Raw genomic sequence first — 56801 nt, 5'->3', positions numbered from 1 at the left:
CCGCGAGCGCCGCGCCGCCCTCGACGACGACCTGACCGTCTCGATCCGCGAGACCGTCGCCGAGGCCCTCGACGCGCTCACCCGGACCGTCGGCGACGACGGCCTACCCGACCCCTGCCAGAACGTCTGGGAGGACGCGACCGGGCGGTTCACCCACACCGCGGCGACGTACGTCCAGGCGTTCGCGGCGGTCGCGCGGGCGCCGGTCGGGCGCCAGCTCGCCGACCGAGCGCTGACCGCCGCCGAGGCGGTCCTCGACGGCCTCGACGAAGTCTACGACGCCGAACGGGGCGCCTACCCGATGCGGCTGGTCGACGGCGAACCCGACGGCCGGCTCGACGCGGCGACGCTGTCGCTCGCCGAGGCGGTCGCGGCCTACGACGCGGTCCCGGAGACGACGCTCGACGACGAGCGGCTCGACCGCGTGGCCGACCACGTGGCGACGACGCTGGACGGCCTCTTCCGGAACCCACCCGAGAGCGAGCTCGCGGGGCTGGTCCGCTACGAGGGCGACGACTGGCGGACCGCCGACCAGGACCGCGAGAAGGTGTGGTCGGCGACGACGGGGATGGGCGCCGTCGCCGCCGCCGAAGTCGGAGTCCTCCTGAACGAGCGCGGTCGGCAGGGCGACGCGTATCTCGACCGCGCGGGGGACCTCTACGAGCTGCTGGGCGAGGACGGACCGCTGACGACCGACGCGGGCTACCTCGCCGAGCAGGCGTTCGACGACGGCGGCCTGGACTGCGCGGCGCCGCTGGGCTGGTCGCACGCGCTCCGGCTGCGCACGACCGCGCTGCTGGACGCCGAGGAGGCGCTGCCGGCTCGCACCTCCGATATCGAGGGACCGACCGACCGGATGCGCTGGACGACCGGCGAGAAGTACGGGCTCGGCACCGCGGCCGACCACGACGCCGCCGACCCGTCGCGGGTGTGGTTCACGCTCACCGAGGGCGCGATGACGGAGGTCCGGTTCCCGCAGGTCGACCTGATGAACCTCCGGACGCTCGATTTCCTCGTCAACGACCGGTCGGACGACGAGTACACGATCCGGACGCACAACGAGTCCCGCGTCAGCGACGACACGGTCGAGCGACGGGTCGAACCGACTGCCGACGACGCGCTGCTGTTCCGCCACGTCTTCACCGAAGCCGGTGACGGCCGCGGCCACAGGTGGGAGCTAACTGTCGAGTACGCGACCGACCCGCGTCACGACGCCATCGTCGCGGACGTTCAGTTCTCGGCCGACGACGACAGCGACTACGAGGTGTTCGTCGTCGCCGACACGGCGCTGGTCAACAGCGCCGCGGCCGACCGCGGCCTCCGGCTGGGGGAATCGGGCGCCCACCACCTCGTCGCCCGCGACCCGACCGCCTACACCGGCGAGACCGAGGAGCCGTTCCTCGTCGACGAGGACGGCGAGGGCTACTCCGTCGCGATGGCGATGGCCGCCCGCGACCGCTTCGAGTGGGCGACCGTCGGCGCCGCCGGCAGCGAGGACCTCCGGGCGCTGTTCGCCGATGGCGTCCTCCCCGAGCCGCTCGACGCCGTCGACAATCAGAGCGTCGTCCTCGTCGGCCGCCTCGGCACCGGCGACGCCGTCGAGTCCGAACTCGCGCTCGGGTTCGCCCGCGCCGCCGACACCGCCGCCGCGCTCGGCGAGGCCGACGGCGCCCTCGACCGCGGCTTCGAGACCGTCCGCGCCGAGTACGCCGACACCTGGAGCGACTTCCTCGTCGACCGCTCGCTGCCCGACGCGGTCGCCGACGACCGCGACCTCGCCGCCCAGTACCGCACCGCCCTGATGAGCCTCTACGCCGTCGAGGACAAGACCTACGCCGGCGCCTCCATCGCCTCCCCCTCCGTCCCGTGGGGCGAGGCGGTCTCGGCCGACGAGCCGAAGGGTTACGGCTACAACTTCGTCTGGTCCCGGGACCTCTATCAGGTGTTCACCGTCTTCGAGACCGTCGGCGAACTCGACGTGGCCGCCGAGCAACTGGCGTACATCTACGAGTACCAGCAGGACGACGACGGCTTCATCCCGCAGAACACCTACGTCAACGGCATCACTCGCTGGGGCGGCGAGCAGATGGACAACATCTCCTACCCGGCGGTGATGGCCTACCACCTCGCCGAACACGGGCTCGGATTCGACGAGGTCGACTACGACTACGAACACGTCCGCCGCTCGGCCGACTACGTCGCCCGCAACGGTCCCGAGAGCGCCCAGGAGCGCTGGGAGGAGGAGTCCGGCTACTCCCCGTCCTCCATCGCCGCCGAGATCGCCGGGCTCGCCTGCGCGGGCAAGCTCGCGGTCGACACCGGACGCGAGGCCGACGCGCTGGTCTGGACGGCGCTGGCCGACCAGTGGGTCAACAACGTCGAAGACTGGACCGCCACCGAGACCGGGACCGAGCGCCACGAGAACACTCCCTACTACGTCCGCGTGACCCGCGACGGCGACCCCGAGGCCGGCCACCTCCGGACTCTCGCCAACGCCGGTCCGACCCTGGACGAACGCGACATCATCGACGGCGGGTTCCTCGACCTGGTCCGCCTCGGCATCGTCCCCGGCGACGACGAGGTTGTCCGCAACTCCGTCGCCGAGGTCGACGACACCATCAGGGTCGACGCCGGCTCGGCGGCCGGCTTCTACCGCTACAACGGCGACGGTTACGGCGAGCGCGAGCGCGGCGACGTGGGCGGGCCGTGGTCGGTCGAACACAAGGGCAAGGGGCGGCTGTGGCCCCTGCTGACCGGCGAGCGCGGCGAGTACGAGCTACACCTCGACGACCCCGACCTGGCGCCCGAAGACTGCCTGCGCGCGATGCAGGAGTTCGCCAACTCCGGGCGGATGATCGCAGAACAGGTGTGGGACCGCGAGCACGCCACCGACTACGACTGGGAGTTCGGCGAGGGCACCGGTTCGGCGACGCCGCTGGCGTGGTCGATGGCCCAGTACGTCCGACTCGCCCACGGCGTCAGCGCCGGCGAACCCGTCGAGACGCCCGCGTTCGTCCGCGAGCGCTACCGCGACGAGCGGCTCCACGAACCCGACCGCAGCCCCGCGCTCCGGGTCGACACCGAGTTCCGCGGCGACCGGCTGGTCGTCTCCGGCGAGACCACCGGCGAGCGCGTCGCCGTCAAGACGCCCGTCGACAGCGCCGTCGTCGAACCCGAGGGCACGGAGTTCGAGACGACCGTCGGCATCGAGCGCGGCGAGAACCAGGTGATCGTCGCCGCCGGTGCCGCCGACGTGGAGGCCTCGGGCACGACCGTCCGCCGGCTGCAGCTGTAACGCCCGGGAGCGCCGCCGGTCGCGACCGCTCGCCCGCGCCCGCGGCCCGTCGAACTTTTCCGCTGGCCCCGATATCCACGAGACATGAGCGACGAACGGGACCCCGAGGCGACTCTCGACGAGTGGAAGGAGACGATGCAGGCCGAACACGCCCAGGCCATCGCGAACCCCGACCCCGACGAGAACCACCGCATCGAGGGCGTCGCCCAGGTCTCCCATCGGGTCACCTTCGAGTACGACCCCGACTCCGACTCGCTGGAGCGCGAGGCGGTCGAGCAGGTCGACGAGCTGACCGACCCCGAACTGCTGTCGTGTGCCTGTGACGTCCGCGGGATGACCCCCGAGGAGGCGCGCGAGCATATTCGAGCGGCCCGCGAGGGGTCCGGCGACTGACCGACGCCGCCGTCGTGGGTCGTCCGTGCCTTCGATGGCGGTTGCGCCTCGGTGGACAGACTGATGGCGGTCCATTCCTTGCTTCGGCGTGATGGAGTTCGACATCGACGGGCGGATCCTCACGCTCGCGCTGGCTCGGATGGTCAACGCGCTGGCGAACTCCTTCCTGGTGGTCGTGCTCCCGCTGTACATCGGGAGCGAACTCGTCGCGCTCCCGTCGTTCGTCGGGGCGACGACGACCGTCGGCGGCGTCACGTTCACGGTCACGACCGAGCTGCTGATCGGCATCGTCCTCTCGCTGTTCGGCTTCCTCAACAGCTTCGGCCAGCCGTTCACCGGGTCGCTGTCCGACCGGACCGGTCGGCGCAAGGTCTTCCTGCTGGTGGGTTTGACCCTCGTCGCCGTCGGCAGCGCCGGCTACGTCTTCTTCACCGACTACCGGGCGATCATGGCGATGCGGGCGCTCCAGGGCATCGGCGCCGCCTGTAACATCCCGGTCACCGTCGCGCTGGTCAACGAACTCTCCGACGAGGACGAGCGCGGCGGCAACTTCGGCCTGTTCAACACCTTCCGGCTGCTCGGGTTCGGGATCGGACCGCTGGTCGCCGGCGGCGTCGTCGCCGCCGGGCCCTACGTCGTCGGCGGCGTGACGGTCTCGGGGTTCGACGCCGCCTTCCTCGTCGCCGTCGCTGGCGCGACGGTCAGCTTCCTGCTCGTCGCCCTGCTGATCCACGACCCCGAGCGCACCAGCGGCGAGGCCGCCGAGGACATCTCGATCCGCGTCCGCTCGTCCGACGGCGGGCTCGACCCGGTCTTCGCGCTCGGGATCGCGACGGTCGTGATGGCGCTCTCGATCGCCATCTACGCGCCGCTGGCGAACGTCATCAGCACCCGCCTCGACCAGGGAACCTTCCTCTTCTCGGTGCAGTTCGGCGCGACAGTCCTCGCCAACGTCGTCTTCCAGGTCCCGCTGGGACGGCTGAGCGACCGCTACGGCCGGCGCCCGTTCCTCGTGGCCGGGTTCGTCCTCCTGTTGCCGACGACGCTCGCCCAGGGGTTCGTCGAGTCGTCGACGGCGATGGTCGTCGTCCGCTTCCTGCAGGGCGTCGCAGTCGCCGCGGTGTTCGCGCCCTCGCTGGCGCTCGCGGGCGACCTCGCCGGGGAGGGGTCCTCGGGTTCGACGCTCTCGGTCCTGACGATGGGGTTCGGCCTGGGCGTCGCCTTCGGGACGCTGTTGTCGGGGATCCTCGTCGGCTTCGGCTTCGCCGTTCCGTTCGTCCTCGCGACGGCCGGCGGGGCGGTCGGCCTCGCGCTCGTCGTCACGCAGGTCGCCGAGACCGTCGAGACCGCGCGACCGCTCCCGAACCCGTTCTCGCCGAGCGGCGACTGACCCGAAACCGGCCCGACCGCTTTTGAGCCAACGGTCCGAACCGACGGTCGTGCAACGAGTCGACATCGACGACGTGGAACCGACGACGATGGGCAGCGACATCGACCGGCGGGGCCTCTCGGACCCGCTCGGGACGACCGACTTCGCGGTCAACCGCTATCGGCTGGAGCCGGGCGAGCGGTTCTCCGACGGCCTGCACGCCCACATGGACCAGGAGGAGGTGTTCGTCGTCGTCGACGGCGAGGCCACCTTCGAGACGACGGGCGAGCCGGTCACCGTCGAGTCGGGCGAGGCCGTCCGCTTCGCTCCCGGGGAGTTCCAGTCCGGCAAAAACAGCGGGGACGGCGAGTTGCTGGCGTTCGCGATGGGCGCACCGCGCGACAGCGAAGACGTCCGCATCCCCCAGCCGTGTCCGGACTGCGACCAGGAGAACGTCCGGGCGATCCCCGCCGACGACGGGTTCGACCTCGTCTGCCCCGAGTGCGGGACCGAAGTGACCGCCGGCTGACCCGCGTTCCCAGAACGGACGCACGGACCGCGACGCGGCGTCGGCGCTCGCTCAGTCGCCGTCGTCGTCGAACCGACCCTCGAAGGTGATCTCCTCGACCGGCTTGCGGCCCTTTGGAACCTCGCGCTCGCGGAGGTCCTCGGGCAGCGTCTCCGGGTCCCCGCGGTGGCCGACCGCGACCATCGCCTCCACCTCGAACTCGTCGGGCAGGTCCACCAGCTCCGCGGCACCCTCGTGGTCGAAGCCCCCGATGGGGTGGGTCGCCAGCCCCCGACGGGTGGCCTCCAGCGCGAGGTTCTGCCAGGCCGCACCGGTGTCGAACGAGTGGGTGCCGGCCGGCTCGCCGTTGTAGTCGAAGGTCGTCTTCGAGACGACGACCAGCAGCGCGCCCGCATCGACCGCCCACGTCCGGTTGCCCTCCGCCAGCAGGTCCAGATAGGACTCCCACGCCTCGTCGTCGCGCTCGGCGTAAACGAACCGCCAGTGCTGGTTGTTGCGCGACGAGGGCGCCCACCGGGCGGCCTCGAACAGCGCCAGGAGGTCCGCCTCGGCGACCGACTCGCCCGTCATCGCCCGCGGCGACCAGCGGTTGACGAACACCGGCGCCACGTCGTGGTCCGGGTCGCGATGCTCGGCGACTTCCGGCGTCAACTCGGTCAGCGGTGACCGCTCGGCGGCCACCGCCTCGCCGCCATCCGCTGCTGTTCGCTCCTCGTCACCGTCGTCGGAACCGCTCGAAGCGTCGGTCATCTCGTCTGAACGGTCGTGCTGTGCCCGGATAAGTATCAGCTATCGGACGTGGAACCCCGTTGGACGGACCGAACCGGGTTACAGCTCACAGCCAGGTAACACTATGTAACCGATCCGGCGGACAGCCTTCCCGCACCGTCGGTCGGTCGGTCGTCAGTCGGACTCGGACTCCTGGTAGACGACGTGGCCGCAGGCCTTGCAGTGGGAAGCGTCGGGGTCGTGGCCGGTGAGTCCGCAGTCGGGACAGGTCGTCGGCACTGTGTCGTCGCTGGTCCAGGCGCGGACGATCTCGCTCGCCTGCCAGGGAATGAGGATGATCGCCGCGAGGATGCTGGCGACGGTCACCCACCGTCCCGTCCCCGTCGCTGCTCATACCCGTTCGAGCGGCCGCCCGGTAAAGAAACACGTCGCTCCGCGGCGAGTGGACCGCCGGACCGAACGCGGTCGCTCGCCGGGAAGTCGTCGATAGAATCGAGATGCGTCCGTCGCCGTCAGGCGACGAGTCGAACCTCAGTTAGGCGCGGACGACGTTCGTCGCGCGCGGGCCCTTGGGGGCGTCTTCGATCTCGAAATCGATCTCGGTACCTTCCGTCAGATCCTCGCCGCCAACGTCCTCCATGTGGAAGAAAACGTCGTCGTCAGAGTCCTCGGTGTCGATGAAACCGTAACCGCCAGTGTCGTTAAAGAAGTCGACCTTACCGTTTGCCATTGCGAATAGACGAACGTCGAGTCTGCGGATAAGTATTCCGTATTCGTTTTTAATCTCGGATTTGAGAAAACAATGTATTTTCTCTCTCGTGAAAAGTGGACGAAATTCGGCATCGGTGATTCTGTGCCGGATCGTGACTGATACGACACAACGAAGTCGTCGTTCGGTGGGATACACAGTTCTATTCGTGTGGCACGTCCACACGGATCGCTCCGGCGGCGGCGCTGGCAGTCGTCTCGGCGGGAACGAGCGGCCCGACGAGTTGATACGTCTCCCGCTCGGAGTGGCGATGTGGATTCTCACGACGTTCGGCGCGAGTGGGCGGAGCGGTCCGGCGAGTACTCGCCGGCGTACTACGCCCACTACGGCCCCGACGAGACGAGCGAGTCGGTCCGCGCCATCTTGGACAGCCGCGTCGGGCGCGACGCGTCGGTACTGGAACTGGGCTGTAGCTCCGGGCGCCACCTGGCTCACCTCTTCGAGGGCGGCTTCGCCGACCTCCACGGGGTCGAACTCAACCCCGACGCCTTCGACGTGATGGCCGACCAGTACCCCGACCTGTGGGAGTCGGGAACCTTCTACGCCGACGCCATCGAGGACGTAGTCGGCGACTTCGACGACGACGCCTTCGACGCGGTCTACTCCGTCGAGACGCTCCAGCACGTCCACCCCGACGCCGAGTGGGTGTTCGACGAGATCGCCCGGATCACGGGCGACGCGCTCGTCACCGCCGAGATCGAGGACGCCGCCGCCGACGCCGAACGCGTGGAACGCGACGACGACCCCGACGTGAACTTCGTCCGCGACGAGTTCCCGCTGTACTACCGCGACTGGGGCGAGATATTCGGCGATCTGGGCTTCGAACAGGTCGAACATCGGACGGTCAAGCGCGATACCGTTCGGGCGTTCCGAGCCCGCTGATCGTTCAGAGCCCCGGGAGTCCGACCCCACAGGCGTCGCGAAAGGCGCCCTGGACGACCTCCGAGATGGCGGGGTGGACGTGTATCGTCTCGGCGATCGTCTCGGCGTCGGCCCCCGCGGTGACGGCCGTGCTCACCTCGTGGATCATCGTCGACGCCTCCGGCCCGACGACGTGACAGCCCAGCACTTCGCCGTCGGCGCCCACGATCGCCTTGGCGAACCCGCCCTCGTCGCGCAGCGCCGAGCCCAGCGCCGTGTCGTCGTAGGCGCAGGTGCCGACCTCGTACGCCCGCGCGTCGCTCACCTCACGCTCCGTCTTCCCGAGACTCGCTACTTGCGGCGATCCGAAGACGGCGTGGGCCATCCCGGGGTACTCGACGGCCCGCTCGTTCCCGTGAACGGCGTTCTCGACCACGTACTCGGCCTCCTTGTCCCCCGAGTGTTTGAACGCGTAGTTGCCGGCGATGTCGCCCATCGCGTAGACGCCGTCGACCGACGCCCGGAGGTACTCGTCGGTCTCGACGAACCCCTGCTCGTCCGTGTCGATACCCGCGGCATCGACGTGCCACTGGTCGCTGTTGGGACGACGGCCCGTGGCGAGCAGCAGGCGGTCCCCTCGAACCTCGACCGTCTCGCCGCCCTCTGACTCCGCCGTCACGACGCGTTCACCGCCCTCGTCGCCGATCTCCGTCGCGCGATAGCCCAGACGTAGGTCGTGGCTCTCGCGGTAGGCCTCGGTGAGTCGCTCGGCCACGTCGCGGTCCTCGCGGTCGAGGAGCGTGTCGCCGCTGCCGACGATCGTCACCTCGCTGCCCATCTCCGAGAAGAAGTGGCCTAGCTCGACAGCGATGTACCCGCCGCCGACGACCACCAGCCGGTCCGGGAGCGCGTCGAGCCACAGCGCCTCGTCGCTGGTGAGATACGGCGTCTCGTCGGTCCCGTCGATGGAATCTGGAACGGTCGGCCGGGACCCGCCCGCGAGGACGACCGTCTCGGCGGTGAGCCGCTCGGTGTCGCCGTCGTCATCGTCGCCGTCACCGTCGCTACCGTCACCGCGCTCGACTTCGACCGTCCGTTCGTCGACGAACCGGCCCTCCGCCCGGTAGAGCGTGAGACCGGCGCGCTCGCGGGCTTCGCGGGCCATCCGCTCGGCCTTCGCGGTGATCGCCTCGGCGACGTCGTCGACGATGTCCGAGAAGGCGATGTCGTCGATACCCGCGTCGATCCCCAGTCCGCCCGCCGTGCGGACCGACTCGGCCACGTCCGCCCGGTGGATCAGCTTCTTCGAGGGGTTACAGCCGCGGTTCAGGCAGGTGCCGCCGAGACGGCCTCGCTCGACGAGTCCGGTGTCCAGCCCCGCGTCGGCGGCCGCCGCGGCGACGGCGTTTCCGGTCCCACCGCCGAGGACGAGGAAATCGTGGTCGAGCACGGTTCGTCGTTGGAGGGCGAGACGGATTGGACTTGTGTCGAGACGGGGCCCGCACCGGACCTGTCCAACAGTTATCCCGCTCCGGCCCTTGCCACCGGTAATGGGTTCGACTCGCTCGCTGGAGTCGCTTCGGCTGAGCAAGCCGGAGACGGCGGTGTTCGTCTCCGGCGTCGCGAGCATGGGGCTGGAGATCCTCGCCGGTCGGATGATCGCCCCGCAGTTCGGCAGCAGCATCTACACCTGGGGGACTATCATCGGCGTCTTTCTCGCGGCGCTCAGTTACGGTTACCACCGCGGCGGCAAGCAGGCCGCCGAGCGGGCGACGAACGGGCGGATGGCGAGCGTGTTCCTCCTCACCGCCGCGTACGTCGCCGTGCTGGTCTTCGCCGGTGACCTGCTGTTGCGCTCGGCCGCGGGGTTCCCGCTGCCGAGCCGCGTCGCCTCGCTCCCGGCGGTGACGATCCTGTTCGGGCCGCCGACGTACCTCCTGGGCTACATCAGTCCCTACGCCGCCGAGCTATCGACCAAGGAGGGGGTCGGCGAGGCTTCCGGTCACGTCTACATGCTCGGTACCGTCGGTAGCATCGTCGGCGCGTTCGCCACCACGTACGTCCTCATCCCGTCGCTTGGCATCGACGCGATCGCCCTCGTGTTCGGCGGCCTCTCGATACTGGCGGCGCTGGCCGTCAGCCGTCCGGTCGGTCGCCGCCGCGCCACCGTCACCGGGTTCGTCGCGCTGGTGCTTGTCGCGTCGGCCGCCACCGGCGCCGCCGGCTACAGCGTCCAGGGCGAGGTCGTTCACGAGACCCAGACGCCGTATCAGGAGCTGCAGGTGGTCGATCTGGGCGGCACCCGGACGCTGTATCTCGGCGGCCAGCCCCACAGCGCGATGGACCTTGACGACCCGAACCGCCACGTCTTCGAGTACACCCGCTACTTCCATCTCCCCTTCCTGTTCGCCGACGACCCCGACGAGATCGACCGGGTGCTGTTTATCGGCGGCGGCGGCTTCACCGGCCCGAAGCGCTTCGCGAACGACTACGACGTGACCGTCGACGTCGCCGAGATCGACCCCGACGTGATCGCGGCCGCCGAGGAGTACTTCGGCGTCTCCGAGTCGGAGCGGCTGAACATCTACAACCAGGGCGGCCGCCAGTTCCTGCGGGAGACCAACCGCACGTACGACCTCGTCGTCCTCGACGCCTACCAGAAGGACAAGGTGCCCTTCGAGCTGACGACGCGGGAGTTCATGACGCTGGCGAGCGACCGCCTCGACGACGACGGGATCCTGTTCGCGAACGTTATCTCGGCGTCGAGCGGCCCGGCGTCGGAGTTCTACCGGGCGCAGTACGCGACCGTCGACCGGGTGTTCCCGCAGACGTACAGCTTCCCGACCGGCGGCGCGGGCATCGTCCAGAACATCGAGATGGTCGCGACGAAGTCCGACGCGCGGGTCACCGAGGCGCAGTTGCGCACGCGCAACGAGCGCCGCGACATCGGCATCGACCTCTCGGGGCCGGTCGCCGACTACGCCGACCCGCCCCGGACCGACGACGTACCCGTGTTGCGCGACGACCGCGCGCCCGTCGACAGCCTGCTCGACTCGATGGTCGGCTACCGCTACGTCGTCCAGGAGTCGAACGCGAGCGACGGTGCCGGGACCGCACGCCCAGCGGTTCGCCCCGGCGGACCGGTCCCGGAGCCACGGTCCGTGCCGGGGTGATAGTGAGTGCGGGTTCGGTACGCCCGCCAGTCTGTCCAGTCGGAGACTGCGGAGCTCTGAAGACTCGATCGACAGCAATCGCCGAGACTCGTTCGGCCGAGTGACTCCGCGGGCGACCCGCGCTTTCGACACTCAGATCGGGGAGTTCAGCGTGCCGAAGTACACCTGCCACGCGAGGGCGGACTTCGCGACCAGGCTCAGCAGGATGTACGCTTTCTCGCCGAAGAGGTACTCGCGCCACCGCGAGACTTCCAGGTACTGCAGGGCCATGTTCACCGCGAAGAGGTTGAAGAACACGAAGATCGAGACGTAGATGTAGATAACGAACTCGGGGAACTGGCCGCTGCTGGCGGTCACCGACCCGACGAACGTGATCGCGATGACGATCCAGGGAACGATGCCCGCGAGCGTGCCCACCCAGTAGGGCGTCCAGTCGGTGTCGGCGGTCGACTCGTTGCGCTGTTCCATCAGGAGCCCGGAGAGATTCATCACCGCGACGAGGCCGAACAGGGCGACGAGCGTCCCGAGGTCCCAGACGCCCGAGAGCATGCCGATCACGACGATCATCAGCGACGCGCTCACGGAGTACTCGTACCAGCGGTAGGGGTTCATGCCCCGGTCCAGATACCGCACGTACCTGTCGTACAGGACCGTCGCGATGCTGGCGTGTGCGAGCGCGGAGATAAACAGGAACGCGGCCACGATCAGCGGGAGGTTGGCGTCGACGAACGACACGGTCTCCGGAAAGATCGTCTCGGGTCCGGGGTCGAACCCGTACCTCGTGCGAGTGATCGGCCACAGGACGCCCTCGGACAGGATGACCATCGCCACCCCCTGCAGGAAGTGCAGAACCGCCATGACGCCGTTCCACAGTCGAAGCCGGGTGTCTCGGGCCGACGTGTGGTGCTCGGAGCCGGTCGCCGTGGCATGTGAAGACGCCATACCATTCCGTTAGGAATTGATCAGTCATACGTCTATGGGAAGAGGTAGCGCAGCTCGGCAGATCCGACGCTCTGTTTACTCGGCCCGACGCCCGGACAGAAAGCGTGGCCTCGGAACTCATAGGGGTCGTCACGGCCGGGTCGTCAGGCCGGCTCGGAGCCGCGGGTCGTCATCGGCCGGCCGGGCCTACGCGGTCACGGGGCAAGTCGGTTTCCACCGCGCGCCGACCCGTCGCCGGCCCGCCGTCGGCGGGTAATCTGTCGTTTCGATGCGTAAGCTCGGCTTGTGTCGGCTACTCGGTGGCTAACTAAGCCCGTGCCGGCGCAAGCGTGCCTGCATGGCAACTCAAGACCAACAGCAAGAAGCGATGCAGGCGGCCGGAGACACAGGGACGGACCCCGCGGTGATCCTCGCGGCGGGGTCGGTCGTGCTGTCGTGGTTCTTCTTCTACGCCCGGGGCGACAAGCAGCAGGGCCTGTTCGTCGGGCTCTGGCCGCCGACGATCCTCGCGTTCGCCAGCTACTTCGAGCAGACGAAGATGAGCGACATGGTCGAGCGCGCGACGGGCAGCGACACGCTCGTCGGCCGCGTCGAGCGGATGGTCCAGAGCCGCACGGAGTAACGACCCGCGAAGTCTCGACCCCGAACCGACGCCCCACCGGCCGCTCCGGTACTGTCAGACGTCCAGACGGCCGGTGCGGTTCGCCGGGCAGGGAGCCCTCGAGCGGTGCGACCGCGCGGCTCCGTCGCCCTGCCCGGGCGAGTCGGAGACCGCTGCCATCGGGAGAGCTATGCCTGCGGCGGGGCTACGACCGCGCATGCTGGAAGTGGACGGGAGCGACGGGGGCGGACAACTGCTCCGGAGCGCGCTCACGCTGTCAGTGCTCGACGGCGAGCCCGTCGAGATCGACCACGTGCGGGGGGATCGCTCGGAGCCCGGACTCGGCGCCCAGCATCTCGCCGCCGTCGAGACGGCGGCCGCGGTCGCCGACGCCGAGGTCGAGGGCGCCGAGCGAGGGTCGGAGACGGTCTCCTTCGAGCCCGGTTCGGTCGCCGGCGGTCGCTACGAGGTCGACATCGGCACCGCCGGGAGCCTCACATTGCTGTTCGACACCTTGCTACCGCTGGCGACGGCGATCGACGGGCCGGTCTCGGTCACGGCGACCGGGGGCACCGACGTGTCGTGGTCGCCGCCGCTGGCCTACTATCGGGCGGTCAAGCTCCCCCTGCTCCGCCAGTTCGGGCTCGCGGCCGCGGTCGAACTCGACCGAACCGGCTTCTACCCGGCCGGCGGCGGCCGCGCGACCCTGCATCTGTGGCCCTCGACGCTCTCGCCGATCGACCTCGACGAGCCGCTGGAGCCGACGGCGGCACGGGTCTACTCGAAGGCGGCGACGGAGCTGGCCGACAGCGAGGTGGCCGAGCGGCAGGCCGACGCCGCGACCGACGCGCTCCGAGGGCTCGGGATCGAGACCGTCGAACACCGGACGGCCTACGCTACCAGCACCAGCCCCGGCTCCGCCCTGGTCGTCCGCCTCGACGGGGCGCCCACGGCGACCGACGGCGTCCCGACGGGGACCGACGACGCGAGCACCGACGGCGCCGGAACGGGCCCGCGGCGACCGCTGGCCGGGTTCGACGCCTACGGCGCGCCGGGCAAGCCGGCCGAGGAGGTCGGGTCCGAAGTCACCGACCGGATACGGCGCTTTCGCAGGGGCGGCGCCGCGGTCGACGCGCACATGGCGGACCAGCTGCTCGTCTTCCTCGCTGTCGTCGGCGGCCGCGTCGCGGTCCCGGGGATCTCCGACCACGTCGCCACCAGTCGCGCAGTGCTGGAGACGTTCGACCGACCGGTCGACGTGGACCGCTCCGGACCCGTCCCGGCCATCACTGCTGATCGCTAACTGGTAGGTCCCGAGGGGGGACTCCGGGGCCGAAACAGTCCGCCACGGGTCCCGGAACCGCTCTCCGGTATCTGACCTATCGATCTTCCGTAATGCAAACCCTTTTGCGCGTCTGTCGACTGGGGCGACACGACCGAATGTCCGAGGGCACCACAGTCGCGGTCGCGGACCGGGTCGACGAGGTAGAAGCGCCGCTCCGGCGGGTATTCCGGGAGTACGGCCTGCCCCGAGTCCACTGGTTCGCGGTCGCGGTGGCGATGAACCTCGTCGCTCGCCTGTCGAGTCTCGTCCCGCCGCTGGTGCTCGGGACGGCCATCGACGCTATCTTCAGCGGTTCGAACGCCTACACGCTGCCGCTCGTCCCTCAGGGGTGGCTCCCGACCGAGCCGAAGGCGCAGTTCTACTTCTCCGTCTCCCTGATTGTCGGCGCGTTCGTCGTCACGGCGGTCACGACGTGGGCCCAGGCGATCACGAGCGACATCTTCGCCCACCGCTCGCTGCACGCCGTCCGCGTCGACACCTTCCGGAAGATGCAGGAACTGGACATGGCCTTCTTCGACGAGCAACAGACCGGCGAGGCCATGTCCATCCTCAACCAGGACGCCACGAACCTCGAACGCTACCTCGACCAGGCGCTGAAGAACGGCTTCCGCCTCGTCATCATGGTCGTCGCCATCGGCGCCCTGCTGCTCTCGATGAACTGGCAGCTCGCCCTCGTCACCCTCGTCGGCGTGCCGCTCATGGGCCTCTTCACGGTCTGGTTCAGTCGCCGGGTCGCGCCCAGATACGACGCCGTCCGCTCCAGCGTCGGCGACCTGAACACCCGTCTGGAGAACTCCATCGGCGGCATGCAGCTCGTCAAGACCTCAAACACCGAGGAGTTCGAGACCGACCGCGTCGAGGAGGCCTCTTGGAACTTCTACACGACGAACATGGACGTGCTAAAACTCGCCTTCCTCTACCGCCCGGGGATGCGCCTGCTCGCCGGACTCTCCTTCGTCGCCACGTTCGTCGTCGGCGGCCTCTGGCTCTTTTCGGGTCCGCCCCTCTTTTTCTCGGGCGAACTCACGGTCGGCGACTTCGTCGTCTTCATCTTCCTCACCCAGCGGTTCATCGACCCGCTGGCCCAGATCTCGAACATCATCGACTGGTTCGAGAACGCCCGCGCCTCCGGCAAGCGCATCTTCGGGCTGATGGACACGCCCGTCCGCATCGAGGACTCGCCCGACGCCGTCGAACTCGAAGCCGTCGACGGCGCGGTCGCCTACGACGACGTGACGTTCAGCTACGACGGTGAGGAGACGATTCTGGAGGACGTGAGCTTCGACGCCGACGCCGGCGACACCGTCGCGTTCGTCGGTCCGACCGGCGCCGGGAAATCCACGGCCGTCAAGCTCCTGATGCGCCTCTACGACGTGGACGAGGGAGCGATCAGCGTCGACGGCCACGACATCCGCGACGTGACCGTCGGCAGCCTCCGGGAGTCGATCGGCTACGTCAGCCAGGAGACGTACCTCTTCGATGGCACGGTCGCCGAGAACATCCGGTACGGGGAGTTCGGCGCCACTCGCGACGAGATCATCGAGGCCGCCAAAGCGGCGGAGGCCCACGAGTTCATCACCGAACTCTCGGAGGGCTACGACACGCAGGTCGGCGAGCGCGGCGCGCGCCTCTCTGGCGGTCAGCGCCAGCGCATCTCCATCGCCCGCACCGTCCTGCAAGACCCCGACATCCTCATCCTCGACGAGGCGACCTCCGCCGTCGACACCGAGACCGAGGTTCTCATCCAGCGCTCGCTGGACCGGCTGGCCGCCGACCGCACCACCTTCGTCATCGCCCACCGCCTCTCGACGGTGACNCCCACCAGGAACTGCTGGAGGAAGACAGCCTCTACGCCAACCTCTGGGCCGTCCAGGCCGGCGAGATCGACGACCTGCCCGACGAGTTCATCGACCGCGCCCGCGGCGACGCCTGACCCCCCGAGCGGTGCTTCTGACAGGTCCGCGTCACCGGTCGCGGCGCCGGAACCGGCGACTAAGACTCCCTAATACAGCCCTTCTGAGTCGGATTCCGACCGCAATTCGGGGGAAATTGGGTCCCAGATCGGAAAACGCCCTTGTAAGACTCGCGACCTGTTATCCAGTGGACGACAGTCCGGGGTCCACACTCATGCCAGCCTGCGCCCACTGCGGCACGCACGTCTCGGAACAGTTCGCACGCGTCTTCGCCGACGAAGGCGGCGAGGTCCACGCCTGTCCGACCTGCTCGGCCAACAGCGGGATCGCCGAGGTCTCCAGGGAACGAGCGGGGGAAGCCTGACGTTCCGACGCTGGGCCGTCGTCCGCGACCGGGGTCGCCCGGTCCGGTCCACCGACTGACCGCCACGGTCCTCCAGTCGACCGACCCGCCGCTCGGTCCCCTTCACCTCGCACAGTTACTGCACTCGACACCTCGCGGTCGCGGAGAGAAACCGCCGAACTGCGGGTCGGTCGGGCCGCGGTAGTCGGACCGCTCAGTAGACCGCGTTCCGGATCGCCTCGTCCAGGTCCTCGAACTCGGCGAGGTACTCCCGGCGTTCGGCTCGCAGGTCGGCGATGCGCTCGTCGGCGTCGTCGAGCGCGTCGCCCACGTCGAACCTGCTCGTGTCCAGTCCCGGGACGGAGCCGGGGACGGTCAGGCCGGTGGTCGGGTCGTCGGCCCACTCGACGCGGCCGCGGCTGACGGCCCGGAGCAGCGTGACGGTGTCGTCGACGCCGATGTCGCGGTCGCCGACGGTCCCGGTGTTGAGGAGGTACGCGTCGGCGTCGAGGTCGGCGACGAGGTCGCGAAATCGGTTGCCCTCCGCGCCCTCGCTGCCGACGATGAAGGGGTTGGTGCCGACGACGCGGATGGCCTCACCGGCGCTGTCGGGGTCGCCCGCGCTCGTCTGGACGGACTCGCCGAGCATGAACGCCGCCGCGGCCTCCTCGGGCGAGAGCTTCGCGAGCGGCGGCATCGCCGGGTTGCGCGTGATGAAAAAGACCTGGTCGACCGACGGGAGGTCGATCTCCTCGTCGGCCGACGGGAGGTGCTCGCGCTTGACGACCGCGCGACCGTTGGCGGTGTAGGCGTCGCTGTCGAAGTCGACCGTCCCGTCCTCGGCGACATCGACGTTGTCCAGCACCGCGGACTCGCGGGTCGCGGCCTCGTAGAGGTCGGGCTGCTCGTCGGCGTCGAGCCCGATGGTCTTGATGAACAGGCCCTCGCCCTCGCTGCCGGCGACGGTGCCGTCCTCGCGCAGGGCGCACACGTCGTCCTGGAGCATCGTCGCGTCCTCCGGGGCTTCCAGCCCCAGGTCGTGCGCGGTGAGCGTCGACTTGCCGGTCCCCGAGAGGCCGAGGAAGACCTGGCCGACCGTCTCCAGGTCGGCGTCGTCGCCGGACTCGCCGTCGTCGGACTGGAGCCGGACGCGCTTGGTCCCGGCGTGGAGGCCGAGGCCGCCCTGGCGCTTGGCGTCGAACATGAACAGCCGCAGGAACGACTTCTTGGCCTCGCCGGTGTAGTCGGTCCCGAGGACGGTGGTGAACCCTTCCTCGGGGAGTACGCGGATGGCGACCTCGTCGGCGTCGGGGATCTGGACCGTCACGAAGTCCGGCTCGGCGTCGGCGGGCGCGGGCTCGAAGAGCTTGGCCCACGCCAGCGCGATCCGGCTGTACTCCGTCGGGACGTAGTAGCGACAGACGTAGGTGTTGTCTGGGTGGCGGCCCAGTTGCCGGTCCAGACAGACCATTTCGCGGTCCCCGGCGGCGTCGACGGCCGTCTGGACGTGTCCGTAGTCGGCCGCGTCGAAGTCGTGGTCGAGCGCGTTGGCCGTCCGGTCGGCGTTGCGCGACCGGTGGTCGCTGACGTACGACGGGGAACCGTACTCCGTCGTCGTCTCCAGGTCGGCCGAGTGCTCGCGCAACGACGCGAACGACGGGTCGTACTCGACGTTGTCCGCCACTCGGGGGTCCGCGAGCGCCGCGATCGGCGACTCGATCGCCGTCCCGTGTTGTGACATCGTATCCGATCGATCACATTCGGTCGTGATAAAGGTGATATATTCTCCGTTCGTTTGCCAATCGGGCGCATAGAATTAGTTATTAAATCCCGAGTAAATCCTTCGGGCAGGGGGAACGGAAGTACGACCGGCCGACGGGGCGAGTAGCGGTCGTGTACGGGTCGAGCGCGGGCCGGTTAGCGGTCGCCTTCGCCGTCGGCGATCCGCTCGCGTGCGGCGGCGACGACGAGCGGGAGCGTGATCGTCGCGTCGGCGTAGACGGAGGCGTTGCGGGCGGCCTTCTCCAGTTTCCCCCACGAGCGGGCCTCGTCGAGCGTCGCGCCCGAGAGCCCGCCCGTCTCGGGGGAGTCCATCGTCAGCTGGACGGCGTAGTCGTAGGCGTCGGGCGCCACCAGCATCGTCTGGAGCGTGTAGTTCTTCGGGACGCCGCCGCCGACGACCATCGCCCCCGCCTTCTCGGCGTCGAACGCCTGGTCGGTGATGGTCGTCATATCTGAGAGGGCGTCCAGCGTGAACTCGCTCGTCTGGGAGTACATCCACGCCTGGAGGCCGAGTACGGAGTCCTGGACGGCGGGGCAGTAGATCGGCACGTCGTGCTCGTAGGCGGCCGCGGCGACGCCCGCGCCCTCCTCGATGTCCTCGGCGTCGTTCACCTCGGCGTTCGCCCGACCGAGTTCCTCGGTGAGCCGCTGGATGCTGACGGCGCCCTCCGCTTCGCATTCGGCTTCGAGCGCCGGGAACACCTCGTCGCGGAGGTGGCCCTCGAACAGCGCGAAGTGCTCCTGGGGGAGGTAGACATTATAAATGCGGTCGACGCCCTCGTCGCGCAGGCGCTCGTCGTGCTCGCGCTCGGTCTTGCCCTCGGCGTGGACCTCACCGTGGTGGTGTTTGCCGCCGATGGCTTCGATGGCGTCGTGAGTGAGGTTCGCGCCGGTCGTCACGAGTGCGTCGATGTGCCCGTCGCGGATCAGGTCGGCGACGATGCGGCGCATCCCGGTCGGGACCATCGCGCCCGCGAGGCCGAAGAAGTTGGTCACGTCGTCGTCGCCGAGCATCTCGGCGTACACGTCGACGGCCTCGTGTATGGCGCTCGCACCGATGCCGGCGTTCCCGTACTCGTCGGCGAGTTCGCCGACGGTCATGCCGGCTCGCGCCTCCGCGTGGCCGATCGGGTCGTGTTCGAACGTCTCGCGCGGCGTCTCGTCAGTCATTGCTCCACCGTCGGCCGGCCGCGCGCTTCAAGGCCGCGGTTCGGACCTCGGATCACCGAGCGGCCCATCGACGGTGGCGGACGGCCCGCGAGCGCCGTCGCCAGCGGGAAACACCGAAAAGGCTGGGCTCCTTGCTTCCGCCATGAGTTCGAAGCCCGCGTCGGTCCTGCCCGAACGCCGCCGGGAGCGGCTCCTGACGGGCGTCACGACGGTCGGCGACCGCGACTCGCTCGACGTTCGCTCGCCGATCACCGGCGAGTCCGTCGGTACCGTCCCGTCGTGTACGGCCGAAGACGTGGCCGCGGCGGTCGAAGGCGCGAAGGCGGCCCAGGCCGAGTGGGCCGCGACACCTGTCGCCGAGCGCGCCGACGTTCTCAGGCGGTTCGCCGACGCGGTGACCGCGGACCGCTCGGACCTGCTCGACGTCGTTCAGGTCGAGACCGGCAAGGCGCGCTTCGACGCGCTGGAGGAGGTGTTGGACCTCGTCGCCACGGCCGACTACTACGCCCGCGAGGGCCCCGGCCACATCGAAGCGACCCGGCGGACGGGGGCGGTCCCGGGGCTCACCCGCGCCGTGGAACACGCCGACCCCGTCGGCGTCGTCGGCTGTATCTCGCCGTGGAACTACCCGCTGACCCTCGCCGTCTCGGATCTCCTGCCCGCGCTGCTCGCGGGCAACGGTGCCGTCCTCAAGCCCGCCGAGGCGACCCCCTTTTCGGCGCTCCACGCGGTCGAACTGCTCGAATCGGCGGGGCTCCCCGAGGACCTGCTACAGGTTGTCACCGGCGACGGCGAGCGCCTGGGCGAACCGCTGATCTCGCGGGTCGACCACCTCCGGTTCACCGGGTCCACCGCGGTCGGCCGCGAGGTCGCTGCCCTGGCCGGACGACACCTCGTCGACGTCTCGCTCGAACTCGGCGGGAAGAACCCCGCCGTCGTCCTCGACGACGCCGACCTCTCGAAGACGGTCCGCGGGCTCGTCAACGGCTGCTACGCCAACGCCGGGCAACTGTGCATCGCGACCGAGCGCGTCTACGTCGGCCGCTCCCGGTTCGACGAGTTCCGCGAGCGGTTCGTCGCCGCCACCGAGTGCCAGTCCCTCGGCGTCGGCCTCGACTGGGGTCCGGACGTGGGGTCGCTGATCGGCGAGGACCAACTCGACACCGTCGACTCGCACGTCGCCGACGCCCGGGAACGCGGCGCGACCGTCGAGACCGGCGGCAAGCGCCGGGAAGACGTGGGACCGTGGGTCTACGAACCGACGGTGCTGACCGACCTGCCGGACCGAGCGACCGCGGCGAGTCAGGAGACCTTCGGCCCCGTCGTCTCGCTCGTCCCCGTCGACGGTGTCGACGAGGCAGTCGAGCGGGCCAACGACACCGACTACGGCCTCCACGCGAGCGTCTGGACCGGCGACGCCGAACGGGGCGAGCGGGTCGCCCGCCGGATCGACGCCGGGACGGTGTCGGTCAACGACGGCTATCGGGCGATGTGGGCCTCGACGGACGCGCCGATGGGCGGCGTCGGCGACTCGGGGATCGGTCGCCGCCACGGCCCCGAGGGGATCCGCGACTACACCGACTCCCGGACGGTCGTCACCCAGCGCGGCCACCCGCTGGCGTTCCCTGACGCCGTCCCGAACCGGGTCGCCGCCGCGGCCGCGACGGCGACGCTCGGTCCGCTGCGCTGGCTTCGCGACCGCTCGCCCCCCGGTCCGTGGGGAGAGTGACCGTGCGACTGCTGACCGGCTTCCCCGGCTTCCTCGGCTCCGCGCTACTCGAGCGACTGCTCGAACGGGGCGACGAGCCGGTGGTCTGTCTGGTCCAGGCGCAGTACCGCGAGTCGGCCGCACGGCGAGCCGCCGCGCTGACCGACGCCGTCGGCGTCCCGCGCGACCGGGTCCGACTGGTCGAGGGCGACGTTACCGACCCCGAACTCGCGGTCGACGACTACGAACGCCTCCGCCGAGAGACGCGGGTCGTCTACCACCTCGCCGCCGTCTACGATCTGGGCGTCGCGCGTCCGCTCGCCGAGCGCGTGAACGTCGACGGGACGCGTCACCTCCTGGACTTCGCGACTCGCGCCGATGTCGACCGGTTCCACCACGTCAGCACCTGCTACGTCAGCGGCCGCTACGACGGACGGTTCACCCACCGGGATCTGGCGGTGGGCCAGTCATTCCACAACCACTACGAGGCGACCAAGTTCGAAGCCGAGCGACTCGTGCAGGCGGCGATGCGGGACGGATTCCCGGCGACCGTCTACCGCCCGGCCATCGCCGTCGGCGACAGCCGGACGGGCGAGACACAGAAGTTCGACGGGCCGTACTACCTCCTCAAGCTGATCCTCCGCCAGTGGCCCGTCGCCGCTGTGCCCGTCCCGCTCCGACCGTCCGCCTACCGGCTGAACGTCGTCCCCCGGGAGTTCGTCGTCGACGCGCTGGCCGCCATCTCGGCCCGCGAGGAATCCGTCGGAGCAGTCTATCAGCTCTGTAACCCCCATCCACCGACGATACTGGAACTCGTCCGAACGCTCGGCCGGGCGGCCGGCCGACGGGTCGTCCCCGTCCGCGGAACGACGAAGCTCGCCCGCGTCGCGACCGAGCGAGTGCCGGGAGTCGCCGACGGGCTCGGGATCGAACCCGCGGCGCTCCCCTATCTCTCCCAGCCGACGACCTACACCGACGAGAACACGCGGCGGGCGCTCGCCGACACCGACGTACGGTGCCCGCTCTTCTCGTCGTACGCCGACCGGCTGGTCGCCTACGCCCGGGAACATCTCGACGAGGGGCGCGGCGCGATGACCTGAGCGCCGGTTCGGTCGCGCCTCGTCGCGACTCCCTCCGCCGCTCGCCCACCCGGCGCTCAGACCGACTCGAACGTCCAGCGCTGGTTCGCGCCGCCGGTGTCGGACCACTGGACGACGTTCCCGCCGTTGTCGGTCGACCAGCCGTACACGTCCGCGACCTTGCCGCTGTGGACCGCTTCCAGCGCGTAGCTGCCGCCGTCGTCGACGATCCGCCAGCGCTGGTTGTCCGCCTCGTTATCGGACCACTGGATGAGGTTCGCCCCGTCGTCGGTCGCGCCGCCCTCGACGTCCAGCACCTTCCCGCTGTGTTCGTTCTCGATCCGGTAGACCCCGCCGCCGGTGTCTTCGACGGACCACTCCTGGCACGGATGGCCGGTGTCGCCGTACTGCTGGACGGTCGCCCCGTCGTCGGTCGCGGCGTTCGCGACTTCGAGGAACTTCCCGCTGTTGTCGTTCGTGATCCGATAGGTCCCGGTCGATATCGGGCCGCTGGCGCCGTCGCTGCCGTCGCCGCCACTACCGCCGTCGCCACCCCCATCGTCACCGCCGTTTCCGCCCCCGCCGTCGCGACAGCCGGTGACGTTCTCGACGGTGGTACTCGCGGCGTACGCCTGGACGGCGCCGTTGCCGTTCCCGCACGCTTCGATGTTCCGGATGGCGTTGCGCTCCGTATCGGGGCCGGTCTCGTAGACGCCGTAGCCGCCGTTGCCCTCGACTCGGAGGTTCTCGACGGTGACGTTCCGGCTGTGGGGGGGTTCGTCGCTGGACCGGGAGTCGATCCGGACCCCGTTGCCGTCGTTGTTCAGGATCTGGCCGCCCCCGAGGCGCGTGTTCCGCGTGTCCTGTATCAGCGCGCCGGCGCCGTTGGCTTCGAGGTGGACCGCCCGCACGGTGATCCCGCGGCTCCCGGAGACGGTGAACAGCCCGCGGCCGCAGCCGACGGCGTCGACGCGGTCGACGGTCACGTTCGGCCCGCAGTCGTTCGCACAGCGGAAGCCGGCGTAGCCGCCGTCCGGGTCGGCCCGCGTCGCGTCGACGTGCGAGACTGTCGCCCCCGACGTGTCGTTCAGCAGGAGTCCGCAGCCGCCCGTGTCGACCGTCTCGACCGTGCCGATATCGACGTCGTCGACGCCGTAGGTCTCGACGCCGTGGGACTGGGCCCCCTCGACGTACGCCCGGTCTATCGAGACGCCTGTGGTCCGCCCGCCGTCGCTGTCGTCGATCCGGACGCCGATACCGACCGACTCCGTCGCCCCGAGCGACAGGGACACGTCGCCGATCGTCACGTCCGAACAGCTCTTGATCCAGATCCCGTAGCGCGGGTTCCCCCGGATGTCCGCGGTCGCGATCTCGACGGATTCGACGCTCTCGGCCCGGTAGGGCACGATCAGGTCCTCACCGCTGTCGTCGACGGTCATCGTCCCCCGTTGGTCGACGACCGTGTTGCTCGGCAGGTCGACGGCCTTCACGTCGCCGTCCCACGAGTGTGTCCCCGTCGAGCCGCTGGCGTCGACCCTGACCGTCTCCGTGGTCGTCCGCCCCGCAGAGAGGCTGTCGACCGCCGCCTGGATCGCGGCCAGGTAGTCCCCGCCGGTGTACACCGTCTGCCCGCGCGCGACGTTCTCCGCGCGGAACTGCCCGCCGCCGCCGGTGACGACGGCCTCGTGGTCGCTCGCCGAGGCGACCCCGGAAAGCCCCGTCACTGCCGCCGCGAGACTTCCCCCCGCGAGCGCGAGCGCGCGCCGCCGACTGCATCTCGCCCGCCCCCCGGCGGCCGAGTCGGTTGCTGCACTGGCATCGACTGTCGATTCCGCGTCAGTGTCTTCCCCCGACATGCTGCGATCGGTTACCACTCGCCAACACCTTATTAATTATTTACATTCGATACCGACATATCGGGCGATGCGTGGGAGTGGTGTCTCCGGGTCAGAGGGCCGTCGGCCGTTCGGCGCCGTTGCTCACTCGACGACGAGCGCCGCATCGCAGCACGAAGAGCGATAGGAGTCGGCCCGGCGGACGAGTTTGCAGTCGCGGTAGCGGCGGGCGACGAGGGCGTCGCAGTCCTCGCATCGCAGGACGTGCTTCGCCTCCGAGAACGTCTCGCAGTGGACCTCGGTGTCGAGCTCGCGGGCTCGCTCTTTGAACGCTCGCCCGTGACCGGTCGTGCCGCAGCGCTGGTACTGTTCGAGGTGAATCAGTTCGTGGCGCAGCGTCGACTCCCACTCCGCACGGTCGAACGCCTCGAAAGCGCCCCACGTCAGCGAGACAGTCGCCGGGAACGGCCGGCCGTCGGCGACCCGGCCCCCGGCGGCTTCGGCGCGCTCCCAGTCGATCGGCGTCCCGACCTCGGAATCGGGAACCTTCGGCCGCTTGAGCGCGGCGGCGCGCCGCTTGGCCCGCGTCGAGACCTCCCACTCGACGAGGTCGAAGCGCACGTCGACCAGCCACTCGCGGCGGACCTCTCGGGCGTACTCGCGCGACCACGCCACCAGGTCGTCGTGGGTTTCGATGTCGTCGTACGACGGCGTCGTCACGATGATGGGCAGGAGAACGCGCGGTCTCTTGAATCGCTCGCTCAGTTCGTCGTCGTGATCTCGACCACGTCGCGGTGGTCGAGTTCGGTGTCGGCGGCGACCTGGCGACCGGAGCGGACGTCCGTCGCGTGGAGGAACCCCTCGCCGATGTCGGTGTGCAGGAAGTACGCGAAGTCCTCGGCGGTCGAGCCGTCCGGGAGGACGAAACAGTCCTGCAGGAAGGTGCCGTCCTCCTGGGGTTGCTCCGCGCCGGGGAAGACGGCGATGGCGTCGAGCACGTCGAAGAGTGCGGTTTCGAGCGCGCGCTGGACGCCCGTCCTCTCGTACTCGGTGACGAACTCGCGGATCTGTTCGAGTCCGGCCTCCTGCTCGTCGCTCGGGTCGCCGACGATCTCGAAGTCAGGATCGCCCGGTCGGTAGTCGACGACGCCCTGCTCGTCGGCCGACTTGAGCGCCTTCTCGGCGTGGGCCGAGACCGGGACGAAGGTGAGGTGGTCGTAGGCCTCCTCCTCGGTGATCGCCTCGAAGTTCTCCTGTGCGGCGGGCTTGTCCATCTTGTTGGCGGCGACGACCATCGGCTTCGTCCGCAGTCGGATCTCGCGGGCCAGCGCCTCACGGTCGGTTTCGTCCCACTCGTCGGGGTCCAGGTCGAGCCCGCGCGCGAGGATGACCTGTTTCATCTCGTCCTCGTTGATGCCGAAGGCGTCCATCTGGTCGGCGAGGTCGACCTCGATGTCGCGGTCCTCGCCCTGGTAGCCCGAGCGGTAGCGCTCGATGCCTTTCTCCAGGATGTCGAGGTACCACATGTCCAGCTCTTCTTCGAGGAAGTCGATGTCCTCGCGCGGGTCGTGGTCCTCGGTCGCCTCGCCCTCGATGTCCGTCTCGCCGGAGAAGTCGACGACGTGGACCAGCACGTCCGTCTCGTTCAGGTCCGAGAGGAACTGGTTGCCCAGCCCGCGGCCCTCGTGGGCGCCCGGCACCAGCCCGGCCACGTCGACCAGTTTCGTCGGGACGAACCGGACGCCCTCCTCGCAGTAGCCGGTGTTGGGCGTGCAGGAGTGGTCGAACTCCGGGGCGGCGCAGTCGACGCGGACGTACGCCTCGCCGACGCTCGGGTCGATCGTCGTGAACGGGTACGCGCCCTCCGGCACGTCGTTCATCGTCGCGGCGTTGAACAGCGTCGACTTGCCCACCGAGGGCTTGCCGACGAGTCCGATGCGGTAACTCATTGCCACCAGTATCCGAGCGTCGGGCTAAAACGTTTCCAATCGGATACGTCGGATCGCGGGATTTCGGCCGTCTTGGGCCCCATGAGACAGATTCACAACCCATACATCGGCTGTGAGACAGTGTCACAGCGAGCGTCCGGACGGGGCAGTATCGCTCGCCGTTCCGTCGCCGCAATTTTGCCGGTCGGGCTGGAACGGCGCGTGTGCGCCGACGATCGGTCCTCGCCTCGCTGAGTGCCTGCGCCGGACTGGCCGGCTGTCGGAGCGTGGGGACCCCGGATCCGACGGACAACTCGACCGAGACGCCGCCGACGTGCGAATCGCCGAGCACGCGCCGCGTCGAACTCGCGGGGACCGGAGCGCTCCCGGCGGCCGCCGGCGTCTCGGCGACGGTCACGACGGAGCGAACGCGCTCGACCGCGGAGGCACCGGCCCGGTTCACCGTCGCCCTCACCAACGACGGCTCCGACTGCGCGGTCGACGCGACCGACGACGGCCGCTGTCATCTCCTGAACCGAGGGGCCGGGCGAAGCGAGCCGCGCGGACTGTGGCTCTACCGGGCGGGCGACGCGCCGACCGACCGCGCCGGCGAGTGCTGGACCCGCGACCTCCCGCCGCGGGACAGCGTCGGCTTCGACGGCTACGGCTGCGGACGATACCCCTTCGACTCGGGCGAAACCGTTGGGACGACCTACGAGGTTTGGGACGACTACACCGCCGACGGCTATCTACGACCGGGTACCTACCGGTTCGACGTATCGATCGCGCTGTGGGCCGAAACCCCGGACGAGGAGGACGGGACGGACCCGGACCCGGCCGTCGTCGACTGGTGGTTCGAACTGTCCGTCTCGGCCGACGGCGGGTGATGCCCTCCCGGAGCGGCGGACGGGCGCGGAGCAACCCTTACTTCTCTCAGGACGACTGGCGGAACATGGCCGAGCGTCCGTTCGACGTGAGGATACAGGTGGCGGATGTCGAGCGGGCTCGGATCGGGGGCGAACGAGGACGGCGAGTCCATCCAGATGAACTTCACCAGCGGCGTCTCGACAAGGGGATGGAACCGCGTCGAGGCGACCGTCGTGCGCGAGCGGATCGTCCCGCTGATAGAACGAAACCGCGTCGACTGACAGACCGCTTCGCTCCGGTGTCCGACCCGGCGGTCACTCCGTGGCCTTGAGGTTGTGGACGACCGCCAGCCGGTCCTCGACCTCGGCGGTCGGGGCCAGCGCCGCGGCGATGCGCTCGGCGGACTTGTAGGCCATCGGGGCCTCGTCGAGCGTCGCCTCACCGACCGATTCGGAGTAGATCCCGTCCATGGCGTCGTCGAACGCGTCGACCGACAGCTCCTCGTGGGCTTGCCGCCGGCCCATCACGCGGCCCGCGCCGTGGGGTGCAGTCCGGTGGTACTCGTCGTTGCCCTTCCCGCGGGCCAGCACCGACCCCTCGGCCATGTTGAACGGCACGACCAGTCGCTGGCCCTCGCGAGCGGGCGTCGCGCCCTTCCGGATGGTCAGATCCTCGAAGTCGATGTAGTTGTGGACCGACTGGAACCGCTCGACGGGCTCGACGGCCAGCGCCTCACAGATGGCGTCGGTCATCAACTCCCGGTTCCAGCGGGCGTACTGCTGGGCGAACAGCATGTCGACGTAGTAGCCGTGGGCCTCCCGACCGTCGAGGTAGTCGAGGTCGCTGTCGCGGCCCGCCTCGGGCCGCAGGTCGCCGAGCGTGTCGAAGACCTCCTCGATGCGGCTTCCCTCGAAGTCCGCGCGGATGCGGTCCTTCCGGAGGTGCGATTCGCCCTTGCCCCCGGTGACCCACCCGAAGAGGTCGCCGTCGGCGACGGTCTCGGGGTCGAACTTCAGGTACTCGACCAGTTCGTCGGGAATGGCCTCGCGGATCGCGTCGGTGTTGCGGTAGCTGTTGGCCCTGTTCTGCCAGTACTCGGCGACGGCCTTGCCGAGGTAGCGCGACCCGCTGTGGATGACCAGCCAGTAGTCGCCCGACGCCTGCGCGCGGGCGAACTCGACGAAGTGGTTGCCGCCGCCGAGGGTGCCGGCGCCCTGGATGACGTAGCCCATCCCCTGGGCCTGGTCGGCGAGGACGCGCTCGCACAGCGACTCGAAGTAGTCCCCGTCGTAGCCGTCGAAGTCGAACTCGATGGGGTCGACGGCGCGGCCGAACCGCTCGCGGTAGGCCGCCTCGAAGCGCTCGAACGCGTCGTCGGCCCGCTCGAAGGGGAACTGCTCGACCAGGTGGGGAGCGTCGTCGTAGTCGTGGACCGACCGCCCGGTCGGGACGGCCTCGCGGACCCGGCGCTCGCGCTCGTCGTGGTCCAGCGGCAGTTCGGGGCCGAGATTCGTCGCGGCCATCCCGCAGCCCACGTCGACGCCGACGACGTTCGGGACGACCCGGCCGGCCAGCGGCATGGCGAAGCCGATGGGCGCGCCCGCGCCCCAGTGGGTGTCGGGCATGATCCGGACCGGCTCGGTGAACGCCTCGTGGTCGACGAGCTCCCGGATCTGGGACAGACAGTTCTCCTCTACCAGCGACTCGTCGTCGACCATCACGCGCGCCGTCGTCGACGCGCCGTCGACCTCGATAGGCATACAGCCCGGTCCGAGGCGGAGGGGTTTGAGAATACCGGTGGCCTGCGATCCCCTCGCAACCGCCGGCGAGTTCCCGGGGTCGAACCCGGGTCGGCGTTACTGCCGTCGGGACCGGATCACCCCGCCCGGACGACCGCCACCGCTCGACCCGGTCAGATCCCGGTCGGGTGGTCGACGTACGTCGTCTCCAGGCCCCACTCCTCGGCGAGGTCCTGCAGGGCGCGAACGCCGAAGGTCTCGGTGCCGTAGTGGCCGCCGAGGAAGACGTTCACGCCCGCGTCGCGGGCCTGATGGTACACCTTCTGTTTCCCTTCCCCAGTGACGAACGCGTCGACGCCGGCGTCGATGGCCTCTTCAAGCCAGTCGGCGCCGCCGCCGGTGACGACCGCCACGTCCTCGATCGCCGCGGGTCCGAAGTCGAAGTGCTGGATCCCCTCGCCGCCGGTGTCGAGGTTCGACGCCAGACGCTCGGCTAACTCGTCGGGCGAGAACGACTCCGAGGCCCGGCCGCGCTGGCCGATGGTGACCGGACCGATCTCGCCGAACGGTTCGCGGGATTCCAGCCCGAGGAGGTCCGCGACGCCCGCGGCGTTCCCGAGTTCGTCGTGCCCGTCGAGCGGGAGGTGCATCGCGTACAGCGCCAGGTCCTCGTCGATCAGCGGCGCGATGCGGTCGTAGTCGAGCCCCGTGACGCGGTCGATGCCTCCCCAGGAGAGCCCGTGGTGGACGACCAGCAGGTCGGCACCGCGGTCGACCGCCGCCTCGATGGTCGCCCCCGCCGCGTCGACGGCGAACGCGACCGTCTCTACGTCGGCCTCGTCGGGGCCGACCTGGAGACCGTTCGCGCTGGCGTCCACGTCGGCGTACTCGCCGGGCGAGAGCCGCTCGTCGTAGCGCTCGCAGACTGTCGAGAGATCCATGGCTCGCGGTTCGCTGGACGGGACCGTAGTGGTTGCGGCTGCTGTCCACGGCCGAGAATCGAAGCGCTTCCGGTCGCGGCGGCCTCAGGCGTCGCCGCCGTAGAGTTGGCCGTTCTCCTCGCGCAGGAGGTCGTGCTCGACGGCGAGGTCGATCACCTTCTCGCAGTCGCTCTGGGAAACCTGATAGGCGTTGGCCGCGACGGTGACGAACTCCGCCTTGTCGACCGGGAACTCCCGGTTTTCCAGCAGTCGCATTACCTTCGTGTTCTCCAGGCGGCTCATCGAGACGCGGTGGTCGCCGCCGCTCTCCCCCGACCCCGATCCGTCGCCGGACGAACCGCTCGACTCGTCGGCGGACTCGACGTCGTTGCCGGATTCCCCCGCGGAGGAGTCGGTCGAACCGCCGGCCGACCCGCCGGCCAGCGGGTCATCGGCCGACTCGGCCGTCGAGGCGTCCGTTCCGGCGGAGCGAGCGCCGTCGCCGTCGTCCGAGAGCGCGTCGCCGGTCAGCGACCCTGAGTCGGTGTCGTCCGCATCGTCGTCTTCGTCGAAGGCGCCCCCGGTGAGCGACCCCGTCTCGGCCGGGCTTTCGTCCTCCTTGCGGAACCCCGCGCCGCGCGAGCGGGTGTACTTGCGGGCCTCGGACTCGCCGCCGTCGCCCTCGTCCGCGGCGTCCGACTCGCCGCTGGCTTCGGACTCGGACCCGTCTTCGGCCCCGCGGGCGTCGCCGAACTCCATGTCCGAGGCCTCGGCGGCCTCCTCGGGGCTCTGCTCGTCGTCGCCCAGCGGCGTCAGGATCTCCTCGTCGTCGCCGAGCGTCGATTCGATGTCGCCTTCGACCGCGTCCCCCGCAGCCGTGGCGTCTCCCGCGGCCGCCGAGCCGTCCGACGCGGTCCCGGCGGTCACGTCACCGGCGTTCGCGTCGACGGCGTCGACGACGGTGTCGAGGACGGCGTCGAGTTTCCGCCGGCAGGTGCGACAGAGGACGACCGTCTTCTGGGTCTCGGCCCCCGGATGGAGCGCGCCGGGGACCACTGGATGCTCTTCGAGCGTGGCGTCCAGCGCGGCGCCACAGAAGTAACAGGACGAGAGTCGGTCCATGCCCCCACCGTGTATCTCGGCCGACGTAAAACAGTCGGTGCGGCCCCCCGCCCCCTATCGATCCGCCGCGTGACCGTAGACGAACGCCCGGAGGAGCTTCGCCGCCAGCACCGCCGCCTGGCCGTCGTCGCGGTCGTTGACTTCGACCACGTCGAATCCCGTCGCCTGGGGGGCGACCTCGCGGACCACTCGTCGGCCCTCCCGGGGCTCGATACCGAACGGTTCCTTCGTCCCCGTGCCGGGCGCGTAGGCCGGGTCGAACCCGTCGATATCCACGCTGAGGTACGCCGACTCGTCGTCACCGACGTCGGGTTCCCAGTCGGCCACCTCGGCGGGCGCGACGACGCGCACGTCCGACTCGGTCGCTCGTTCCCACTCGGCCTCGCTCCCGGTGCGGGCGCCGAGGATCACGGCCCGGTCGGCCACCTCCAGGGCGTGGCGAGTCACCGTCGCGTGGCTGAGCGGGTCGCCGGCGTAGGATTCTCGCAGATCGAGATGGGCGTCGAGACAGACGAACACGTCCGGATCGACGGCTCGCACGCCGGCGACGGTCACGGTGTGTTCCCCGCCGACGAGCAGCGGGACGGCCCCCTCCTCGCGGAAGTCCGCACAGGTCCCGCGGAGGAAGGTGAGATACTCTTCGGTGTCGGCGGTGGGGCCGATATCGCCGTGGTCGTAGACGTCCAGATCGGAGAAATACCGGCCGGTGTGGCGGTCGTAGTCGTCGAAGCCTTCGGCGTAGCGGCGGACGCGGTCTGGGCCGAACCGGGCGCCGGGCTCGAACGAGGTGGAGGCGTCGAGCGGTGCGCCGACGAGCGCGTACGCTGCGTCGGCCCGCGCGGCGGCCGCACCGGGTAACATCGCTATTCGGGCCTCAGACGATCTTGCGCTGGGATTCCATCTCGAGGTACTCGATCTCGTCGTCGGGTTCCATCGAGACCCCGTCGGGGAGCGCGAGCGTGAACGTGTCGAACGTCTCCAGGTCCATGACCTGCGCCTCGTCGCCGCCGGAGGTCGAGACGACCTGTCCCTGCTTGCGGTTGATGATCGGGACGCGGATCTTCGCGTCGACCGGCTGGGAGAGGTTTCGCTTCTTGCCGTCGAAGACGCCCTCGGCCTCGACGCGAGCCTTCGCACTGCCGTGTTTGCCGGGCTTCGCTGTGCTGTAGGCGTTGATCGTGCAGGCTACGTCGTCGATCATGACGTAGCTCCCTTCGTCCAGATCGCGGACCTCGACCTGCTTCGTTGCCATACCGCGCCGTAAACGAGCGACCGGTATAAACGGTACGGAACGTCTCCGGCCCGGAAATCCCGTGCCCGCGATCGCGGCGCGAGCACCCGATCGCTCACGGGCCCCGCTCGCCGCCGATCACGGTCGCCATCCGGTCGAGCCCCTCGCGCAGTGTCTCCCGCTCGGCGCCGAACCCGACGCGGACGTACCCCGGCCGGCCGAACGTCTCGCCGGGGACGACGACCACACCGTCGTCGACGAGCGCCCGCGCGAACGCCTCGCCCGAGTCGAAGGCGTCCGGGACCGTGAGAAAGCCCGTCGCTCCCGCCGGCAGGTGCCAGTCGAGGCCGTACTCGGCCGCAAACTCGCCGAGCAGGTCGCGATTCCGACGGACGTGCTCGCGGTTCTCCGACAGCAGTTCGGTCTCGCGGTCGAGCGCCTGTCGGGCGACGTGCTGGCCGAACGCCGGCGGCGCGATGGTGGTGTAGTCCTTCCACGCCCAGGCGGCCGAGACGACCTCGGGCGGCCCCGCGAGCCAGCCGAACCGCAGCCCCGGCAGGCCCCACCCCTTCGAGAGCCCGCAGGTGCTGATCCCGTGGGGTCCCATGCTCGCGACCGGCTCGACGCGCTCGTCGGGCGCGGCCAGCGGCCGGTACACCTCGTCAGCGAGGAGGTACGCGTCCGCCGCGGCGGCCAGGTCGTAGCACGCCTCGACGGTCTCCTCCGGGTGGATCTTCCCCGTCGGGTTGTTCGGGTTGTTGAGGACGATCAGGTCGGTGTTCGGTTCGATCGCCTCGGCGACCGCGTCCGGGTCGAGCGTCCACTCGGGCGCGGCGAGTTCGACCCGCGTCACGTCGGCGACCGCCGCGGGCAGCGAGTACAGCGACTGGTAGGTCGGCGTCACGCAGACCGCGTGGCTCGACGGGTCGAGCGTCGCGAGGACGGCCAGAAGGTTCGCCTCCTGCGTGCCGCAGGTCAACAGGACCTCGTCGGCCCCGCGGTCGTAGCGGTCGGCGACGCGCTCGCGCAGGTCGGGGTCGCCGTTCGTCGGCACGACGTACCCCAGGGTCCCGGGGTCGGTGTCGAAGCGGTCGGCGTCCAGCGGCCGCACGCCGCTGTCGCCGAGGTTGACCGCCGCGCCGTGTTCGTGCTCGGCCAGCCAGCGTTCGAGCGCGAATGGCTCGATATCCATGGTCGGTCGTGGGGCCGGTCGCGGGTTAAGCCTCGGGATACCGCCGGTCCGAACGGGCCGCGGTCGGGAGGCGACGCTCCGGTGGCCCGCACGTTCGGACTACTCGCGGTCCTGTTGGCGCATGTTCTGGCGCGTGAACTGCGGCTGGGCCCCGATCCCACTGCTGTCGCGGAAAGAGAGAAACAGGAGCACCGCCACGATCGCCGTGAACCCGACCGCGACTGCGGCGGCGACGAACTGCCCGAAGGCGACGAGGACGGCCGACGAGAAGACGGCGCTCGCCAGCACCATCCCGTAGATCAGCCGCTTGGCGATCCGGTCGAGGAGGCTCTGGGAGTCCCGGATGTCGACCTCGACCTGGAGATCCTCGTTGATCGCCTGGTCGAGTGCTTCCTCCAGTTTCGGCGGCGTGCGAATGGCCGACTTCGTGGCCTCCTGGACCTCGTCGACGCGGTCTTCGACGTACTCGCGAGCGGTGTCGGCGAGGAACCCCTGCTGACGGAGGTAGGTCGTGGCCACGTCGATGAAGTCGAAGTCGGGGTCGAGGGTGACACAGACTCCCTCGACGACGGTCGCGACCCGGAGGACCAGCGCGAGGTTGGCCGGCAAGCGGAACGGGAAGTCGTAGATGGTGTCTTCGACCTGCTGGACGATCTGCTGGACGCGGTACTGCTCGATGTCCTCGCCGCGGACGTCGGCGATAGCGAGTTCGAGCACGTCACCCATCACCTTCCGGTCGGCTTCGGGACTCAGGGTCCCCATCTCGACGAGCGTGTCGAGGATGGCCTGGATGTCCTGGTCGGCGACGGCGATGTAGAAGTCGACGATCTTGTCCTGGATGAACGGATCGACGTAGCCGCTCATCCCGAAGTCGTAGAACACCAGGGTCCCGTCGTCCTGCACCGCGAGGTTGCCCGGGTGGGGGTCGGCGTGGAAGACGCCGTCCTCGATGATCATCTGGAGGTACACCTCTTGTAGCGTCTCGGCCAGCTCCGTCCGGTCGAGATGGCGGTCGTCCAGTTCGTCGATGTCGGTGATCTTCGTCCCGGGGACGTACTCCATCGTGAGCACCTTACTCGTCGATCGAGTCTCGTCGACCTCGGGGATCCGGATCCGCGAGTCGTCGTCGAAGTTCCCGCGGATCTCGGCGAGCATCTCCGCCTCGCGACCGTAGTCCATCTCCTCGCGGATCGTCTTGTCGAACTCGTCGGCCAGCGTCTCCAGCGAGAACGCGCGCGCCTGGCCGATGAAGTACATCAGGATCGGGAGCGACCAGCTGATCACCCGCAGGTCCGACTCGATGAGGTCTTTGACTCCCGGCCGGCGCACCTTCACCGCGACCTCGCCGTTCTCGGTCGTCGCGTAGTACACCTGACCGAGGCTGGCCCCGCTGATGGCCTCGGTGTCGAACTCGTCGAAGGCCCGGTCGATGGGGCCGACTTCGTCCTCCAGCACCTCGCGGGCGCGCTCCCAGTCGGCCGGCGGGACGCGGTCCTGCAGCTCTTCGAGCTCCTCGATGTACTCCGGCGGGAGCACGTCCGGCCGCGTCGAGAGCAACTGGCCGAGTTTGATGAACGTCGGCCCGAGCGTCAGGAGCGTGTCGAGGAGGACCCGCGCTCGCTCGCGGCGGGTGTCCGACGAGACCGACCGGCCGCTACCGAAGAAGAGAAACCGGTTGCGGTCCCGGGTGTACGCGACCAGCAACGGCAGGAACTGCCACGTGACGACGACGAACCGCCAGTAGGCGCGTAGATTCACGTGAATGGCTACTCGTCGATAGGTATCTGCGTCTCCGGCGCGGCCTCCGCCTTCGGCAGTTCGAGTTCGAGGACGCCCCGGTCGATCGACCCGGAAGCGCCGGCGCCGGTCACGCCCGGCGGGAGCGGCAGATCGACGTCGAGAAACAGCGACCGCTCCTCGGAGACGTAGTCGAACTCGGCAGGCACGTCCTTCTCGCGGCGCGCCTCGATGCGCAGGCGACTGCCCTCGACCGCCGCGTCGACCGTCGGCTCGGTCGCGCCCGGTAGGTCCAGCACCAGCAGGTACGCGCCGTCGCTCTCCAGCACGTCCGCGAACACCGCGTCGGGCAGGTCCCGGAGCGCATCACGCAACGTTGACATAAGCAGGGCTAAGGATGCGACGGCGTTAAACCCCGCGGTCGAACCCGCCGGACCACGGCGGTTCGCACCCCAACGGCGACGCCCGACCGCTTATTGGCCGGGCGCCGAAACCCCGGGTATGGACGAACCACGCCGGTCGACGGCGGACCCGCCCGCGCTCGCGGCAGTCCGCGAGCGCCTCGACGAACTCGTCGCCCCGGTCGACCGGACCGAGACGCTGCCGGTCAGCACCGCCGTCGGCCGCACGCTCGTCGCGGCCGTCACCGCCCGCCGCCCCGTCCCCGGCTTCGATCAGGCCGCCCGCGACGGCTTCGCCGTCCGCGCCGGCGACGTCGAGAGCGCGACCGAGCGCGACCCCGTCGCACTCTCGCTCGCCGAGCGCCCCGACGACGGGACGGCCGCCGGCGTCGCGCCCGGGGAGGGGACCCGAGTCGACGCCGGCCGGTCGGTCCCGGAGGGCGCCGACGCCGTCGTCACCCTCGACGCGGTCGACGCTCCGGCCGCGGACCTATCGACCGTCGACGACGCCGAACTGTCGGTCACCGAACCCGTCGAACCCGGTGGGGCCGTCCGGTCGACCGGCGCCGACGTGGCGAACGGGGAGGAGGTCCTGACCGCGGGCGACCGGGTCGGTCCGTCGGACCCCGCGCTCTGTACCGCGGTCGGGCGAACGCGCGTCGAGGTCCGCCAGCGGCCGACGGTCGGGATCGTTCCGGTCGGCGGGAGCCTGACCGGCGGCGACCCAGGCCCCGGGGAGGTGGTCGAGACGGATGGGACGACCGCCGCCGAGTTCGTCGAGCGGGCCGGCGGGAAGGTCGTGCTGCGAGACCCGGTGGAACCGGAGCGATACGCCCTCAGACCCGCCGTCGAGCGCGACCTGACGAAGGACCTGCTGGTGACCGTCGGCGGGACCGGGGCCGGCGAGTCCGACCGGATCGTCGACGTGGTCGACGGGCTGGGCGACGTACTGGTCGACGGCGTCGCGGTCGAACCCGCGGGAACGACGGCGCTGAGCGTCGTCCGCGAACGCCCCGTCCTCTCGGTCCCCGGGGACCCCGTCGCGGCGTTCGTCGCGACGACGCGACTGGTCGCTCCCGCGGTGGCTCGACTGGCCGAGCGCGAACCGCCCGAGCCGCGGACCGTCGCGGCCAAACTCGGTGGGCCGGTCGAGAGCGAACGCGGGGTCGAGTCCGTCGTTCCGGTGGCGCTCGACGCGAGCGGCGGGGACGGGACCGAAACGACCGCGGTCGCGTCCGCGGTGACGGACGAACCGCTGTCGACGCTCGCGCGGGCGGACGGCTGGGTGACGGTCCCCGCCGAGCGCGGCGGACTGCCGGCGGGCGAAACGGTTTCCGTCGAGCGCTGGGAGGCGTCCGTATGAGCGAGCGCAAGGAGTTCCGCGACCTGGCCGACCCCGAGCGCGCCCGCGAAGTGGTCGCCTCGCTGGACCTGTCGGCGGGGACCGAGCGCGTCGCCCTCGAAGACGCCCGCGGGCGCGTCCTCGCCGAGCGGGTCGACGCGGCGCTGGACGTGCCGGGGTTCGACCGCGCCGCGATGGACGGCTACGCCGTGCGGGCACCGGATACGTACGGCACCGATTCGGACCCGACGGTCCTCCCAGTCGTCGGGAGCGTCCACGCGGGCGAGACGCCCGATCTGGCCCTCGACGACGGCGAAGCGGCGGAGATCTCGACGGGCGCTGTCATGCCCGAGGGCGCCGACGCCGTCGTGATCGTCGAGCGCACCGAGGAACTCGGCGGGGCGGCCGACGCGGGCGGCGCGGGCGGGGACGAGCCGGACGGCGACAGCGACGGCTCCGGCCGTCGCGTCCGCATCGAGACGGCCGTCACCCCCGGCGAGAACGTCATGCTCGCCGGGGCCGACATCGCCGCGGGCGAGCGGGCGCTCGGTCCCGGGACCGAGCTGACTCCCCGCGAGATCGGCCTGCTGTCGGCGCTCGGTGTGGACGATCTGGTGGTCCGGGCGACGCCGCGGGTCGCTATCGTCTCGACCGGCGACGAACTCGTCCGCCCCGGCGGCGCCCTCGACCACCGGGCGGGCCAGATCCACGACGTGAACAGCTACGCCGTGGCGACCGCCGTCGAAGAGGCCGGCGGCGAACCGGTCGTCTACCCCCACGTCGGCGACGACATGGGCGCGATGGAGGAGACGCTCGTCGAGGCGGCCGAGGAGTGCGACCTCGTGCTGACCTCGGGGTCGACCAGCGCCAGCGCCGTCGACGTGGTGTACCGCGTCGTCGACGAGCGCGGCGAACTCCTGTTGCACGGCGTCGCGATCAAGCCCGGCAAGCCGATGCTCGTCGGTCGGATCGGCGGCGACTCCGGAGGCGACGAGGGCGCCGCCTACGTCGGCCTGCCCGGATACCCGGTGTCTGCCCTGACCATCTTCCGCACGTTCGTCGCGCCGGCGATCCGGTCGTCCGCGGGGCTCCCCGAACCGCGAACGGCTCGAATCGACGGGGAGATGGCGGTCACCGAGCGCACCGAGGAGGGGCGCCGGCGCCTGCTCGCGGTCGGGCTGGTCGAGGACGAGGCGGGCGAGACGCTCGTCTACCCCGTCGACAAGGGCAGCGGCGCGACGACGACGCTCACCGCGGCCGACGGCGTCGTCGACGTGCCCGCTGACAGGAATCGCCTCTCGGCCGGGGAGCGGGTGACCGTCGACCTGTTCTCGCCGGCGGTGCGCCCGCCGACGCTGCTGGGCGTCGGCGAGGACGACCCCGCGCTCTCGCGCGCGCTCGACCGGCTGGAGCGACCGCGGTACCTCGCTCGGGGCTCCCGGGGCGGACTGCGCGAGTTGCGCGAGGGGCTCCCCGACGTTGCCGTCGTCGCCGGCCCGTTCGACGCCGGCGAAGAGGGCGTCGCGGACGCGGCGGACCTGGGCGGCTGGTCCCGCGAATGGGGCCTGGTCGTCCCCGCCGGGAACCCGGACGGCGTGACGGGACTCGCGGACCTGGTCGACCGGGACCTGTCGTTCGTCAACCGGGGAACCGAGTCGGGGCTGCGGACGAACCTCTCGAACGCGCTGGCCGACCTGGCCGACGACCGCGGGGTCGACCGGCGGGCGATCACGGAGTCGGTCTCGGGATTCGACCGCGCCGCGCGGGCCTTCGAGAGCCCCGCCAGGTCGGTGGCCGCCGGCGACGCCGACGCGGGGCTGGGGCTACGCGCGACGGCCGCGACGCTCGGGCTCGGCTTCGTCCCCGTCGGCTCCCAGACCGTTCGAGTCCTGGCGAACCCCGACCGCCAGGAGAAGGCGAGCGTGCGGGACCTGGACGGGCTACTGGAAGACGTGTCCCCAGTGCTGGACGGACTCGACGGGTTCGAGCCGCGGTGAGGCTCGGTCGGACGACGGCGAAAGGGGACGTATCACAGTGCCTATTTTCGCGGAGCGCGGACACCCGACCGTGACAGACGCACACAGACGCGTGGCGGTGGCCGAGCGGGCGGCGCGGGCGGGCGGCGCCGTCGCTCGGCAGGCGTTCCGCGGAGACCTGGCCGTCGAGACGAAGGCCGACAAGAACGACCTGGTGACCGAGTCCGACCGGGACGCCCAGCGACAGGTCGTCTCGACGCTGCGCGCGGAGTTCCCGAACGACGCGATCGTGGGCGAAGAGGAGGCGGTGCCGATGGGGCCCGCCGGCGAGGAGACGGAGATCCTGTCGGACGTGCCGGAATCGGGCGACACGTGGGTCGTTGACCCCATCGACGGGACGGCGAACTTCGCGCGCGGGCTGCGCACCTGGGGGACCGCGGTCGCGGCGGTGGCCGGCGGCGATCTGGCCGCGGCGGCCGTCTATCTGCCGGCGACCGAGGACATGTACGCCGCGGGGGCCGACTCTGCCACCCGGAACGGGTCGGCGCTGTCGGTCAGCGACCGGACCGACCCGGAGACGTTTGCGGTCGCTCCCGTCGGCCGGTTCGAACGCGGGAGCGGTGACGATCTGGGAGCCATCGCCGAGGCGGTCGTCGACGACCTGGGTGACTTCCGACGGTTCGGGAGCATGCAGGCGACGCTGTCGTTCGTCGCCAGCGGCGAGCTCGACGCGGCGTTCTCGACGTACACGCCCGACCCGTGGGACTCGCTGGCCGGGATCCACCTCGTCCGGCGCGCCGGCGGGACGGTCACGGATCTTTCGGGCGAGCCGTGGACCCGGGACAGCGAGGGGATCGTCGCGAGCAACGGCGAGGCCCACGAGGCGGTCCGCGAGGTCGCGCGGGCGGCCGAATCGGACTGACGGGTGGTCGCGAGCGGGGACAGAGCGCCGGTCGTGCCGACGACTCGCCCACGACCGGAAGGCTAAACAGCCAGACGCGCGGGGTACCGGCCATGGAGAACGAGCAGGTCCTGACGGAGCGGACCTGGCTGGGGGCGTTCGTCGCGCTGGTGGCGGCGCTCGCGGTCGGGTCCCTCGTCGCCACCGAGCGCGTCTACGACCGGTTCATCTGGCGGTACTTCTGGGGACCGATCTACTCGGACGCCAACAACGCCCGCTGCGCCGTCCTGACCGGCGACGGGATCGACCTACTCGGGAGCACCGCGGCCTGTCAGACGGCCACCGGCGTCGTCGCCGAGACCGGCTACACCACCGTCTCGACGTTCGGCTACATGGCCGTGCTGGTGTTCATGCTCGGCGGGGTCTACCTCCTGCTCGACCGGCTTGACGTGGGCGGGGACAAGCGCCTGTTCCTCTCGCTGGTCCCGTTCATGCTGTTCGGCGGCGCGGTCCGGGTCGTCGAGGACGCGACCGACGCCGCGGTCGCCGCCGGGACCGACCCGGTCATCAGCTACCCGCTGAACGTGCTGTTCATCAGCCCGGTCATCTACGTGACGGTGTTCCTGATCACCCTGGCCGCCCTGCTGGCGAGCCTGTGGCTGGAATCGCGGGAGCTGGTCCGGAACCGCTACCGGGCGCTGGCCGGGTTCGGGCTCGGGGTCCTCGCGCTCACGCTCGGATACCTCTTTTTCGTCGCCTTCACCCGCGAGTACGTCTCCGTCTACCCGCAGATCCTGCTCGTCGACGTGGGGCTCGCGTCCGTGCTGGCCTACCTGCTGTACGTCGGCGCCGACCGCTACGAGCCCGAGATCAACGCGGGGACTGGCATCGTCGGGCTGGGGATCCTGTGGGCCCACGCCATCGACGGCGTGGCCAACGTCGTCGCGGCCGACTGGCTGCCCGAGTTGGGCCACCCCATCGACGCCTACGGCGCGAAACACGTCGCCAACCGGGCGATCATCGATGTCACCCAGACGATCCAGCCGGCGTCGCTGTCGGCAGCCATCGGGACTTCCTGGCCGTTCCTGTTCGTGAAACTCGCCGTCGCGCTGGGGATCGTGTGGCTGTTCGACGAGCGGATCTTCGACGAGAGCCCGCGCTACGCCGTGCTTCTGCTCGTCGCGGCCGCGGCCGTGGGGCTCGGACCCGGGACCCGGGACATCCTCCGGGTGACGTTCGCGATCTGAACGGGCAACCGTCCGACCCTCCGACGGGTCGCCCACGGGCCGGCGCGGCCGCTATCGGCGCCATCGAAAACCGACGGAGAATCCCGACCGTCAGATCGTTTCGAGCGCCGACTCGGGGTAGTAGCGACTCCCACAGGTCGGGCACTCGGCCACGGTCACCTCGCCGCCCGTCGCGGGCGACGCCACGCTCGTCCGCACAAGTTTTCGGTCGCAGTCTGTACACGGGAGGTCGAACTCGGATACCATGATACGCTCCTCTGACGGTCCGCTTCGGGCCTGCAGAAGCGACGCCAGGTGCCGTGTGAACCATGCACACCCGCCGACATAAATTCTCGTATTAGTCGGTTTCGTTGCATATTCCGCGCCGTCGGCGGGTTGCGAGAATCGAGTCGGTAGGCGATCCCCGAGCGGGGGACCGGCCCGTCAGGGGTAGGGGTGGTGGTCGCGGTCGAGGGCGGGCTCGAAGCCCATGTCGGCGGGGACCGATCGGGCGCGCTCGCCGAAGTACGGGTCGCCGAAAAAGAGCGGCTGGGCGCTCGGGACGACGACGCGGACGGCCTCGAAGCCCAGGCGCTGCACGTCTCTGGTCGTCGTTCGGGCGGCGTAGGCAGCGCAACCGGCGTCGACGACCCGGTCGAGGACGGCGTCGAGGTGGGCGCCGCCCTCCGGGACCGTGTCGGGACCGACGGAGGCGGCGTCGACGGCCGCCTCGGGGCTGACGAACGCGTCGACGAGGGGCGGGCGGTCGGCGTAGTGTCCGATGGCGCCGTCCGTCTCGGCGGCGCCCTCACGGCCCATCCCGTCGAGTTCGACCCAGTTCTGGACGGCCTCGGCCAGCGCGTTGCGGGCGGCGCGGCCGGCGTCGAGGTGGGCGGCCGTCCCGAGCGCGAGCTTCGGCCACTCGTCGCGGGTGACGGCGACAGCGACGACGGGCACGTCCACGTCCTGGGTGAGCAGGAGCGCGGTCGCGTCGAGCCCCTCGGCGCCGGCGCGGGCGGCCAGGCGCTCGTAGCCCGGGTCCGACACCGCCAGCCCGAGCGGGTCGTACGTGGAGTACCAGGCGATCGTCGTCGCGTCGCGCTCGACGACCTCGTACAGTCCCGACAGCAGCGCCTCGACGGAGGCGTTGCCGAGGCCGAGCCCCGTGGTGACGGCGGGCCGCATCGTCCGCTCGGGCGGCGGGTAGTGGACGAGTTCGGCGGGCAGGGAGACGGGCTGTTCGGTGACCAGGTCCGTCCCGCGGACCCACGGCCGCTCGGCGCGGTCCCCGCCGGCATCGACGCCACCGTCCCCGTTCCCGACCCAGCTCCCCGGGCGCACGAACTCGGAGGGCGCAACGGCGTCGGCGAGGTCGGTCGCCGCGGCGGTCTTGAACTCCCGGCTGTCGTAGACGCCGGCGCAGTAGCGCTCGTAGGCCTCGCCGAGCGCCTTCATGAACGCGGCGTCCCAGCCGGGGTCGACCCCGGCGGCCTGTCGAGAGGCCGTCGCGTCCGCGAACGCGCCCGTGTCACAGATCTGAGCGAGGTAGTACGGCGCCGGGTAGGACTCCGCCTCGCCGACCTGCTGGACGACCCCGACGCGGTCGTCGAGGCCCCGTTCGGCCCGCGAGAGCGACCGTTCGACGTCGCGGTCGAGGTGACCGCGGTCGAGGACGCGGTCGCGACCCTCGCCACAGTCACAGCCCGGCACGGGGAGGAACTCGCGTTCGGTGTGGGGGAGTTCGACGACGGTCCCGAGCGGGTCGGCCTCGGCCGGGTCGAGCAGCTGTGCGGCGCGGCGGCCGGCGACGGCGCCGGCGAAGCGGGCGGTCGCGTCCGCGGGCGCGGCCGCCGGGTCGGCGTCGGGGTCGGCGTTCGACTCGACGCGCGCGGCGAGACACCGGTAGCAGGCGCCCTCGGGGTCGAACGCGGCGACGGAAGCGTCGACGACCGGCACGCCACCGATCCCGCCGAGTTCGACCGCGAGCCAGGGGACGCCCGCTTCGCGCGCCCGGTCGTTCGCTCGCTCGAACGTCGCGGCGCCGGCGCGGTCGACCACCGCGACCAGCCGCGTCCCGGGGTCGAACGCCGCGCTCTCGGTCCGATCGACGGACGCCTCCGCGTCGCCCAGCGCCGCCGCGACCGCGTCGGCGGCGGGGCCGGATCCGACGAGTTCGACTGTCATGCCAGCCCGGTGGGGGCGACGGGTAGAAAAGCCCGGGGACTCGGTCGGCCGCGCCGGGCGGCCGGACGCTCCCGGCGCGACGCCGTCGCCGGTATCTCCCGGTGACGTGCGCTCGCGGCGGCGGTCACTCGTAGAGCCGTTCCTGGGCGACGGTCCCCAGTTCCGGCAGGTCGAGGTCGCGGACGTCCTCGGCCAGCCGGAGCCGCAGGCGGGGGCGACCCACGTCGATGGGCACCTTCTCGGTGGTGACGAGCCCGCCGTCTTCGAGGCGCGTCTTCATCCGGGAGAAGGTGGCCTTGCTCGCCAGGCCCACGTCCTCGCCCCACTTGCTCATATCGTAGAGCAACTGGCCGTTGCGCGCGGCGACCAGCAGGGCGATGGCGACCTCGCCCAGCCCTTCGCCGTCGCCCTTCGCGACGTCCAGGGAGTCGAGCAGGCCGTCGAAGTCCTCGGCCGTGTCGGCGCCGATATCGGCCGCCAGCGTCTCGCGGACCGCCGACAGCGGCGGCGTCCGGAGCGAGTACGCCTCCGCGTCGGTCCACTCGCGCTCGTAGCGCCCCCGCATGTCGTCGACGAACGCCTCGTCCGTCGTCGTCAGCCCGCCGACGCGGTCGTCGGCCGCGACCAGCGAGACGACGGCCGATTCGGTCACCAGCAGCGACGCCTCCGGAGCGTCGGCCAGCACCCGCAGCTCCAGCGTCCCGGCGTCGACGAGGTCGGCGGCGTGCCCCGCGACGATGAAGTCCGCGAGCACGTCCTTGATCGGGTCGCCGGGGGCGAGCAGCCGTACGGTCGGCCGCGCCCCGACCTGATGCAGCCCGAATATCAGCTCGGAGATAGTCTCGCGCGTCGGGTTGACCGCGTAGACGACGCCGCTACTGTCCCGAAAGACGCCCGCCAGAACGGAACCCACGTCCGCCTCGAGAAAGTTCGAACTCATCTGATAGCTATGGTATTCCGCATTATCACACTTAATTTTACCGCCAGTACTCGTTGAATCGACCCGAAGGAACTCCCAGACCGACGATACGTCGCGATGTCGACCGCGGAGGGGTGATCCGGGTCCGGGGCACCCGACGGGAGCGACGAGCGGGCTCGGTGGCTCGCCGAAAAGGTAGATTATTGACGGGGCGCCGCCGACACTCATGTACCATGAACTACGACACGGTCCGGTCAGTCGACCCGGCGGTCGCCGACGCGCTCGAAGCGGAGGTCGACCGCCAGGGCGACACGCTGGCGATGATCGCGAGCGAGAACCACGTCAGCGAGGCGGTACTGGAAGCCCAAAGCTCCGTGCTGACGAACAAGTACGCCGAGGGCTACCCCGGCTCCCGGTACTACGGCGGCTGCGAACACGCCGACACCGTCGAACAGCTCGCCATCGACCGTGCGAAAGAGCTGTGGGGCGCCGAGTACGTCAACGTCCAGCCCCACTCGGGTTCCCAGGCGAACATGGCCGTCTACACGGCGATGCTCGAACCCGGCGACAAGATCCTCTCGCTGGACCTGACCCACGGCGGCCACCTCAGCCACGGTCACCCGAAGAACTTCGCCGGCCAGGTCTACGAGGTCGAGAACTACGAGGTCGACGAGGAGAGCGGTCGCATCGACTTCGACGAGGTCCGCGCCCATGCCGAGGAGTTCGACCCGGACATGATCGTCTCGGGCTTCTCGGCGTACCCCCGCGAGGTGCAGTGGGAGGAGTTCCAAGCCATCGCCGACGACGTTGACGCCTACCACCTGTCGGACATCGCCCACATCACCGGGCTGGTCGCCGCCGGCGTCCACGAGTCGCCGGTCGGCGTCGCGGACTTCGTCACCGGTTCGACCCACAAGACCATCCGCGCCGGCCGCGGCGGCATCGTCATGGCCGACGAGGAGTACGGCGACGCTATCGACTCGGCGATCATCCCCGGGACCCAGGGCGGCCCGCTCATGCACAACATCGCCGGCAAGGCCGTCGGCTTTCAGGAGGCGCTGCAGCCCCACTTCGAGGAGTACGCCGAGCAGACGCTGAAGAACGCGCAGGCGCTGGCCGACCACCTGCAGGACCACGGCTTCTCGCTGGTCTCGGGCGGCACCGACAACCACCTCGTGCTCGTCGACCTGCGTGACTCCCACCCGAACGTGACCGGGAAAGAGGCCGAGGAGGCGCTGGAGGACGTGGGGATCGTCCTCAACGCCAACACGGTCCCCGGCGAGACCCGCTCGCCGTTCGTGGCTTCGGGCATCCGTGCGGGCACGCCCGCGCTGACCACCCGCGGCTTCGACGAGGACGCCTGCGAGACCGTCGGCCACTGCATCGCCGAGGTCATCGACAACCCCGACGACGAGGACGTCAAGGCCGAGGTCGCCGAGATCGTCACCGGCCTCTGCGAGGAGTTCCCGCTGTACGACGACGACACCGAAGGGCTCGTATTCGAGTAGCTCACCACGGCGGCCGCTCCGACCGCTTCTCGCACTGCTTTTAAACGACCGCGTATTCCCGTCCCAAGGTACAACTCCGGAGGCGTCGAATCAGCGACGTGATGGACGTTCGAAGCCACGGGTGGGCGAGCGCGCGAGTCGGAGGGATTCGGGAGGGCGCCCTGTGATAGTCGCGCGGGCGCTCTTTGCGGTCGGACTGGTCGCCGGTCTGGCGAACACGGTCGGCATCGTCGCGAGCGCGCTGGGCTTGAGCGACTACTACCCTCTCGGCGAACGGGACCGCCGGTTCTACGTCTTCTGGGGGCTCTCGCACCTCCTGAACGGGGCCATCGCCGCACTCGCCTACGTCCAGTGGCAGCAGTTCGACCTCCCCGATACGCTGCAGTGGGCTGGAGCGGGACTCTTCCTCGTCGGTGCGGTGGTCGTCGTCGGCGCGAGTCGCGACCTGGGCGTCGAGGGGACACAGGGGATGGCGACGGGCCTCCGGACGGACGGCTGGTATCGCTACTCGCGCAACCCCCAGTACGTCGGATACTTGCTCGCGACGGTCGGGTTCCCGCTGTGGACCGGCGCGCCGCTGACGGCTCCGCTCTGCGGGATCTATCTGCTCTGGTGGGTCACCTTCCCGATCGCCGAGGAGCCGTGGCTCCGCGGACAGTACGGCGACGCCTACGAGCGCTACGCGTCGCGCGTGCCGCGGTTCGTCGGTCGCGCGACGCTCAGCGAACTCCGAACTGTTGTGGTGTCTCGGCGCAACAGTCAGTGATCGCACGAGCGAGACCGCGTCGGGTCACACCGGTTCGGACCGGGGCCCGATTCCCGTTCCTCGTTCGGGTGTGACAGCACCGCGCGGACCCGAGCCACGTTTTTCACCGTTCCGAGCGGAGGTCACGCATGGACCCGCACCCGTCGCTCTCCCGCCGATCCGCTCTCCGACTGAGCGCTCTCGCAGCCGCCGGAGTCGCCGGTTGCACGACGTTCGAATCGGGGAGTGACACCGGCTCCCCCGCGAACGACCCGACGACCGCCACGTCGAGCGACGGCACCGCCGGTTCCGGGGTCGACAGCGCGACGCCTGCGCTGGACCTTCGTGAGGCGAACGTCACCGCGGTCGAGGTCGAGTCGGCGAGCGGCGACGCCGTGCGGTTCTCGGTCACCCTCTATCACGACGACGACGGCGAGGACGGCTACGCGGACTGGTGGCAGGTCGAGACGCTCGATGGCGACCGACTCGCCAGGCGGGAACTCCTGCATCCCCACTCCACCGACCCGTTCACCCGCTCGGAGACGGTCGAGGTCCCGGACGGGACGGGCTGTGTCGCCGTTCGCGGTCACGACCAGACTCACGGATACGGCGGCCGGGCGATGCTGGTGAACCCGGAGGGCGGCGCGACTCGTGCGGTCGAACAGGAGGCCGAGAAGCGGTCGTTGGCCGACGCCGACTGTCCCTGACCTACCGGGGCTCGCACTCGCTCGGCCGCAGACGGGCCGTTTATGCCGGTCGACCCCCGAGTTCCGGGCATGACCGACCTCGACGACGTCGACCGGGGGATCCTCAACGCCTACCAGGGCGGGTTCCCGGTCGTCGCGGACCCCTACGAGCCGGCGGCCGAGGCGCTCCGGGAGCGCGGCGTGGACGTGAGCGCCGCGGAGATGCACGAGCGCCTCGCGGCGATGGACGACGACGGCGTCCTCACGCGGTTCGGCGCGCTCATCAACGCCGAAGCGATCGGCGGGACCGCGACGCTCGTCGCGATGCACGCGCCCGAGGAGCGATTCGACGAGGTGGCCGACCTCGTCAACGCCCACACGGAGGTGGCGCACAACTACGAGCGCGAACACCCCCACCTGAACATGTGGTTCGTCGTCAGCGTCGCCGACGAAGACCGCGTCGGCGAGGTGCTCGCGGAGATCGAGGACGAGACCGGCCAGGAGACGTACAATCTCCCCAAACAGCGCGAGTTCCACGTCGGCGCGAAGTTCCCCGTGGAGGGACCGCTCGAAGACAGCGACGACGGGATCGACCTGTCGGATCTGGGCCCCGACGTGGGGGCCGAGGATCGGGACAGCCTGACCCCGCGCGAGCGCGATCTCGTCGTCGAGATCCAGGGCGGCTTGCCGACGACGCGAACCCCCTACGAAGACGTGGCCGACGCGCTCGACGAGGACGTCGACTGGGTACTCTCGACGATCAAGCGCTTCGACGCCGAGGGGAAAGTCCGCCGCGTCGGCGTCATCCCGAACCACTACTCGCTGGGGTACTCCGAGAACGGGATGACCGTCTGGGACGTGCCCGACGACGTGGTCGACGAGGTCGGCGAGGAGATCGCCGCCTTCGACTTCGTGACCCACTGCTACCGGCGGCCGCGCCACGAGGGCGTCTGGCCCTACAACTTCTTCGCGATGACCCACGGCCGCAGCGAAGAGGAGAGCGAGGCCCGCGTCGAACAGGTCCGCGAGACGATGGCCGACCACTGGGACGTGACCGACGACGACTGGGACACCCTGTTCTCGACGGGCATCCTGAAGAAGACGGGCATCCGCATCGAGGAACGGGCGGACGCGAACACGGCCTGAGGCGGCCGTCAACAGAGACACCACTCGTGATCCCACTACTCCACGATTTCGACGGCGAGACGGTGCTGGTGTTCGGCGGCGGCCGCGTCGGCGCCCGCAAGGCGAGACGCTTCGCTCGGGAGGCCCGCGTGGTCGTCGTGAGTCCGACCTTCACCGGCGAGGACGGCGACGGCGAGCCCACCGACTTCGGCGACGCGGAGCTGGTCCGCGAGGCGCCCGACCCCGCGGACGTGTCCGACTGGTTCGACCGGACCGACCCCGCGCTGGCGGTCGCGGCGACCGACGACGAGGCGCTGAACGAACGCATCGAGGAGACGGCGCGCGAACGCGGTGCGCTCGTGAACCGTACCGACCGACACGGCGAGCGCGACCCCGGGAGCGTGGTCGTCCCAGCGACGGTACGGGACGACCCTGTCGTCGCGGCGGTGGCGACCGGCGGCGCGAGCCCGGCGCTGAGCCGGCTGCTGCGCCAGCGCATCGAGACGGAGATCGCAGACGCGGGCGCGATGGCCGATCTGACCGGCGAGATCCGGACGGAACTGCAGGCCGACGCCGTGGACCCGGAGCTTCGGAGGGAGGCGGTGCGGGCGGTCGTGCGGTCGGACGCGGTTTGGAAGGCTTTAGATAGTGGGAAACCGAAGGCACGACAAGTGGCAGCGGACGTGATCTCGGACGTGACAGGTGAGACAGCGTGACGGTCGGCACGGGCGTCATCTCGGGTGCGAGCGTCGATATCGACCGCGCGACGGTCGACGAGCTCGAAGCCGCGACCGTCGAGAGCCAGCGCGCGGGCGTCGAGCGCCTGCTGTCGGTGCCCGCCGTCGAGGAGGCGTACGTCCTCCAGACGTGCAACCGCGTCGAGGCCTACGTCGTCACGAGCGACGGCCCCGACGGCCGCGCGGCGCTGGCCGCCTTCTTCGAGGGCGTTCCATCGGACGTGCTGGCCGAACTCGGCCACGAGGAGAGCCTGCGCCACCTCATGCGGGTCGCGTCCGGGCTCGAATCGCTGGTCGTGGGCGAAGACCAGATCCTCGGCCAGGTCGGCGACGCCTACGAGGACGCCCGTGCGGCCGGCGGCGTCGGTCGACTGCTCGAAGAGGGCGTCACCAAGGCGATCCACGTCGGCGAGCGCGCGCGCACCGAGACGGCGATCAACGAGGGGTCGGTCTCGCTGGCGAGCGCGGCGGTTTCGCTCGCCGACGAGGAGGTCGGCGTCGACGACGCGGAGGCGCTGGTCGTCGGCGCGGGCGAGATGGGTCGGCTCGCCGCCCAGTCGCTCGCGCCGCGGGTCGACCACCTCTACGTCGCCAACCGCACGCTCGAACGGGCCGAACACCTCGCGGAGACGGTCGACGCCGACGCGACGGTCGTCGAACTGGCCGACCTCGACGACGCGGTCGAACGCGCGGCGGTAGTCGTCACCGCGACCGGCTCCACCGACTACGTCTTCGAGAAGTCGACGGTCTCGGACACCGGCAAGACGTTCGTCGTCGACATCGCCCAGCCCCGGGACGTGCAGCCGACCGTGACCGAACTCCCCGACGTGACCGTCCGCGACCTCGACACTCTGCAGACGGTCACCGACGAGAACCGCGCCCAGCGCGCGGAGGCGGCCACGGCCGTCGAGGAGATGATCGACGTGGAGTTCGAGCACCTGCTCGCCCAGTACAAGCGCAAGCGGGCCGACCGGGTCATCTCGGCGATGTACGAGAGCGCCGAGCGCGTCAAGGCCCAGGAGGTCGAGACCGCCCTCGGCAAGGCCGACTTCGACGAGAGCCAGCGCGAGGTCGTCGAGGCCATGGCCGACGCCGTCGTCAACCAGCTGCTCGCCGCGCCGACCAAGAGCCTCCGGGACGCCGCCGAGGAGGACGACTGGTCGACCATCAACATAGCGCTCCAGCTGTTCGACCCCGAGTTCGGCGGCGAGGACGAGGAGAGCGTCGAGGGCGACGAGATCCCGGAACACCTGCGCGACCAGATGCCCGACGCCGCCTTCGACCAGATGGGCGACGACTAGGAGTAGTTCCGTTCTGGACCGGATTTGCTTGCGACGGCACGATTCGTCCGTCAGCGACCGCTCTCCCGACCGCCACACCTCTCTTGACCGCCACCGCGAACAGCGTGAAAGGGGCCGTCATCGGGCGGCGGTCGGCACGGCAGTCCGGTCGCAGAACTCACACCCACGAACACCTCGGCCGAACTTTCATGCGGGTACCGGCCCATCCTCACAACATGGCAGACCTGCTATCCGACGAGGAGATCGAGGCACAGCTACCGGACGAGTGGGAGCGCGACGGCGACGAGATCGTCCGCACCTACGAGTTCGACGCGTACCTCGACGGCGTGGGCTTCGCCGCGGGCGCGGGCGGCGTCGCTCAGGACGCCTTCCACCACCCCGAGATGACCATCGGCTGGCGCGAGGTCGAAGTCCGACTGACTACCCACGACGAGGGCGGCATCACCGACAAGGACGTCGAACTCGCCGAACGGTTCGACGACCTGCGCTGAGATGAGTCGGGGCGACGACGGTGGGGGAGACTCATCGGCCGCGGCCTACGTCTTCCGAGTAACGGTGCGGCTCGGCCCCGACGAGCCGGGCGTCTGGGCCGAGCCCGACACGTTCGAGACGACGGTGTACAGGACGGCGGACTCCCCGGGAGAGCCGGGGTGGCTGTACTTCCGGGACAACCTCTGGCGCGGCGACTGTGGCGACGAAGCGCACATGCGCGCGGTCGCCGAGGACGCGCTGGGCGTGGCGGTCGATAGCGTCGACTTCCGCGAACTACGGACGACGCAGGGGTATCTGGACGACCTGCGGGCGGCGGTCGCCGACGACCTCGCGGAGTTCAACGCGTCGACGGCCGACCAGGCGCTGTCGAAGTACCTCGGGAGTTCGATCCACGTCACCGACGAGGTCTAGAACAGGCCCAGGACGCGACCCGCGGCCGTCGCGAGCGTCCCGACGGCGTTGAGCGTCGCGAGCGTACCAGGGAGGGCGACGGTGACGAGCGCCTGCCGTCGAGTGAGTTCGAGAGCGTACTCGGCGGCGAGGACCCACAGGTAGACCATCCAGAGAGTGAACAGCGGGCGGACGGCGAGGGCCGCGAAGCGGGCGGGACGGTCCGTGAGTTCGGACTGGGCCCACTCCTGGAGGGCGGCCTCGGTCGCGAACTCCGGCGCGTCGAGGAACATCGCGGCGATTACAGCCGTCCGCACGGCCGTCGGTGCAAGCGTCGGGACGAGCGTCCAGCCGACGAACGCGAGGAGGCGACGGAACGAGCCCTCGCCGTCGAAATACAGCGAGACGAGGTACGCGACGACCGCGACGGCGACCCACAGCGCGAAGTAGAGCGCACCGGTCGCCCAGAGCGCGAGGACGATATCCTGCGGTGCCGAGACGCGCTGGCCGCCCGAGGCGTAGACGATCGCGCCCGCGTCGGCGGGCGTCACGACGCCGCCGACCGCACGGAGGACGACGACTGTCGCCGTCAGCGCGAGCAGCGCGTGACCGGCGACCACTGCGGCCGGCCCGACGAGCGAGTAGTCGTCCTGCCGAGCGGCGAAGAACGCTCTCGGGTCGGTCACCAGCGTCCGCAGACTCATCGTACGTGCCAGGTCTCGGCCGTCCGGGGCTTAAATCCGCCCGGTCCGCCCGTTGTCGGCGACTGGACTCGTCCCGGCGTTCGAGCGAGGCGCCAAAAGGTACTTAGCCCGCACCGACCTACCGGTGGGATCCCGATGGCCCGCGATACGTACGATTTCTGGCTGTTCGACCTCGACGGCACTGTCGTCGACGTCGACCCCGAATACCCCCGAAAGATCGTCACCGAGATCGGGGACCGACTGGGCCACGCCTTCAGCGACCGCGAAGCCGAACTGCTCTGGTACGGCCTCGGCGACGCCCGCGAGGAGGTCTTCGCGGACCGCACGCTCACGCCGGACCGGTTCTGGGAGACCTTCCACGAGGTCGAAGACCCCTACGCCCGCGCCGAGTCGACGTTCGTCTACGACGACGCCGCCGCGTTCGTTCGCGACCTCGACCGGCCGACCGGCCTCGTCACGCACTGCCAGTCGTATCTCACCGAACCGCTCCTGGAGTACCACGACATCGCCGACTGGTTCGACATCGTCGTCTGCTGCGACGACGAGGTCGGCTGGAAGCCCGACCCGACCCCCGTCGAACACGCGATGAACGGTCTCGGGGTCGGCACCGCCGGCCACCGGGGCGCTCTGGTCGGCGACAACCCCGACGACGTGGGCGCCGCCTGGAACGCGGGTCTCGACGCTGTCCACATCGAACGCATCGGCCCGTCCGAGCGCGGTCAATGCGTCCTCGGCGACCACCGGGTCGGCGGATTCGACGAGCTGTGACGGACGTTCGACTCGATGGGCCGAGACGTAGCGGGCGCCACAGACGGGACTGTCCGTCGATAAGTGCAAGCCTCTTCGAGCGTCCAGGTGTGGATCGCTACTCCGACCCCTGGGCGTCGTCGGCCATCTCCAGGATCGACTCGGCGATATCGCGCGCCTCCTCCGGCGTGTACAGCGTCTGGTCTCCCCACGACTGGTCGATACGGACGTAGCCGTCTCTGGTATCGATGTCGAAGAAAGCAGTGTGTTCCAGCGGCGGCACGTCGAGTGGATTGGTTGCCGTGTCGTCCGTTGCCATACCACACTATCGACACTGGATTCGCATAAATCTGCCCCCGACCGACGAATTTCTGGACGGAGCTTTCGCTCGGACGAGGATTTCGTGAGAAGTTTGCGAGGGAAGACCGCTCCGTTCACGGCGCAAGCGCCGTTCACTCCGAGGCCGTCGAGACGGCCTCGCGGGTCTTCCGCACTGGCGAGGGACCGCGTGGGTCCGTGCAGTGCGAGGGAAGGGATTTGAACCCTTGGACCCCTACGGGAGCGGATCTTGAGTCCGCCGCCGTTTCCTGGCTTGGCTACCCTCGCACGCACGTCGAGATTCGATCGAGGCGCTTGAATAGGCTACGGTCTCATCGTCCCGCAGACGACGACGCGACCGCCGAGTTATCGACTGCCTATCGACTCCCCTGCTTCGGTTCGGAGAGTAATCGCTCCCAACTCCGGCGGCTGTCGAGATTTGACCGTGCCAACGCGACGAAACGATTCAGGGGGTCTTCCGAGGGGCGAAGCAACGCAGAGACGATGCAACGGACAACGACAGCGGTACTCGTGACAGTTCTGCTCGTCGCGGGAAGCGTCGGGGGCGTGATGGCGATCGCACCGGGAGCGGCCCCGGTCGGAGACACCGAACAGCGACAGTCGGCCTGTGACTACCAGTCGCTGTTCGACGAGACGATCGGCTCGGTCGTCTCCGTCCGGACGAGTTCCGGACAGGGCTCCGGGTTCGTCTACAACGCCGCGAACGCGACCAACACGAACACGACTGGGGACACGTACGTCGTGACCAACGCCCACGTCGTCGACGGCGCCTCCGAAGTGGAAGTGGAGTTCGACGGGAACGAGTTCCGGTCCGGGTCGATCGTCGGTCGCAGCGCCTACGCCGACCTCGCGGTGGTGAACGTCTCCGACGCGCCCGCCGGAACGGCGGGGCTCTCGCTCGCCGATACCGACCCGCAGCGCGGCGAGCGCGTCGCGGCGCTGGGCAACCCCTTCGGGCTCGAAGAGACCATCACCCACGGGATCGTCAGCGGCCTGAACCGGACGTTGCCGACCGAGCTCGGCTTCGAGATCCCGAACGTCGTCCAGACCGATGCGCCGATCAGCCCCGGCAACTCCGGCGGCCCGCTGGTGAACTGCGACGGTGACGTCGTCGGCGTCAACACCGCCGGGATCGCCCAGCAGGGCGCCGAGAACATCGGCTTCGCCGTCTCCCCGTCGGTCGTCGAGCGCGTCGTCCCCGAGCTCGTCGATGACGGCGAGTTCGACTACCCGTTCCTCGGCCTCCGGACGACGCCCGTCACCCCCGCGATCGCCGACGCCAACGACCTCAACCGCACCGCCGGCCTCGCGGTTGTCTCCGTTCTGGAAGACGGCCCCTCGGCGGACGCGCTGCAGGGCGCGACCGAAGTCGAGACGGTCGGGGACCGCCCCGTCCCCGTCGGCGGCGACGTGATCCTCGCTATCGACGGCCAGCAACTGGGGAACGGCGAAGCCCTCGGCACGTATCTCCTCACCGAGACCCTGCCCGGCGACACGGTCGAGATGACCGTCCTCCGGGACGGCGAAGTCCGACGCGTCCAGGTCACCGTGGGCGAACGACCGGACCCGATGGGGACCTGATCACGTCCACTCGGGGGAGCCGAGCGAACGCCTATCCCCATCGGGCCCCTGCTTGCCGGTATGACGGACGGTTCAGAGACCGGGGTGGCCGGCGGGAGTTCGACGACGAACGACGGGGCAGTTCGCGCCTGGCTGGTCGAACGCACCTACTCCGACGACGAGCAGAACATCATCATCCTCGTCTACGCCACCCCGGACGGCCGACGCTACTTCCGCAAGGAGCGCGCGCTGACGAGTTTCACGAACGACGTGCGCGAGACGACCGCCGCCGTCGACGTGCCGCCGAACAACCTCGGCGAAGTCACCGACCCCGACGACACCGTCTGAACTCCGCGCGGCTCAGTCGTCCAGCCCCTCGAACTCGCGCACCCGCTCGCGCCAGTCCTCGGGGATCGGCCGCGATTCGCGGCTCTCCGGGTCGACGAATACCTGCGTCGTCTCCGCCTCCGCGACCAAGTCCCCACCCTGGCGGAGTTCGTAGGCCATCGTGAAGCTCGACTCGCCCATCCGGACGACCGATACCCCCACGTCCACCGTCGTCAGTTCCGTCACCGACGACCGGAAGTCGATATCCAGCGACACGACGACGGCCGTGAACTCGTCGATCTCCGCCAGCCCGAGTACCTCCTCGACGTAGGCGACCCTCGCCTCCTCGCAGTACGTGCCGTAGACGACGTTGTTGACGTGACCGTACGTGTCGAGGTCGCGATAGCGAACGGGGACTTCGTGTCCGAACGAGGCGTCCATGACTCTCGGGTCGGGCGGTAGGGAGTTAACGGCCACGACTGGAGCCCCCTACGGACTCTTCCACGCCCCGCGCAACCCTCGCCCTGACCGACGGGATTACACCGCGGGAACCCCGAGTAGTCGATAATGGACGAACACACCCGGGACTACGGCGTCGGACCGCCCACGTCGGGCGATCCAACCGGGTGGCGGGCCGACCGCGGCGCGTCGAACGGCTGGGAACACGGCACGCTCCGGCGAGCCGTCGTTCACGGCGTCGCCCTGTTCAACAGCGGCGAGTTCCACGAGTCCCACGACTGCTTCGAAGACGAGTGGTACAACTACGGCCGCGGCACCGCCGAGAGCAAGTTCTGCCACGGGATGGTCCAGGTCGCCGCCGGCGCGTACAAGCACTTCGACTTCGAGAACGACGACGGCATGCGCTCGTTGTTTTCGACTGCCCTCCAATACCTCGAGGGAGTTCCCGACGATTTCTACGGCGTCGACCTGACCGACGTGCGCGCGACACTCTCGGCCGCACCCTCCGATCCGACCGCGATCCACGACTGGCAAATCGAACTCGACGGCGGCTACCCCGAAGCGACCGAGCTTGACTTCGCGTACGCCGAACAGTTGGAGTAACTCGTTCTCGACGGAGCGTCCACGACCGCCGTAGCTGTCGCTCTTCGGTACAAAATACGAAACCCCCGACCAGTAGTGACTGGTCGAGGGTGATGCGTTCCGGCCGAATGTGGCCGGGATGAATGGAGGCGGCGAACCGGGTTTCCCAGAGACTCTNGACCAGTAGTGACTGGTCGAGGGTGATGCGTTCCGGCCGAATGTGGCCGGGATGAATGGAGGCGGCGAACCGGGTTTCCCAGAGACTCTCGTACTCCAGTACTCACTGGAACGCAGGCGGGCTTAACGTCCGTGTTCGGGATGGGTACGGGTGTCGCCCCGCCGCTATGGCCGCCCTAACGCCGATCCGCGGAATCGAACCGCGTCCGAACACCGCGNTCCGTGTTCGGGATGGGTACGGGTGTCGCCCCGCCGCTATGGCCGCCCTAACGCCGATCCGCGGAATCGAACCGCGTCCGAACACCGCGCTCGGATACCAGTATCGGTAGCTCGATGCGACGACCGCGTGTACGTGCAATCCAGTTTACGCCCGGACCCGAATCATCGGGTACGTATATCAGATACGGAATGATTGGTGGCTTCGGTCGATTAGTACTCGCGGGCTGAACACCTCGTTGCCTCGGTGCGTACACCCCGAGTCTATCGAACTCGTCTTCTACGAGTGACCTCTGCGGTATCTCTTTTCCAGGTGGGTTTCCGGCTTAGATGCGTTCAGCCGTTACCCCGTGTGGCGTGGCTGCTCGGCAGCGCCCTCTCGGACGACCGATACACCAGTGGCCACCATCCGTAGTTCCTCTCGTACTATACGGACGTTCCCGTCAGATACCAATGACACCCCCAATAGATAGCAGCCGACCTGTCTCGCGACGGTCTAAACCCAGCTCACGACCTCCTTTAATAGGCGAACAACCTCCCCCTTGCCCGCTTCTGCACGGGCAGGATGGAGGGAACCGACATCGAGGTAGCAAGCCACTCGGTCGATATGTACTCTTGCGAGTGACGACTCTGTTATCCCTAAGGTAGCTTTTCTGTCAGCAATGGCCCGCATCGAGCGGGCGAATTGGTTCGCTAAACCACGCTTTCACGTCAGCGATCCTCGTTGGGAAGATCACTGTCAGTCCATCTTTTGCTTTTGCACTCTTCGCCGCGTTTCCGACACGGCTGAGATGGACTTGGGGCGCGCTCGATATCTTTTCAAGCGCGTACCGCCCCAGTCAAACTGCCCGGCTACCGGTGTCCTCCGCCAGGAGTGAGGGTCGCAGTCACTACCGGGTAGTGTTTCATGGATGCCTCGGTGGCCCGCTAGCGCGGGTACCTGTGTAACAGCTCCTACCTACACTGCACAGTAGCGACCACGTCCCAGCGACAGCCTGCAGTAAAGCTCTATAGGGTCTTCGCTTCCCCTTGGGGGTCTCCAGACTCCGCACTGGAACGTACAGTTCACCGGGCCCAACGTTGGGACAGCGAGGCTCTCGTTAATCCATTCATGCGAGTCGCTACTGAAGCGACAAGGTACTACGCTACCTTAAGAGGGTCATAGTTACCCCCGCCGTTAACGGG

General features: G+C 69.7%; 51 protein-coding genes, 1 tRNA gene, 2 rRNA genes and 3 pseudogenes (1 of these 57 running past the window's edge). 30 read left to right on the top strand and 27 right to left on the bottom strand.

The genetic code is table 11. From position 1 onward, the window contains the following. The 4 genes from C475_RS11400 to C475_RS11385 form a co-directional block, all read left to right on the top strand. Positions 1–3295, top strand: partial view of a glycoside hydrolase family 15 protein gene (locus tag C475_RS11400; RefSeq protein ID WP_006883981.1) — the 3' portion only. 1238 nt of this gene lie to the left of the window's left edge; 3295 of the gene's 4533 nt are visible here — the last part of the coding sequence; its start codon lies off the left edge, out of view; the stop codon is at positions 3293–3295. A gap of 84 nt (positions 3296–3379) precedes the next feature. Continuing rightward, positions 3380–3688: a hypothetical protein gene (locus C475_RS11395; RefSeq protein ID WP_006883980.1), complete on the top strand. Its 309-nt coding sequence runs from the start codon at positions 3380–3382 to the stop codon at positions 3686–3688. A gap of 91 nt (positions 3689–3779) precedes the next feature. Further along, positions 3780–5078, top strand: coding sequence for an MFS transporter (locus tag C475_RS11390; protein WP_006883979.1), 1299 nt, complete (start codon positions 3780–3782; stop codon positions 5076–5078). A gap of 49 nt (positions 5079–5127) precedes the next feature. Continuing rightward, positions 5128–5586, top strand: coding sequence for a cupin domain-containing protein (locus tag C475_RS11385; RefSeq protein WP_006883978.1), 459 nt, complete (start codon positions 5128–5130; stop codon positions 5584–5586). 51 nt (positions 5587–5637) lie between these two features. Here C475_RS11385 and C475_RS11380 read toward each other — a convergent pair whose 3' ends face one another. The 3 genes and pseudogenes from C475_RS11380 to C475_RS11370 all read right to left on the bottom strand — a co-directional run bounded on the left by C475_RS11380 (position 5638) and on the right by C475_RS11370 (position 7045). Next, positions 5638–6336, bottom strand: a complete 699-nt coding sequence (locus C475_RS11380; RefSeq protein WP_006883977.1) for a nitroreductase family protein — start codon at positions 6334–6336, stop codon at positions 5638–5640. Positions 6337–6489: 153 nt separating this feature from the next. Beyond that, positions 6490–6699: pseudogene (locus tag C475_RS11375) on the bottom strand (ion transporter); the annotation flags it as partial. Between the two features lie 151 nt (positions 6700–6850). Next, entirely contained in the window at positions 6851–7045 is a 195-nt protein-coding gene (locus C475_RS11370; protein ID WP_006883975.1) for a cold-shock protein, read from the bottom strand. Between the two features lie 291 nt (positions 7046–7336). Between C475_RS11370 and C475_RS11365 the strand changes: the two genes are divergently transcribed. Further along, positions 7337–7966, top strand: coding sequence for a methyltransferase domain-containing protein (locus tag C475_RS11365; protein WP_006883974.1), 630 nt, complete (start codon positions 7337–7339; stop codon positions 7964–7966). A 4-nt stretch (positions 7967–7970) separates the two neighbouring features. On the opposite strand, the gene C475_RS11360 is transcribed toward C475_RS11365, so the two are convergent. Then, positions 7971–9395: a dihydrolipoyl dehydrogenase family protein gene (locus C475_RS11360; RefSeq protein ID WP_006883973.1), complete on the bottom strand. Its 1425-nt coding sequence runs from the start codon at positions 9393–9395 to the stop codon at positions 7971–7973. A 100-nt stretch (positions 9396–9495) separates the two neighbouring features. On the opposite strand from C475_RS11360, the gene C475_RS11355 reads away from it, so the two are divergent. Further along, positions 9496–11118, top strand: a complete 1623-nt coding sequence (locus C475_RS11355) for a spermidine synthase (RefSeq protein ID WP_006883972.1) — start codon at positions 9496–9498, stop codon at positions 11116–11118. Positions 11119–11250: 132 nt separating this feature from the next. On the opposite strand, the gene heR is transcribed toward C475_RS11355, so the two are convergent. Next, positions 11251–12060, bottom strand: coding sequence for a heliorhodopsin HeR (heR, locus tag C475_RS11350; protein ID WP_161625189.1), 810 nt, complete (start codon positions 12058–12060; stop codon positions 11251–11253). 337 nt (positions 12061–12397) lie between these two features. Here heR and C475_RS24365 point away from each other — a divergent pair, with 337 nt between their 5' ends. From C475_RS24365 to C475_RS24360, 4 genes and pseudogenes are all read left to right on the top strand, one after another. Further along, a complete protein-coding gene (locus C475_RS24365) occupies positions 12398–12682 on the top strand; it encodes a hypothetical protein (RefSeq protein WP_152436391.1) in 285 nt (94 codons plus the stop codon). A 196-nt stretch (positions 12683–12878) separates the two neighbouring features. After that, the gene (gene rtcA / locus C475_RS11340) at positions 12879–13964 is read left to right on the top strand and encodes an RNA 3'-terminal phosphate cyclase (RefSeq protein WP_006883969.1); all 1086 of its coding nucleotides are present in this window, start codon (positions 12879–12881) and stop codon (positions 13962–13964) included. A gap of 137 nt (positions 13965–14101) precedes the next feature. Next, positions 14102–15939 (top strand): annotated as a pseudogene (locus C475_RS11335) (ABC transporter ATP-binding protein). A 194-nt stretch (positions 15940–16133) separates the two neighbouring features. Then, positions 16134–16283 carry a DUF7563 family protein gene (locus tag C475_RS24360; RefSeq protein ID WP_006883967.1) on the top strand — a complete coding sequence of 50 codons (150 nt, stop codon included), beginning with the start codon at positions 16134–16136 and terminating at the stop codon, positions 16281–16283. A 193-nt stretch (positions 16284–16476) separates the two neighbouring features. Here the strand turns inward: C475_RS24360 and C475_RS11330 are convergent, their stop codons facing one another. Both C475_RS11330 and C475_RS11325 read right to left on the bottom strand, forming a co-directional pair. Next, on the bottom strand, positions 16477–18003 hold the full coding sequence (locus C475_RS11330; protein ID WP_006883966.1) for a phosphoenolpyruvate carboxykinase (ATP): 1527 nt from the start codon (positions 18001–18003) through the stop codon (positions 16477–16479). 176 nt (positions 18004–18179) lie between these two features. After that, the gene (locus C475_RS11325) at positions 18180–19214 is read right to left on the bottom strand and encodes a deoxyhypusine synthase (RefSeq protein WP_006883965.1); all 1035 of its coding nucleotides are present in this window, start codon (positions 19212–19214) and stop codon (positions 18180–18182) included. Between the two features lie 142 nt (positions 19215–19356). Between C475_RS11325 and C475_RS11320 the strand changes: the two genes are divergently transcribed. Both C475_RS11320 and C475_RS11315 read left to right on the top strand, forming a co-directional pair. Next, positions 19357–20943, top strand: coding sequence for a succinic semialdehyde dehydrogenase (locus C475_RS11320; protein ID WP_006883964.1), 1587 nt, complete (start codon positions 19357–19359; stop codon positions 20941–20943). Between the two features lie 2 nt (positions 20944–20945). Continuing rightward, on the top strand, positions 20946–22022 hold the full coding sequence (locus C475_RS11315; RefSeq protein WP_049930510.1) for an SDR family oxidoreductase: 1077 nt from the start codon (positions 20946–20948) through the stop codon (positions 22020–22022). A gap of 56 nt (positions 22023–22078) precedes the next feature. Here the strand turns inward: C475_RS11315 and C475_RS11310 are convergent, their stop codons facing one another. From C475_RS11310 to C475_RS11300, 3 genes are all read right to left on the bottom strand, one after another. Further along, positions 22079–23725 carry an RICIN domain-containing protein gene (locus C475_RS11310; protein WP_006883962.1) on the bottom strand — a complete coding sequence of 549 codons (1647 nt, stop codon included), beginning with the start codon at positions 23723–23725 and terminating at the stop codon, positions 22079–22081. A 255-nt stretch (positions 23726–23980) separates the two neighbouring features. Then, the gene (locus C475_RS11305; RefSeq protein ID WP_006883961.1) at positions 23981–24556 is read right to left on the bottom strand and encodes a SprT-like domain-containing protein; all 576 of its coding nucleotides are present in this window, start codon (positions 24554–24556) and stop codon (positions 23981–23983) included. Between the two features lie 41 nt (positions 24557–24597). After that, complete coding sequence (locus C475_RS11300) at positions 24598–25785, bottom strand: redox-regulated ATPase YchF (RefSeq protein WP_006883960.1); 1188 nt, start codon at positions 25783–25785, stop codon at positions 24598–24600. Between the two features lie 203 nt (positions 25786–25988). Between C475_RS11300 and C475_RS11295 the strand changes: the two genes are divergently transcribed. Beyond that, entirely contained in the window at positions 25989–26651 is a 663-nt protein-coding gene (locus C475_RS11295; RefSeq protein ID WP_006883959.1) for a hypothetical protein, read from the top strand. A gap of 105 nt (positions 26652–26756) precedes the next feature. Beyond that, positions 26757–26912, top strand: coding sequence for a hypothetical protein (locus C475_RS23860; protein WP_161625188.1), 156 nt, complete (start codon positions 26757–26759; stop codon positions 26910–26912). A 33-nt stretch (positions 26913–26945) separates the two neighbouring features. Here C475_RS23860 and C475_RS11290 read toward each other — a convergent pair whose 3' ends face one another. The 8 genes from C475_RS11290 to C475_RS11255 all read right to left on the bottom strand — a co-directional run bounded on the left by C475_RS11290 (position 26946) and on the right by C475_RS11255 (position 34955). After that, positions 26946–28391 (bottom strand): RNA-splicing ligase RtcB, encoded by a 1446-nt coding sequence (locus C475_RS11290; RefSeq protein ID WP_006883958.1) that lies wholly within the window; start codon positions 28389–28391, stop codon positions 26946–26948. A gap of 152 nt (positions 28392–28543) precedes the next feature. Continuing rightward, entirely contained in the window at positions 28544–29311 is a 768-nt protein-coding gene (locus C475_RS11285) for a Nif3-like dinuclear metal center hexameric protein (RefSeq protein WP_006883957.1), read from the bottom strand. Positions 29312–29395: 84 nt separating this feature from the next. Continuing rightward, positions 29396–30412 carry a hypothetical protein gene (locus tag C475_RS11280; protein WP_006883956.1) on the bottom strand — a complete coding sequence of 339 codons (1017 nt, stop codon included), beginning with the start codon at positions 30410–30412 and terminating at the stop codon, positions 29396–29398. A gap of 54 nt (positions 30413–30466) precedes the next feature. Further along, positions 30467–31273 carry an agmatinase gene (speB, locus tag C475_RS11275; protein ID WP_006883955.1) on the bottom strand — a complete coding sequence of 269 codons (807 nt, stop codon included), beginning with the start codon at positions 31271–31273 and terminating at the stop codon, positions 30467–30469. Between the two features lie 13 nt (positions 31274–31286). After that, complete coding sequence (locus C475_RS11270; protein ID WP_006883954.1) at positions 31287–31664, bottom strand: translation initiation factor IF-5A; 378 nt, start codon at positions 31662–31664, stop codon at positions 31287–31289. Positions 31665–31758: 94 nt separating this feature from the next. After that, complete coding sequence (locus C475_RS11265; RefSeq protein ID WP_006883953.1) at positions 31759–32835, bottom strand: aminotransferase class I/II-fold pyridoxal phosphate-dependent enzyme; 1077 nt, start codon at positions 32833–32835, stop codon at positions 31759–31761. Positions 32836–32934: 99 nt separating this feature from the next. Beyond that, on the bottom strand, positions 32935–34593 hold the full coding sequence (locus tag C475_RS11260) for an ABC1 kinase family protein (protein WP_006883952.1): 1659 nt from the start codon (positions 34591–34593) through the stop codon (positions 32935–32937). A gap of 8 nt (positions 34594–34601) precedes the next feature. Next, positions 34602–34955: an Hsp20/alpha crystallin family protein gene (locus tag C475_RS11255; RefSeq protein WP_006883951.1), complete on the bottom strand. Its 354-nt coding sequence runs from the start codon at positions 34953–34955 to the stop codon at positions 34602–34604. Positions 34956–35073: 118 nt separating this feature from the next. Here C475_RS11255 and C475_RS11250 point away from each other — a divergent pair, with 118 nt between their 5' ends. The 4 genes from C475_RS11250 (at position 35074) to C475_RS11235 (ending at position 40439) form a co-directional block, all read left to right on the top strand. Further along, positions 35074–36336 (top strand): molybdopterin-binding protein, encoded by a 1263-nt coding sequence (locus C475_RS11250; RefSeq protein WP_006883950.1) that lies wholly within the window; start codon positions 35074–35076, stop codon positions 36334–36336. Continuing rightward, entirely contained in the window at positions 36333–38312 is a 1980-nt protein-coding gene (locus C475_RS11245) for a molybdopterin biosynthesis protein (protein WP_006883949.1), read from the top strand. The genes C475_RS11250 and C475_RS11245 overlap by 4 nt, the downstream gene beginning before the upstream one ends. A gap of 70 nt (positions 38313–38382) precedes the next feature. After that, positions 38383–39213 carry an inositol monophosphatase family protein gene (locus tag C475_RS11240; RefSeq protein WP_049930482.1) on the top strand — a complete coding sequence of 277 codons (831 nt, stop codon included), beginning with the start codon at positions 38383–38385 and terminating at the stop codon, positions 39211–39213. 92 nt (positions 39214–39305) lie between these two features. Continuing rightward, positions 39306–40439 carry a DUF63 family protein gene (locus C475_RS11235; RefSeq protein WP_006883947.1) on the top strand — a complete coding sequence of 378 codons (1134 nt, stop codon included), beginning with the start codon at positions 39306–39308 and terminating at the stop codon, positions 40437–40439. 90 nt (positions 40440–40529) lie between these two features. Here C475_RS11235 and C475_RS23855 read toward each other — a convergent pair whose 3' ends face one another. The 3 genes from C475_RS23855 to tbsP form a co-directional block, all read right to left on the bottom strand. Continuing rightward, positions 40530–40685 (bottom strand): hypothetical protein, encoded by a 156-nt coding sequence (locus C475_RS23855; protein WP_161625187.1) that lies wholly within the window; start codon positions 40683–40685, stop codon positions 40530–40532. Positions 40686–40862: 177 nt separating this feature from the next. Then, positions 40863–42602, bottom strand: a complete 1740-nt coding sequence (locus C475_RS11230; protein ID WP_006883946.1) for a YcaO-like family protein — start codon at positions 42600–42602, stop codon at positions 40863–40865. Positions 42603–42726: 124 nt separating this feature from the next. Beyond that, positions 42727–43542 carry a transcriptional regulator TbsP gene (tbsP, locus tag C475_RS11225; RefSeq protein ID WP_006883945.1) on the bottom strand — a complete coding sequence of 272 codons (816 nt, stop codon included), beginning with the start codon at positions 43540–43542 and terminating at the stop codon, positions 42727–42729. A gap of 212 nt (positions 43543–43754) precedes the next feature. On the opposite strand from tbsP, the gene glyA reads away from it, so the two are divergent. From glyA to lwrS, 8 genes are all read left to right on the top strand, one after another. Next, positions 43755–45029 (top strand): serine hydroxymethyltransferase, encoded by a 1275-nt coding sequence (glyA, locus tag C475_RS11220; protein WP_006883944.1) that lies wholly within the window; start codon positions 43755–43757, stop codon positions 45027–45029. Positions 45030–45192: 163 nt separating this feature from the next. After that, a complete protein-coding gene (locus C475_RS11215) occupies positions 45193–45795 on the top strand; it encodes a methyltransferase family protein (protein WP_006883943.1) in 603 nt (200 codons plus the stop codon). A gap of 128 nt (positions 45796–45923) precedes the next feature. Next, the gene (locus tag C475_RS11210) at positions 45924–46481 is read left to right on the top strand and encodes a hypothetical protein (protein WP_006883942.1); all 558 of its coding nucleotides are present in this window, start codon (positions 45924–45926) and stop codon (positions 46479–46481) included. A 69-nt stretch (positions 46482–46550) separates the two neighbouring features. Beyond that, positions 46551–47606, top strand: coding sequence for a siroheme decarboxylase subunit beta (gene ahbB / locus C475_RS11205; RefSeq protein ID WP_006883941.1), 1056 nt, complete (start codon positions 46551–46553; stop codon positions 47604–47606). 26 nt (positions 47607–47632) lie between these two features. Then, positions 47633–48301, top strand: coding sequence for a precorrin-2 dehydrogenase/sirohydrochlorin ferrochelatase family protein (locus C475_RS11200; protein ID WP_006883940.1), 669 nt, complete (start codon positions 47633–47635; stop codon positions 48299–48301). Beyond that, a complete protein-coding gene (gene hemA, locus C475_RS11195) occupies positions 48298–49623 on the top strand; it encodes a glutamyl-tRNA reductase (protein ID WP_006883939.1) in 1326 nt (441 codons plus the stop codon). Before C475_RS11200 ends, hemA begins: the two co-directional genes overlap by 4 nt. A gap of 215 nt (positions 49624–49838) precedes the next feature. Beyond that, positions 49839–50114, top strand: coding sequence for a 4a-hydroxytetrahydrobiopterin dehydratase (locus C475_RS11190; RefSeq protein WP_006883938.1), 276 nt, complete (start codon positions 49839–49841; stop codon positions 50112–50114). Position 50115: 1 nt separating this feature from the next. Next, positions 50116–50526 carry an LWR-salt protein gene (gene lwrS / locus C475_RS11185; RefSeq protein ID WP_006883937.1) on the top strand — a complete coding sequence of 137 codons (411 nt, stop codon included), beginning with the start codon at positions 50116–50118 and terminating at the stop codon, positions 50524–50526. Here lwrS and C475_RS11180 read toward each other — a convergent pair. Then, a complete protein-coding gene (locus C475_RS11180; RefSeq protein WP_006883936.1) occupies positions 50523–51209 on the bottom strand; it encodes a YIP1 family protein in 687 nt (228 codons plus the stop codon). The two genes, lwrS and C475_RS11180, sit on opposite strands and share 4 nt — an antisense overlap. Positions 51210–51344: 135 nt before the next feature. On the opposite strand from C475_RS11180, the gene C475_RS11175 reads away from it, so the two are divergent. Further along, entirely contained in the window at positions 51345–51977 is a 633-nt protein-coding gene (locus C475_RS11175) for an HAD family hydrolase (RefSeq protein WP_006883935.1), read from the top strand. Positions 51978–52074: 97 nt separating this feature from the next. Here C475_RS11175 and C475_RS11170 read toward each other — a convergent pair whose 3' ends face one another. Next, positions 52075–52275: a hypothetical protein gene (locus C475_RS11170; protein WP_006883934.1), complete on the bottom strand. Its 201-nt coding sequence runs from the start codon at positions 52273–52275 to the stop codon at positions 52075–52077. A 203-nt stretch (positions 52276–52478) separates the two neighbouring features. Then, positions 52479–52562: transfer RNA gene (locus C475_RS11165), tRNA-Leu, on the bottom strand. 216 nt (positions 52563–52778) lie between these two features. On the opposite strand from C475_RS11165, the gene C475_RS11160 reads away from it, so the two are divergent. Together C475_RS11160 and C475_RS11155 are read left to right on the top strand one after the other, a co-directional pair. Next, on the top strand, positions 52779–53876 hold the full coding sequence (locus C475_RS11160; RefSeq protein WP_082223297.1) for a S1C family serine protease: 1098 nt from the start codon (positions 52779–52781) through the stop codon (positions 53874–53876). A 60-nt stretch (positions 53877–53936) separates the two neighbouring features. After that, positions 53937–54191: pseudogene (locus tag C475_RS11155) on the top strand (hypothetical protein); the annotation flags it as partial. Positions 54192–54215: 24 nt separating this feature from the next. On the opposite strand, the gene C475_RS11150 reads toward C475_RS11155, so the two are convergent. Further along, a complete protein-coding gene (locus tag C475_RS11150) occupies positions 54216–54623 on the bottom strand; it encodes an acyl-CoA thioesterase (protein WP_006883931.1) in 408 nt (135 codons plus the stop codon). 126 nt (positions 54624–54749) lie between these two features. Between C475_RS11150 and C475_RS11145 the strand changes: the two genes are divergently transcribed. Beyond that, on the top strand, positions 54750–55244 hold the full coding sequence (locus C475_RS11145; RefSeq protein ID WP_006883930.1) for a DUF309 domain-containing protein: 495 nt from the start codon (positions 54750–54752) through the stop codon (positions 55242–55244). Between the two features lie 213 nt (positions 55245–55457). Here the strand turns inward: C475_RS11145 and rrf are convergent. After that, a 5S ribosomal RNA gene (gene rrf / locus C475_RS11140) occupies positions 55458–55579 on the bottom strand. Positions 55580–55809: 230 nt separating this feature from the next. Further along, positions 55810–56801 (bottom strand): 23S ribosomal RNA (locus C475_RS11135); the annotation flags it as partial.

It is taken from the genome of Halosimplex carlsbadense 2-9-1, assembly GCF_000337455.1.
Lineage (GTDB): Archaea > Halobacteriota > Halobacteria > Halobacteriales > Haloarculaceae > Halosimplex > Halosimplex carlsbadense.
The sequence above is the reverse complement of the archived record's forward strand: the minus strand, read 5'-3'. Positions and strand labels throughout refer to the sequence as shown.

What these genes read in the sequence shown, in the direction of transcription:
- C475_RS11395 (WP_006883980.1), top strand. Translation starts at nt 3,380, where the DNA reads ATGAGCGACGAACGGGACCCCGAGGCGACTCTCGACGAGTGGAAGGAG.
- C475_RS11390 (WP_006883979.1), top strand. Translation starts at nt 3,780, where the DNA reads ATGGAGTTCGACATCGACGGGCGGATCCTCACGCTCGCGCTGGCTCGG.
- C475_RS11380 (WP_006883977.1), bottom strand. Translation starts at nt 6,336, where the DNA reads ATGACCGACGCTTCGAGCGGTTCCGACGACGGTGACGAGGAGCGAACA.
- C475_RS11370 (WP_006883975.1), bottom strand. Translation starts at nt 7,045, where the DNA reads ATGGCAAACGGTAAGGTCGACTTCTTTAACGACACTGGCGGTTACGGT.
- C475_RS11355 (WP_006883972.1), top strand. Translation starts at nt 9,496, where the DNA reads ATGGGTTCGACTCGCTCGCTGGAGTCGCTTCGGCTGAGCAAGCCGGAG.
- heR (WP_161625189.1), bottom strand. Translation starts at nt 12,060, where the DNA reads ATGGCGTCTTCACATGCCACGGCGACCGGCTCCGAGCACCACACGTCG.
- C475_RS24365 (WP_152436391.1), top strand. Translation starts at nt 12,398, where the DNA reads ATGGCAACTCAAGACCAACAGCAAGAAGCGATGCAGGCGGCCGGAGAC.
- rtcA (WP_006883969.1), top strand. Translation starts at nt 12,879, where the DNA reads ATGCTGGAAGTGGACGGGAGCGACGGGGGCGGACAACTGCTCCGGAGC.
- C475_RS24360 (WP_006883967.1), top strand. Translation starts at nt 16,134, where the DNA reads ATGCCAGCCTGCGCCCACTGCGGCACGCACGTCTCGGAACAGTTCGCA.
- C475_RS11330 (WP_006883966.1), bottom strand. Translation starts at nt 18,003, where the DNA reads ATGTCACAACACGGGACGGCGATCGAGTCGCCGATCGCGGCGCTCGCG.
- C475_RS11325 (WP_006883965.1), bottom strand. Translation starts at nt 19,214, where the DNA reads ATGACTGACGAGACGCCGCGCGAGACGTTCGAACACGACCCGATCGGC.
- C475_RS11320 (WP_006883964.1), top strand. Translation starts at nt 19,357, where the DNA reads ATGAGTTCGAAGCCCGCGTCGGTCCTGCCCGAACGCCGCCGGGAGCGG.
- C475_RS11300 (WP_006883960.1), bottom strand. Translation starts at nt 25,785, where the DNA reads ATGAGTTACCGCATCGGACTCGTCGGCAAGCCCTCGGTGGGCAAGTCG.
- C475_RS23860 (WP_161625188.1), top strand. Translation starts at nt 26,757, where the DNA reads ATGTCGAGCGGGCTCGGATCGGGGGCGAACGAGGACGGCGAGTCCATC.
- C475_RS11290 (WP_006883958.1), bottom strand. Translation starts at nt 28,391, where the DNA reads ATGCCTATCGAGGTCGACGGCGCGTCGACGACGGCGCGCGTGATGGTC.
- C475_RS11285 (WP_006883957.1), bottom strand. Translation starts at nt 29,311, where the DNA reads ATGGATCTCTCGACAGTCTGCGAGCGCTACGACGAGCGGCTCTCGCCC.
- C475_RS11280 (WP_006883956.1), bottom strand. Translation starts at nt 30,412, where the DNA reads ATGGACCGACTCTCGTCCTGTTACTTCTGTGGCGCCGCGCTGGACGCC.
- speB (WP_006883955.1), bottom strand. Translation starts at nt 31,273, where the DNA reads ATGTTACCCGGTGCGGCCGCCGCGCGGGCCGACGCAGCGTACGCGCTC.
- C475_RS11270 (WP_006883954.1), bottom strand. Translation starts at nt 31,664, where the DNA reads ATGGCAACGAAGCAGGTCGAGGTCCGCGATCTGGACGAAGGGAGCTAC.
- C475_RS11265 (WP_006883953.1), bottom strand. Translation starts at nt 32,835, where the DNA reads ATGGATATCGAGCCATTCGCGCTCGAACGCTGGCTGGCCGAGCACGAA.
- C475_RS11255 (WP_006883951.1), bottom strand. Translation starts at nt 34,955, where the DNA reads ATGTCAACGTTGCGTGATGCGCTCCGGGACCTGCCCGACGCGGTGTTC.
- C475_RS11250 (WP_006883950.1), top strand. Translation starts at nt 35,074, where the DNA reads ATGGACGAACCACGCCGGTCGACGGCGGACCCGCCCGCGCTCGCGGCA.
- C475_RS11245 (WP_006883949.1), top strand. Translation starts at nt 36,333, where the DNA reads ATGAGCGAGCGCAAGGAGTTCCGCGACCTGGCCGACCCCGAGCGCGCC.
- C475_RS11235 (WP_006883947.1), top strand. Translation starts at nt 39,306, where the DNA reads ATGGAGAACGAGCAGGTCCTGACGGAGCGGACCTGGCTGGGGGCGTTC.
- C475_RS23855 (WP_161625187.1), bottom strand. Translation starts at nt 40,685, where the DNA reads ATGGTATCCGAGTTCGACCTCCCGTGTACAGACTGCGACCGAAAACTT.
- C475_RS11230 (WP_006883946.1), bottom strand. Translation starts at nt 42,602, where the DNA reads ATGACAGTCGAACTCGTCGGATCCGGCCCCGCCGCCGACGCGGTCGCG.
- tbsP (WP_006883945.1), bottom strand. Translation starts at nt 43,542, where the DNA reads ATGAGTTCGAACTTTCTCGAGGCGGACGTGGGTTCCGTTCTGGCGGGC.
- glyA (WP_006883944.1), top strand. Translation starts at nt 43,755, where the DNA reads ATGAACTACGACACGGTCCGGTCAGTCGACCCGGCGGTCGCCGACGCG.
- C475_RS11210 (WP_006883942.1), top strand. Translation starts at nt 45,924, where the DNA reads ATGGACCCGCACCCGTCGCTCTCCCGCCGATCCGCTCTCCGACTGAGC.
- ahbB (WP_006883941.1), top strand. Translation starts at nt 46,551, where the DNA reads ATGACCGACCTCGACGACGTCGACCGGGGGATCCTCAACGCCTACCAG.
- C475_RS11190 (WP_006883938.1), top strand. Translation starts at nt 49,839, where the DNA reads ATGGCAGACCTGCTATCCGACGAGGAGATCGAGGCACAGCTACCGGAC.
- lwrS (WP_006883937.1), top strand. Translation starts at nt 50,116, where the DNA reads ATGAGTCGGGGCGACGACGGTGGGGGAGACTCATCGGCCGCGGCCTAC.
- C475_RS11180 (WP_006883936.1), bottom strand. Translation starts at nt 51,209, where the DNA reads ATGAGTCTGCGGACGCTGGTGACCGACCCGAGAGCGTTCTTCGCCGCT.
- C475_RS11175 (WP_006883935.1), top strand. Translation starts at nt 51,345, where the DNA reads ATGGCCCGCGATACGTACGATTTCTGGCTGTTCGACCTCGACGGCACT.
- C475_RS11170 (WP_006883934.1), bottom strand. Translation starts at nt 52,275, where the DNA reads ATGGCAACGGACGACACGGCAACCAATCCACTCGACGTGCCGCCGCTG.
- C475_RS11160 (WP_082223297.1), top strand. Translation starts at nt 52,779, where the DNA reads ATGCAACGGACAACGACAGCGGTACTCGTGACAGTTCTGCTCGTCGCG.
- C475_RS11150 (WP_006883931.1), bottom strand. Translation starts at nt 54,623, where the DNA reads ATGGACGCCTCGTTCGGACACGAAGTCCCCGTTCGCTATCGCGACCTC.
- C475_RS11145 (WP_006883930.1), top strand. Translation starts at nt 54,750, where the DNA reads ATGGACGAACACACCCGGGACTACGGCGTCGGACCGCCCACGTCGGGC.